The organism is Actinosynnema sp. NPDC002837 (assembly GCF_040295345.1).
Lineage (GTDB): Bacteria > Actinomycetota > Actinomycetes > Mycobacteriales > Pseudonocardiaceae > Actinosynnema.
In genome coordinates this window covers 1-54,921 of the sequence record NZ_JBEOVG010000030.1, presented here as the reverse complement: position 1 = coordinate 54,921, position 54,921 = coordinate 1, and the positions used below count along the sequence as shown (strand labels likewise).

60 protein-coding genes and 1 pseudogene (1 of these 61 only partly in view) are annotated in these 54,921 nt (G+C 72.2%); 32 read left to right on the top strand and 29 right to left on the bottom strand.

Annotation, left to right across the window (positions count from 1 at the left end):
• The 3 genes from ABTZ99_RS21455 to ABTZ99_RS21445 all read left to right on the top strand — a co-directional run.
• Positions 1 to 511 carry the 3' portion of a DUF5753 domain-containing protein gene (locus ABTZ99_RS21455; protein ID WP_499613275.1) on the top strand. The gene continues 341 nt to the left of window position 1, outside the view, so the window shows 511 of its 852 coding nt (coding positions 342–852); the start codon falls outside the window, past its left edge; it ends in the stop codon at positions 509 to 511.
• Positions 493 to 717, top strand: a complete 225-nt coding sequence (locus ABTZ99_RS21450; protein ID WP_499613273.1) for a DUF397 domain-containing protein — start codon at positions 493 to 495, stop codon at positions 715 to 717. The genes ABTZ99_RS21455 and ABTZ99_RS21450 overlap by 19 nt, the downstream gene beginning before the upstream one ends.
• Positions 718 to 954: 237 nt before the next feature.
• On the top strand, positions 955 to 1,395 hold the full coding sequence (locus ABTZ99_RS21445) for an Imm1 family immunity protein (RefSeq protein WP_498780425.1): 441 nt from the start codon (positions 955 to 957) through the stop codon (positions 1,393 to 1,395).
• On the opposite strand, the gene ABTZ99_RS21440 is transcribed toward ABTZ99_RS21445, so the two are convergent.
• The gene (locus tag ABTZ99_RS21440) at positions 1,392 to 2,258 is read right to left on the bottom strand and encodes a GNAT family N-acetyltransferase (RefSeq protein WP_499613270.1); all 867 of its coding nucleotides are present in this window, start codon (positions 2,256 to 2,258) and stop codon (positions 1,392 to 1,394) included. The genes ABTZ99_RS21445 and ABTZ99_RS21440 overlap by 4 nt on opposite strands.
• Positions 2,259 to 2,302: 44 nt before the next feature.
• A complete protein-coding gene (locus ABTZ99_RS21435) occupies positions 2,303 to 3,046 on the bottom strand; it encodes a hypothetical protein (protein WP_499613267.1) in 744 nt (247 codons plus the stop codon).
• Between the two features lie 36 nt (positions 3,047 to 3,082).
• Here ABTZ99_RS21435 and ABTZ99_RS21430 point away from each other — a divergent pair, with 36 nt between their 5' ends.
• Positions 3,083 to 3,565 (top strand): GNAT family N-acetyltransferase, encoded by a 483-nt coding sequence (locus tag ABTZ99_RS21430; RefSeq protein WP_499613264.1) that lies wholly within the window; start codon positions 3,083 to 3,085, stop codon positions 3,563 to 3,565.
• Between the two features lie 9 nt (positions 3,566 to 3,574).
• Here the strand turns inward: ABTZ99_RS21430 and rfbD are convergent, their stop codons facing one another.
• Together rfbD and rfbB are read right to left on the bottom strand one after the other, a co-directional pair.
• Positions 3,575 to 4,468, bottom strand: coding sequence for a dTDP-4-dehydrorhamnose reductase (gene rfbD / locus ABTZ99_RS21425; protein WP_499613261.1), 894 nt, complete (start codon positions 4,466 to 4,468; stop codon positions 3,575 to 3,577).
• Positions 4,468 to 5,460, bottom strand: a complete 993-nt coding sequence (rfbB, locus tag ABTZ99_RS21420; RefSeq protein ID WP_498780435.1) for a dTDP-glucose 4,6-dehydratase — start codon at positions 5,458 to 5,460, stop codon at positions 4,468 to 4,470. The genes rfbD and rfbB overlap by 1 nt, the downstream gene beginning before the upstream one ends.
• Before the next feature lie 170 nt (positions 5,461 to 5,630).
• On the opposite strand from rfbB, the gene ABTZ99_RS21415 reads away from it, so the two are divergent.
• The 4 genes from ABTZ99_RS21415 to ABTZ99_RS21400 all read left to right on the top strand — a co-directional run bounded on the left by ABTZ99_RS21415 (position 5,631) and on the right by ABTZ99_RS21400 (position 10,186).
• Positions 5,631 to 7,163 (top strand): LCP family protein, encoded by a 1,533-nt coding sequence (locus ABTZ99_RS21415; protein ID WP_498780437.1) that lies wholly within the window; start codon positions 5,631 to 5,633, stop codon positions 7,161 to 7,163.
• Between the two features lie 83 nt (positions 7,164 to 7,246).
• Positions 7,247 to 8,458, top strand: coding sequence for an LCP family protein (locus ABTZ99_RS21410; RefSeq protein WP_499613257.1), 1,212 nt, complete (start codon positions 7,247 to 7,249; stop codon positions 8,456 to 8,458).
• Between the two features lie 105 nt (positions 8,459 to 8,563).
• Positions 8,564 to 9,436: a hypothetical protein gene (locus tag ABTZ99_RS21405; protein WP_498780439.1), complete on the top strand. Its 873-nt coding sequence runs from the start codon at positions 8,564 to 8,566 to the stop codon at positions 9,434 to 9,436.
• Between the two features lie 54 nt (positions 9,437 to 9,490).
• On the top strand, positions 9,491 to 10,186 hold the full coding sequence (locus ABTZ99_RS21400; RefSeq protein ID WP_498780440.1) for a TIGR03089 family protein: 696 nt from the start codon (positions 9,491 to 9,493) through the stop codon (positions 10,184 to 10,186).
• Positions 10,187 to 10,189: 3 nt separating this feature from the next.
• Here the strand turns inward: ABTZ99_RS21400 and ABTZ99_RS21395 are convergent, their stop codons facing one another.
• Positions 10,190 to 10,597, bottom strand: coding sequence for a DoxX family protein (locus ABTZ99_RS21395; protein WP_498780442.1), 408 nt, complete (start codon positions 10,595 to 10,597; stop codon positions 10,190 to 10,192).
• A gap of 144 nt (positions 10,598 to 10,741) precedes the next feature.
• On the opposite strand from ABTZ99_RS21395, the gene ABTZ99_RS21390 reads away from it, so the two are divergent.
• The 4 genes from ABTZ99_RS21390 (at position 10,742) to ABTZ99_RS21375 (ending at position 12,930) form a co-directional block, all read left to right on the top strand.
• On the top strand, positions 10,742 to 11,080 hold the full coding sequence (locus ABTZ99_RS21390; protein WP_498780444.1) for an ArsR/SmtB family transcription factor: 339 nt from the start codon (positions 10,742 to 10,744) through the stop codon (positions 11,078 to 11,080).
• Positions 11,070 to 11,549 (top strand): SRPBCC family protein, encoded by a 480-nt coding sequence (locus ABTZ99_RS21385; protein WP_499613253.1) that lies wholly within the window; start codon positions 11,070 to 11,072, stop codon positions 11,547 to 11,549. The genes ABTZ99_RS21390 and ABTZ99_RS21385 overlap by 11 nt, the downstream gene beginning before the upstream one ends.
• A 112-nt stretch (positions 11,550 to 11,661) precedes the next feature.
• Positions 11,662 to 12,723 carry a VanZ family protein gene (locus ABTZ99_RS21380; RefSeq protein ID WP_499613311.1) on the top strand — a complete coding sequence of 354 codons (1,062 nt, stop codon included), beginning with the start codon at positions 11,662 to 11,664 and terminating at the stop codon, positions 12,721 to 12,723.
• Positions 12,724 to 12,732: 9 nt separating this feature from the next.
• Positions 12,733 to 12,930, top strand: a complete 198-nt coding sequence (locus ABTZ99_RS21375; RefSeq protein ID WP_499613250.1) for a hypothetical protein — start codon at positions 12,733 to 12,735, stop codon at positions 12,928 to 12,930.
• A 25-nt stretch (positions 12,931 to 12,955) separates the two neighbouring features.
• Here the strand turns inward: ABTZ99_RS21375 and ABTZ99_RS21370 are convergent, their stop codons facing one another.
• The 7 genes from ABTZ99_RS21370 to ABTZ99_RS21340 all read right to left on the bottom strand — a co-directional run bounded on the left by ABTZ99_RS21370 (position 12,956) and on the right by ABTZ99_RS21340 (position 18,810).
• A complete protein-coding gene (locus ABTZ99_RS21370) occupies positions 12,956 to 13,285 on the bottom strand; it encodes a hypothetical protein (protein WP_498780450.1) in 330 nt (109 codons plus the stop codon).
• A 216-nt stretch (positions 13,286 to 13,501) separates the two neighbouring features.
• Entirely contained in the window at positions 13,502 to 14,665 is a 1,164-nt protein-coding gene (locus ABTZ99_RS21365) for an acyl-CoA dehydrogenase (RefSeq protein WP_498780451.1), read from the bottom strand.
• A 52-nt stretch (positions 14,666 to 14,717) separates the two neighbouring features.
• Complete coding sequence (gene purE, locus ABTZ99_RS21360; protein ID WP_499613308.1) at positions 14,718 to 15,203, bottom strand: 5-(carboxyamino)imidazole ribonucleotide mutase; 486 nt, start codon at positions 15,201 to 15,203, stop codon at positions 14,718 to 14,720.
• A 17-nt stretch (positions 15,204 to 15,220) separates the two neighbouring features.
• Positions 15,221 to 16,417, bottom strand: coding sequence for a 5-(carboxyamino)imidazole ribonucleotide synthase (locus ABTZ99_RS21355; RefSeq protein ID WP_498780453.1), 1,197 nt, complete (start codon positions 16,415 to 16,417; stop codon positions 15,221 to 15,223).
• A gap of 130 nt (positions 16,418 to 16,547) precedes the next feature.
• Positions 16,548 to 17,528 (bottom strand): ABC-2 membrane transporter-related protein, encoded by a 981-nt coding sequence (locus ABTZ99_RS21350; protein ID WP_498780455.1) that lies wholly within the window; start codon positions 17,526 to 17,528, stop codon positions 16,548 to 16,550.
• Positions 17,525 to 18,397, bottom strand: coding sequence for an ATP-binding cassette domain-containing protein (locus tag ABTZ99_RS21345; protein ID WP_499613245.1), 873 nt, complete (start codon positions 18,395 to 18,397; stop codon positions 17,525 to 17,527). Before ABTZ99_RS21345 ends, ABTZ99_RS21350 begins: the two co-directional genes overlap by 4 nt.
• On the bottom strand, positions 18,394 to 18,810 hold the full coding sequence (locus ABTZ99_RS21340) for a GntR family transcriptional regulator (RefSeq protein WP_498780459.1): 417 nt from the start codon (positions 18,808 to 18,810) through the stop codon (positions 18,394 to 18,396). The genes ABTZ99_RS21345 and ABTZ99_RS21340 overlap by 4 nt, the downstream gene beginning before the upstream one ends.
• Before the next feature lie 260 nt (positions 18,811 to 19,070).
• On the opposite strand from ABTZ99_RS21340, the gene ABTZ99_RS21335 reads away from it, so the two are divergent.
• Entirely contained in the window at positions 19,071 to 19,553 is a 483-nt protein-coding gene (locus tag ABTZ99_RS21335; protein WP_498780461.1) for a ricin-type beta-trefoil lectin domain protein, read from the top strand.
• Positions 19,554 to 19,792: 239 nt separating this feature from the next.
• Here ABTZ99_RS21335 and ABTZ99_RS21330 read toward each other — a convergent pair whose 3' ends face one another.
• Positions 19,793 to 20,599 carry a GGDEF domain-containing protein gene (locus ABTZ99_RS21330; RefSeq protein WP_498780463.1) on the bottom strand — a complete coding sequence of 269 codons (807 nt, stop codon included), beginning with the start codon at positions 20,597 to 20,599 and terminating at the stop codon, positions 19,793 to 19,795.
• Positions 20,600 to 20,746: 147 nt separating this feature from the next.
• Here ABTZ99_RS21330 and ABTZ99_RS21325 point away from each other — a divergent pair, with 147 nt between their 5' ends.
• Genes ABTZ99_RS21325 through ABTZ99_RS21315 form a run of 3 tightly spaced genes read left to right on the top strand, consistent with a single transcriptional unit; the run spans position 20,747 to position 24,136 of the window.
• Positions 20,747 to 22,996, top strand: a complete 2,250-nt coding sequence (locus ABTZ99_RS21325) for a sigma-70 family RNA polymerase sigma factor (protein ID WP_499613241.1) — start codon at positions 20,747 to 20,749, stop codon at positions 22,994 to 22,996.
• Positions 22,997 to 23,032: 36 nt separating this feature from the next.
• On the top strand, positions 23,033 to 23,548 hold the full coding sequence (locus ABTZ99_RS21320; RefSeq protein ID WP_498780579.1) for a GtrA family protein: 516 nt from the start codon (positions 23,033 to 23,035) through the stop codon (positions 23,546 to 23,548).
• Between the two features lie 36 nt (positions 23,549 to 23,584).
• Entirely contained in the window at positions 23,585 to 24,136 is a 552-nt protein-coding gene (locus ABTZ99_RS21315; RefSeq protein WP_498780467.1) for a GtrA family protein, read from the top strand.
• Positions 24,137 to 24,143: 7 nt separating this feature from the next.
• Here ABTZ99_RS21315 and hisN read toward each other — a convergent pair whose 3' ends face one another.
• Positions 24,144 to 24,929 (bottom strand): histidinol-phosphatase, encoded by a 786-nt coding sequence (gene hisN, locus ABTZ99_RS21310; RefSeq protein ID WP_499613238.1) that lies wholly within the window; start codon positions 24,927 to 24,929, stop codon positions 24,144 to 24,146.
• Positions 24,930 to 24,968: 39 nt separating this feature from the next.
• On the opposite strand from hisN, the gene ABTZ99_RS21305 reads away from it, so the two are divergent.
• Together ABTZ99_RS21305 and ABTZ99_RS21300 are read left to right on the top strand one after the other, a co-directional pair.
• Positions 24,969 to 25,634, top strand: coding sequence for a response regulator transcription factor (locus ABTZ99_RS21305; RefSeq protein ID WP_053718971.1), 666 nt, complete (start codon positions 24,969 to 24,971; stop codon positions 25,632 to 25,634).
• A complete protein-coding gene (locus ABTZ99_RS21300) occupies positions 25,634 to 26,908 on the top strand; it encodes an ATP-binding protein (protein ID WP_498780470.1) in 1,275 nt (424 codons plus the stop codon). The genes ABTZ99_RS21305 and ABTZ99_RS21300 overlap by 1 nt, the downstream gene beginning before the upstream one ends.
• A 91-nt stretch (positions 26,909 to 26,999) precedes the next feature.
• On the opposite strand, the pseudogene ABTZ99_RS21295 reads toward ABTZ99_RS21300, so the two are convergent.
• The 9 genes and pseudogenes from ABTZ99_RS21295 to ABTZ99_RS21255 form a co-directional block, all read right to left on the bottom strand.
• Positions 27,000 to 27,248, bottom strand: a pseudogene (locus ABTZ99_RS21295) (hypothetical protein); the annotation flags it as partial.
• Complete coding sequence (locus ABTZ99_RS21290) at positions 27,245 to 29,992, bottom strand: TNT domain-containing protein (RefSeq protein ID WP_499613235.1); 2,748 nt, start codon at positions 29,990 to 29,992, stop codon at positions 27,245 to 27,247. The pseudogene ABTZ99_RS21295 and the gene ABTZ99_RS21290, both read right to left, overlap by 4 nt.
• A 14-nt stretch (positions 29,993 to 30,006) precedes the next feature.
• Positions 30,007 to 30,315 (bottom strand): WXG100 family type VII secretion target, encoded by a 309-nt coding sequence (locus ABTZ99_RS21285; RefSeq protein ID WP_498780472.1) that lies wholly within the window; start codon positions 30,313 to 30,315, stop codon positions 30,007 to 30,009.
• Entirely contained in the window at positions 30,312 to 30,794 is a 483-nt protein-coding gene (locus ABTZ99_RS21280; RefSeq protein ID WP_498780473.1) for a YbaB/EbfC family nucleoid-associated protein, read from the bottom strand. Before ABTZ99_RS21280 ends, ABTZ99_RS21285 begins: the two co-directional genes overlap by 4 nt.
• A gap of 15 nt (positions 30,795 to 30,809) precedes the next feature.
• Entirely contained in the window at positions 30,810 to 31,475 is a 666-nt protein-coding gene (locus tag ABTZ99_RS21275) for an adenosylcobinamide amidohydrolase (protein ID WP_498780475.1), read from the bottom strand.
• On the bottom strand, positions 31,472 to 32,029 hold the full coding sequence (locus ABTZ99_RS21270) for a GNAT family N-acetyltransferase (protein ID WP_498780477.1): 558 nt from the start codon (positions 32,027 to 32,029) through the stop codon (positions 31,472 to 31,474). The genes ABTZ99_RS21275 and ABTZ99_RS21270 overlap by 4 nt, the downstream gene beginning before the upstream one ends.
• A gap of 10 nt (positions 32,030 to 32,039) precedes the next feature.
• The gene (locus ABTZ99_RS21265; protein ID WP_498780479.1) at positions 32,040 to 32,969 is read right to left on the bottom strand and encodes a hydroxymethylglutaryl-CoA lyase; all 930 of its coding nucleotides are present in this window, start codon (positions 32,967 to 32,969) and stop codon (positions 32,040 to 32,042) included.
• Complete coding sequence (locus ABTZ99_RS21260; protein WP_498780481.1) at positions 32,956 to 33,486, bottom strand: PH domain-containing protein; 531 nt, start codon at positions 33,484 to 33,486, stop codon at positions 32,956 to 32,958. The genes ABTZ99_RS21265 and ABTZ99_RS21260 overlap by 14 nt, the downstream gene beginning before the upstream one ends.
• A 45-nt stretch (positions 33,487 to 33,531) precedes the next feature.
• Positions 33,532 to 34,320, bottom strand: coding sequence for a biotin--[acetyl-CoA-carboxylase] ligase (locus tag ABTZ99_RS21255; protein WP_498780482.1), 789 nt, complete (start codon positions 34,318 to 34,320; stop codon positions 33,532 to 33,534).
• 230 nt (positions 34,321 to 34,550) lie between these two features.
• On the opposite strand from ABTZ99_RS21255, the gene ABTZ99_RS21250 reads away from it, so the two are divergent.
• Both ABTZ99_RS21250 and ABTZ99_RS21245 read left to right on the top strand, forming a co-directional pair.
• Positions 34,551 to 36,182, top strand: a complete 1,632-nt coding sequence (locus ABTZ99_RS21250; protein WP_498780483.1) for an acyl-CoA carboxylase subunit beta — start codon at positions 34,551 to 34,553, stop codon at positions 36,180 to 36,182.
• Positions 36,179 to 36,394, top strand: a complete 216-nt coding sequence (locus tag ABTZ99_RS21245) for an acyl-CoA carboxylase subunit epsilon (RefSeq protein WP_498780485.1) — start codon at positions 36,179 to 36,181, stop codon at positions 36,392 to 36,394. Before ABTZ99_RS21250 ends, ABTZ99_RS21245 begins: the two co-directional genes overlap by 4 nt.
• 196 nt (positions 36,395 to 36,590) lie before the next feature.
• On the opposite strand, the gene ABTZ99_RS21240 is transcribed toward ABTZ99_RS21245, so the two are convergent.
• Positions 36,591 to 36,992 (bottom strand): hypothetical protein, encoded by a 402-nt coding sequence (locus ABTZ99_RS21240; RefSeq protein ID WP_498780487.1) that lies wholly within the window; start codon positions 36,990 to 36,992, stop codon positions 36,591 to 36,593.
• A 185-nt stretch (positions 36,993 to 37,177) separates the two neighbouring features.
• Here ABTZ99_RS21240 and ABTZ99_RS21235 point away from each other — a divergent pair, with 185 nt between their 5' ends.
• Positions 37,178 to 37,786, top strand: a complete 609-nt coding sequence (locus ABTZ99_RS21235) for a Maf family protein (RefSeq protein WP_499613227.1) — start codon at positions 37,178 to 37,180, stop codon at positions 37,784 to 37,786.
• A gap of 178 nt (positions 37,787 to 37,964) precedes the next feature.
• Entirely contained in the window at positions 37,965 to 39,290 is a 1,326-nt protein-coding gene (locus tag ABTZ99_RS21230; protein ID WP_499613224.1) for a dicarboxylate/amino acid:cation symporter, read from the top strand.
• Between the two features lie 86 nt (positions 39,291 to 39,376).
• Here the strand turns inward: ABTZ99_RS21230 and ABTZ99_RS21225 are convergent, their stop codons facing one another.
• Positions 39,377 to 40,003: a hypothetical protein gene (locus tag ABTZ99_RS21225; RefSeq protein WP_499613221.1), complete on the bottom strand. Its 627-nt coding sequence runs from the start codon at positions 40,001 to 40,003 to the stop codon at positions 39,377 to 39,379.
• Positions 40,004 to 40,166: 163 nt separating this feature from the next.
• On the opposite strand from ABTZ99_RS21225, the gene ABTZ99_RS21220 reads away from it, so the two are divergent.
• The 8 genes from ABTZ99_RS21220 to ABTZ99_RS21185 all read left to right on the top strand — a co-directional run bounded on the left by ABTZ99_RS21220 (position 40,167) and on the right by ABTZ99_RS21185 (position 47,003).
• Positions 40,167 to 41,945 (top strand): acetyl/propionyl/methylcrotonyl-CoA carboxylase subunit alpha, encoded by a 1,779-nt coding sequence (locus ABTZ99_RS21220; RefSeq protein WP_498780493.1) that lies wholly within the window; start codon positions 40,167 to 40,169, stop codon positions 41,943 to 41,945.
• 10 nt (positions 41,946 to 41,955) lie between these two features.
• Positions 41,956 to 42,345 (top strand): DUF1707 SHOCT-like domain-containing protein, encoded by a 390-nt coding sequence (locus tag ABTZ99_RS21215; RefSeq protein ID WP_498780495.1) that lies wholly within the window; start codon positions 41,956 to 41,958, stop codon positions 42,343 to 42,345.
• Positions 42,342 to 43,214: an HAD family hydrolase gene (locus ABTZ99_RS21210; RefSeq protein WP_499613217.1), complete on the top strand. Its 873-nt coding sequence runs from the start codon at positions 42,342 to 42,344 to the stop codon at positions 43,212 to 43,214. Before ABTZ99_RS21215 ends, ABTZ99_RS21210 begins: the two co-directional genes overlap by 4 nt.
• A gap of 135 nt (positions 43,215 to 43,349) precedes the next feature.
• A complete protein-coding gene (locus tag ABTZ99_RS21205; RefSeq protein WP_498780498.1) occupies positions 43,350 to 43,790 on the top strand; it encodes a GNAT family N-acetyltransferase in 441 nt (146 codons plus the stop codon).
• A 6-nt stretch (positions 43,791 to 43,796) separates the two neighbouring features.
• The gene (locus ABTZ99_RS21200; RefSeq protein ID WP_498780500.1) at positions 43,797 to 44,384 is read left to right on the top strand and encodes a DUF3558 domain-containing protein; all 588 of its coding nucleotides are present in this window, start codon (positions 43,797 to 43,799) and stop codon (positions 44,382 to 44,384) included.
• Between the two features lie 114 nt (positions 44,385 to 44,498).
• On the top strand, positions 44,499 to 44,876 hold the full coding sequence (locus tag ABTZ99_RS21195) for a transcriptional regulator (protein ID WP_230570428.1): 378 nt from the start codon (positions 44,499 to 44,501) through the stop codon (positions 44,874 to 44,876).
• A gap of 28 nt (positions 44,877 to 44,904) precedes the next feature.
• A complete protein-coding gene (locus tag ABTZ99_RS21190; RefSeq protein ID WP_499613213.1) occupies positions 44,905 to 46,209 on the top strand; it encodes a PPE domain-containing protein in 1,305 nt (434 codons plus the stop codon).
• A complete protein-coding gene (locus tag ABTZ99_RS21185; RefSeq protein WP_498780503.1) occupies positions 46,209 to 47,003 on the top strand; it encodes an ESX secretion-associated protein EspG in 795 nt (264 codons plus the stop codon). Before ABTZ99_RS21190 ends, ABTZ99_RS21185 begins: the two co-directional genes overlap by 1 nt.
• Before the next feature lie 197 nt (positions 47,004 to 47,200).
• On the opposite strand, the gene ABTZ99_RS21180 is transcribed toward ABTZ99_RS21185, so the two are convergent.
• A complete protein-coding gene (locus tag ABTZ99_RS21180) occupies positions 47,201 to 47,650 on the bottom strand; it encodes a gamma-glutamylcyclotransferase family protein (protein ID WP_123745455.1) in 450 nt (149 codons plus the stop codon).
• Positions 47,651 to 47,786: 136 nt separating this feature from the next.
• Between ABTZ99_RS21180 and ABTZ99_RS21175 the strand changes: the two genes are divergently transcribed.
• Positions 47,787 to 49,190, top strand: coding sequence for an NAD(P)H-quinone dehydrogenase (locus tag ABTZ99_RS21175; RefSeq protein ID WP_498780504.1), 1,404 nt, complete (start codon positions 47,787 to 47,789; stop codon positions 49,188 to 49,190).
• Positions 49,191 to 49,239: 49 nt separating this feature from the next.
• On the opposite strand, the gene glpK is transcribed toward ABTZ99_RS21175, so the two are convergent.
• Entirely contained in the window at positions 49,240 to 50,745 is a 1,506-nt protein-coding gene (gene glpK / locus ABTZ99_RS21170; RefSeq protein WP_498780505.1) for a glycerol kinase GlpK, read from the bottom strand.
• Positions 50,746 to 50,759: 14 nt separating this feature from the next.
• Positions 50,760 to 51,500, bottom strand: coding sequence for an MIP/aquaporin family protein (locus tag ABTZ99_RS21165; protein ID WP_498780506.1), 741 nt, complete (start codon positions 51,498 to 51,500; stop codon positions 50,760 to 50,762).
• Between the two features lie 182 nt (positions 51,501 to 51,682).
• On the opposite strand from ABTZ99_RS21165, the gene ABTZ99_RS21160 reads away from it, so the two are divergent.
• Positions 51,683 to 53,413, top strand: coding sequence for a glycerol-3-phosphate dehydrogenase/oxidase (locus ABTZ99_RS21160; protein ID WP_498780581.1), 1,731 nt, complete (start codon positions 51,683 to 51,685; stop codon positions 53,411 to 53,413).
• Between the two features lie 127 nt (positions 53,414 to 53,540).
• Here the strand turns inward: ABTZ99_RS21160 and ABTZ99_RS21155 are convergent, their stop codons facing one another.
• Positions 53,541 to 54,716 carry a hypothetical protein gene (locus tag ABTZ99_RS21155; protein ID WP_499613207.1) on the bottom strand — a complete coding sequence of 392 codons (1,176 nt, stop codon included), beginning with the start codon at positions 54,714 to 54,716 and terminating at the stop codon, positions 53,541 to 53,543.
• Between the last annotated feature and the right edge of the window lie 205 nt (positions 54,717 to 54,921).

Genomic DNA, 54,921 nt, shown 5'->3' with positions numbered 1-54,921 from the left:
CCCCGGCCTGCTCCAGACCGGGGACTACGCCCGCGCTGTCATCCGCGCCGCCAACCCCGGCATCGGCAGCGGGGTCCTCGACCAGCGCGTCGAACTGCGCACCAAACGCCAGGACCGCGTGCTGGTCGGCGACTTGGCGGTGTGGGCGGTCATCACCGAAGATGCCCTGCTCCGCGCGATCGGCGGCCGGGACGTGCACATCGCCCAACTCTCACACCTGCTGGAGGCCGCCTCCCTGCCCAATGTGCAGTTCCAGGTCATCCCGAACCGCGCGGGCGAATACATCGCCATGGGTGTGCCCTTCTCCTGCTTCCGCTTCGACGACGGCTATGGCACGGTCGCGATCGATCACCTCACCGGCACTCTCTTCTTGGAAGAAGAAGCCGAGGTGGAGCGGTATAGGCTGGCGTTCCAGCATTTGTGCGGCACTGCGCTCAGTAAGCCGGACTCGCTGGCCCTGCTGCGGAAGTACGTCAAGGAGGAGCACAGCGAATGGGAGCGTCGGAGCTGACCTTCGGGACGTGGCGCAAGGCGAGTTACAGCGGCGGCAACTCGAACTGCGTCGAGGTGGCGCACTCCCCGACCGTCGTCGGCATCAGGGACAGCAAGTCGCCGGGCACGGGCACCCTCACCGTCTCCCGGTCCGCCTGGTTGGCGTTCCTGTCCGATACCGCCGCTACGAGTGCCCGGGTTGCCGGTCGGCCTGGGCGGGCTTGAGGACGCTCCACGAGATCTGCCGTGACCCGGTCACGGCACAGACGCGACGCAAGAACCGCTGCCGCTCGCCGTCAGGACGAGGCGCGGTCGCTTCAGGGGATCGCCCGAGCGCGGACATGGCGGAAAGGTTCTCGCACCGGTTGAGCGCAAAACCAGTGCGATAAACCTACTCCACCCCAACGGCCCAACCGACCCCTCCGGTGGTCACTCAGCGCGTCCACTGCGATGATGCCGGCCATGAGCTTCACGGCTGTGTGGCCGATCATGAAAGAGCGCGACGCCGACGCCGCCGACGAGATGACCGTCGGCACGCCGGAGGACGTCGACACCCTCCTGACCCGCTTGGCGGAACCCGGCGCGGGACCGGCCGTGATCGAGCACCAGGACCGCGAGCTGATCACCGACACCGAGGGCCTGCTCGGCGCGCCCGGCAGCGCCAAGATCCCGGACCACGACATGGCCGCCGCCATCCACCAGGGCTACGGCTACCTCACCTACGCCGACCCCGAGCACGACTACTCGACCCTGGCCGGCGACCCGGCCTCCCCCGAGTACCGCTCCGAGTACGTCGACTACCCGGCCGGCGCGGGCGTCCCGGTGGACGTCCTGGCGACCGCGCTGAAGGAGTTCCTGGCCACCGCCAAGCGCCCCGAGGGCGTCACCTGGCAGGCCGCCTAAGCGTCCCGGCGGCGGTCGCGGACCTCGGGGAGCGCTTCGAGGCCGGCGGACTTGTAGGTGGCGACGGCGCCGACGTTGGAGCTCGGGGTGCAGACCAGGACGCTCGACGAGCCCAGCTCACGCAGCGCGGCCGCCGCCGCGACCGTGATCGCCTTGCCGTAGCCGTGGCCCCGGTGGTCCGAGTGCACGCCCATCGGCTCGATCAACCCGGGCCGGCCCGGACCCGCCGACCACACCGTCACGGCGGCCACGGCGTTGCCCTGCTCGTCGTGCGCGACCAGGCACCGGGCGTCGGTGTAAGGCACTCCGGCGGCCATCGCGTGCCAGCGCTCGTCGGTGAACGTGGAACTGCTGAACGACGCCCGCTGCACGGCGGCCCGCACGTGCGCGCGCTCCGGTCCGATCACCTCGACCCGCACGCCCGGGTCCTCCACCGGCTCCGCCAGGTCGCGCCGCAGCGGCGTCCACGGCTCGTCGGTGTCCCAGCCGGCCTCGGCCAGCAGGTCCTGGACCAGCGCGCTCCTCGGCGCCTCGACGTACACCTCGCCCGCGACCAGCACCCCGCGCTCGGGAGCGGTCACGTCCTCGACCACCCGCCGGGCCAGCTCCTCGTCCTGGTGGGCGTCCGGCGCGATGGTCATCCGCAGCAGGTCGGGCGAGTCCAGCAGCCCGACCGCGAGGATTCGTCCGCCCCGGCTCCAGGTCCGCACGGCCGCCGCCGTCGCCTCCGCGCCGTACCGCCAGAACCAGCCGATGTCGCCGGGGTGCAGCTGCATCGGCGCGCCATCGTGCTGCCACTCGCGCAGCGCGTCCACCGCACCGGCCAGCCCGTCGACGGACGGCGTGCCCAACTCGATCGCCATGCCCCGCATCACACACCACCGCACCGACCGGCCGCACCCCGGTTTCAGGTCCGGTGGGACACCCAGATGTTCGGCTCGACGTACACGGCCACGTTCTGCGACGTCGAGACGAGCACCGGGGCGAGCGCGCCGGGCACGAGCACCGGCCCGTCCCGGTCGAACGGCAGCCCGGTCCACTCCCGCCAGCGCGCCAACGTCGCCTGCACGGTCGACGAGCACCACGCGACGCCCTCGACCCGTCCCCCGGCCCGCACGTGGGTCCGCAGCCACCGGTCCTCGGGCAGCCCGTCGGCACGGGTCCGCGCGGCGTACTCGTCCATCGGCACCTCGGGCTCGGTCGCCTTGTCCGGTGGCCGGAGCGGCACCAGGAGTTCGGCGAGCCCCGCCGCCGCGACCGCCGAACGCATCGCCGCCACGACCGCGCCGGACAGCCCGCGTCCCAGGTGGGCGGGGTCCACGGCGATCTCCAGCGCGCACGCGGTGTCGGGCTCGACGCCGTCCATCAGGTCCTCGGCCGCCCACACGGCCACCTGGCCCCACCCGCCGTCGGGGAACCGCTCCCGGGAGTCCCGGTCGGCCAGGAAGGCGACCATGATCCCCCGTGCCACGGGCCTGTCGCCGTCCAGCAGCGCCACCACCAGGTGCGGCCACCGCGCGGCGACCCGCCGTCCCCGCACGAGCAGGGACGCCAGGTCGCCCTGCATGAACCGGGGCGAGTCGGGCGGGTAGGGGATCCCGTAGACGGCGTCGGCCAGGTCGGGCCGCGAAGCGAGGGTGATCACGCGCACCCCCGCATCCTCCCCCCGTCTGGGAAACTGCGGGCCGTGACGACCACGGTCAGGGCAGCCGCGCGGGAGGACGTGCCCGCGCTCGTCCGCCTCCGCCTCGCGAACGCCGAGCAGCACGTCCGGCTCGACCCGGCCGTCTACCGGCTGCCCGAGGCCGACGTCGTCCGGCAGCACTTCGAGGACGTGCTCTCCGGCGGGTCGGACGTCCTGGTCCTCGTCGCGGACGTCGACGGCGAGGTCGCGGGCATGGCGGAAGTGGTGCCCCTGCCGGACCCGCCCGCGCACCAGATCACGGTGCCGCGCCCGGCGGCCGACGTGCACACGGTCGTCCTGGACGCGCACCGCGGCCGGGGCGTCGGCAAGGCCCTGCTCGCCGGGGCGGAGCAAGCCGCCTCGGCACGCGGTGTGACCGTCCTCTACGCCGGCGTCCTGACGCTCAACGAGGACGCCGTCCGCTTCTACGCGTCGGCCGGGTACGGGCCTCGCGGCACGATGCTGCGCAAGGAACTGCCGGCCTGAACCGACGGCTCAGGGCACCGCGTTCGCCTTCACGGCCGCCGCCAACGCCTCCTGCCAGTGCCGCAGCGGGGTCAGGCCCGAGTCCTCCCAGGCCTTGTTGGACAGCACGGAGTACGCCGGGCGCGGGGCGGGGCGGGGGAAGTCGGCGGTCGTGCACGGGTGCACGCGGTTCGGGTCGAGGCCGAGTTCGGCGAAGATGGCGCGGGCGAAGCCGCACCACGTGGTCTCGCCGCCGCCGGTCGCGTGCAGCACCCGGGCGGGCGTGCCGCCCGACGTGACCGCGGCGGCCAGGTCCACCAGCCCGTGCGCCAGGTCGAGCGACCACGTCGGCGAGCCGATCTGGTCGTCCACAACGGACAGCGTGTCGTTCGTGGCGGCCAGTCGGGCCATGGTCTTCACGAAGTTGTTGCCGTGCTCGCCGTAGACCCAAGCGGTGCGGACGACCCACGAACGGTCCCATGTGGACAGCACGTTGCGCTCGCCGTCGAGCTTCGTGCGGCCGTAGACGGACTTCGGCCCGGTCTCGTCGGTCGGCTCGTACGGCCGCGTGCCGTCGCCGGGGAACACGTAGTCCGTGGAGACGTGCAGCAGCGGCACGTTGTGCTCGCGGCAGCTCGTGGCCAGGTTCGCGGGCCCGACCGCGTTGACCTCCGCGGCCCGGTCGACGTCGGTCTCCGCCGCGTCCACCGCCGTGTAGGCCGCAGCGTTCACGACCACCGGCCGGAACCCCGCGTCACGGGCGCTCGCGGCGAACACCGCCACCGCGTCCGCCACCGCCGAGGCGTCGGTCAGGTCGAGCTCGGCCGACGACGGCGCGTGCACGAGGCCGTCGCCGGGCGCCGCCGTCACCAGGTCCCGCCCGAGCTGGCCGCGGCCACCGGGCACGAGGAGTGCGAGCGCCATCAGCCGGCCAGCGCCGCGCGCTGCTTGAGCGGCTCCCACCACGACCGGTTGTCCCGGTACCACCGCACGGTCGAGGCCAGGCCCTCGGCGAAGTCGACCCGCGGCGCGTAGCCCAGCTCGGTGCTGATCTTGGTGATGTCCACCGAGTAGCGCCGGTCGTGGCCCTTGCGGTCGGTGACGGGCTCGACGAACGAGTCCCAGTCACGCCCCGTGGCCTCCAGCAGGCGCTCGGTCAGCTCCCGGTTGGTCAGCTCCGTGCCGCCGCCGATGTTGTAGATCTCACCGGCGCGCCCGCCCTCCAGCACGAGCTGGATGCCGTGGCAGTGGTCGTCCACGTGCAGCCAGTCGCGGACGTTGAGGCCGTCGCCGTACAGCGGCACCTTCCTGCCGTCGACCAGGTTGGTCACGAACAGCGGGATGACCTTCTCGGGGAACTGGTACGGACCGTAGTTGTTCGAGCACCGGGTGATGCTCACCGGCAGCCCGTGGGTGCGGAAGAACGACCGCGCCAGCAGGTCCGACGACGCCTTGGACGCCGAGTAGGGCGAGTTCGGCTCCAGGATGTGGTCCTCGGTCCAGGAACCCTCTTCGATCGTGCCGTAGACCTCGTCGGTCGAGACGTGCACGAACTTCTCCACACCGGCCTCCAGCGCGCCCTGCAGCAGCGTCTGGGTGCCGAGCACGTTGGTCAGCACGAAGTCGGCCGAGCCGGAGATCGAGCGGTCCACATGGGACTCGGCGGCGAAGTGCACCACCACGTCCGTCCGGCCCATCAGGTCGGCGACCAGCTCGCGGTCGCAGATGTCGCCCCGGACGAAGGTCAGCCTCGGGCTGTCCGCGACCGGCGCCAGGTTCGCCTCGTTGCCGGCGTAGGTGAGCTTGTCCAGCACCACCACCTCGGCATCGGCGTAGGCCGGGTACGCGCCGGCCACCATCTCCCGCACGTAGTGCGAACCGATGAACCCGGCCCCACCCGTTACCAGTACCCGCATGCTCAGTGTCCTCCTGAAGGCGGTTGCTCATCGCAGTCTGTCACGAGTGCCATTCGTGCAACCCACCTGGTTGTTACAGCGTCTCCCGTATAAGAGGAATGTCCGGCGCGGCCAACCTCCGCGCCAGTAATGTCGACCAGGCACGCCTGAGCGCACGGGGGAGGCAGGCAGTGGACTCCAGTCCGCCAGGAACAGCCGGTGGATCGGCTGCACTGCGTGCACTCGCGATCACCGCGCGTTCACTGCTGGCGCTGGTCTCGGCGGCTGTGCTCGTCGTCACGTGGTACGGCTGGTACTACCTCAGCGACATCGACGAGGACATCACGACGACCGACGTCATCGCGTCCTCGGTGACCGAGGACGCCGACGGCGTGCCCCGCAGGCCGCTCGACGGCGCGGTCGACATCCTGCTGGTCGGGGTCGACAGCCGCACCGACGCGCAGGGCAACCCGCTGTCGGACGAGGTGTTGGCGCTGCTCAACGGCGGTGTGGCGGACGGCACGCAGAACACCGACACGATGATCCTGGTGCACATCCCCCAGGACGGCACGCGTGCGGTGGCCATCTCGTTCCCGCGTGACGCGTACGTGGAGATCGCGGACGGGTTCGGCAAGCACAAGCTGAACTCCGCGCTGGCCAGGCAGAAGAACGACAAGGCGCAGGAGCTGCGCGACAAGGGCGTGACCGACGAGGCCCGCATCGAGCTGGAGTCGACGCTGGCCGGCCGCAAGACGCTGATCAAGACGATCGAGGGGCTGACCGGCGGCTCCGTCACCGTCGACCGGTATGCCGAAGTCAACCTGGCCAGCTTCTACGAGGTGACGAAGGCGCTCGGCGGCGTCGAGGTGTGCCTGAACGAGGCCACCAGCGACCGCGACTCGGGCGCGGACTTCCCGGCCGGGCGGCAGACCATCGAGGGCGCCAAGGCGCTGTCGTTCGTCCGCCAGCGCGGCGGGCTGCCCGGCGGCGACCTGGACCGGATCGTGCGGCAGCAGGTGTTCATCGGCGCGTTGGCCCGCAAGGTGCTCTCCACGGGCACGCTGACCGACTTCGACCAGCTCGACCGGCTCGTGACGGCGGTGAAGAAGTCCGTCGTGCTGAGCGAGGGGTGGAACATCACCGAGTTCGCCACCCAGATGCAGGGCCTCGTGGGCGGCAACATCCAGTTCCGCACGATCCCGGTGGGCGACCCGATGGACACGTGGAGCGACGGCAACGTGCTGCCGGTCGACCCCGCGCGGGTGCGCCAGTTCATCAAGGGCCTGGCGACCGACAACGACCCGTCGAAGGCGCCCGCCACGACCACGACGCCGTCCGGGCCGCCGCCCTCGGCGATCACCGTGCACGTCTACAACTCCGCCGGGGTGAACCGGCTCGCCGCGAGCGTGCTGGACATGTTGGTGGAGAAGGGTTTCAAGCGCGGTCGGGCGGACTCCGGGGCGTACGCGGAGACGACGTCCGTGCGGTACGCGCCGGGTGAGCGGGCGAGCGCCGACAAGGTGATCTCGGCCCTGACCGGTAACGCCGAGGCCATCGAGGACGACTCCGTGCCCAGGGGGCAGGTTCTCGTGTACGCCGGCGCCGACTACGCGCCGCCGGACCAGTCCGACCCGGCGTCGGTCGGCGTGCCGGGCACGGACAGCCCGCCCTCGACGAGCTCGACCCCGCCGATCACCGCCGACGGTGTGGTCTGCGTCAACTGAGCACCACCTCCCGGTGAATCCGGACGTCCGACCGGCCGAGGGTGGTTAGCCTGGTCGGACACCCATTCGTAGGAGGAGCGCCGGTGAGGGCTGCGGTGATCGCGGGACGCGTGCTCGTCGCGCTGCTGTCCGCGGCCGTGCTGGCGGCGTCCGGGTACGGCTGGTCGACGTTCCAGCGCGTGCAGGAGAGCGTGAACACGACCGACGTGCTGACCGCGCTGTCGGACGTGCCGAACGCGCCGCCCGCGGCCGACGGCGCGACCGACATCCTGCTGGTCGGCAGCGACAGCCGCACCGACGCCCAGGGCGTGCCGCTGCCGGAGCACGTGCTGCGGAAGCTGCGCACGGAGGCGACGGACACCCTCAACACGGACACGATCATCGTGATGCGCGTGCCGCACGACGGCAGCAAGGCGCACGCCGTGTCCATCCCCCGGGACACCTACGTGCCGATCCCGGAGGTCGGCGAGGAGAAGATCAACTCGGCGTACGGGCTGACCAAGTTCTTCACCATGGAGCGGCTGGCGGCGTCGGGCATGTCCGACCTGACCGAGCGCTCCAAGGCGGGCGACCAGGCCGGGCGGCGGGCGTTGGTGCAGGTGGTGCAGGAGCTGACCGGCGTGCGGGTCGACCACTACGCGGAGATCAACCTCTACGGGTTCTACCTGCTCACCGAGGTGATCGGCGGCGTGGAGGTGTGCCTGAAGCAGGGCACGTCGGACCCGGACTCGGGCGCGAACTTCCGCGCGGGCGTGCAGACGATCTCGGGCGGGGACGCGCTGGCGTTCGTGCGCCAGCGCAAGGGCATCCCGAACGGCGACCTGGGCCGGATCACCCGGCAGCAGGTGTTCATGTCGGCGGCGATGTCGAAGCTGCTGTCGGCGGGGACGCTGGCGGACCCGACGCGGCTGTCCGGGCTGCTGGACGCGGTGAACAAGTCGATCGTGGTGGACGAGGCCCTGGATTTGGCGAAGTTCGCCGGTCAGGCGCGCGGGCTGGCCGGCGGGAACGTCGAGTTCGCGACCATCCCGGTGACCGGCGTCGGCGCGCGCAACGACCGCGGCCAGAGCATCGTGACCGTGGACCCGGCGCAGGTGAAGGCGTTCGTGGCGGAGTTGTTGGGCGAGAAGACGCCCGCGCCGGCCCCGCCCCCGACCTCGGCTGCCCCTCCGGCCACCGGGACTTCGACCACGGCCGGCGCTTCGCCCACCCAGCGCCTCGCGGGCGACCGCCTGGTGAGCCTGGACGGCCCCCGCCACCGCGCCGTCCAGGCCGGCCCGGTCTGCGTCGACTGACCGGCCTGCGTCGACTGACCGGCCTGCGTCGACTGACCGGCCCGCGTCGGCTGACGGCCGATTCGTTCAAGACCCGCGGGCGGCGCAGGTGCCAGCATCGTCGGCATGGACCTCGCCCGCGCACACGCGTTCCTGGACACGCACGCCCGGCTGCTCGAACGACGGCTCGCCCTCCTGTGGTCCCGGCCCGACCCGGTCGCGGCGGTCGCGGTCGTGGACGCGCTGGCGGGCTACCGCAACGCAGACGGCGGGCTGGGCCACGCGCTGGAACCGGACGTCCGCGCGCCGCACAGCCAGCCGCTGGCCGTCGACTTCGCGCTCGGCGTGCTCGGGCAGGTGCTGGACTCGCCCGCCGCGGCCGACGCCGTGGTGCGGGAGAAGGTCGCCGGGTTCGCCGGGAGCCTGGTGCCGTACCTCGACTCGGTGACCTCCCCCGAGGGCGGGCTGCCGATCGTGCTGCCCGACATCGCCGACCACGCCCGCGCCGAGCACTGGGGCGACGGCCGGTTCCCGGTCGGCCTCAACCCGACGGCGGGCATCGTCGCGGGGCTGCGCAAGGCCGGCGTGTCCGCCGCGTGGGTCGACTCCGCCGACGAGTTCTGCCGCGTGCGGATCGAGGCGCTGTCCGGCGACGTCGACGCGCACACGGCGGTCAACGTGCTGCACTTCCTGGCGACCACCCCGGACCGGGAGTGGGCCGGTCGGCACGGGCTGTCGGTCGAGGATCTGAGCCTGTTCCACCTCTACCCCGGCGAGGGCTACGGCCTGACCCCGTTGGACTTCGCGCCGCTGCCGACCGACCCGCTGCGCGCCCTCTTCCCGGCCGACGCGATCACCGCCCACCTGACCGCGCTCGCCGCCGCCCAGTGCGAGGACGGCGGCTGGCCGGTGACCTGGCGGCCACCGGGCCCGGCCGCCGCGCTGGAGTGGCGCGGCATCGTCACCGCCAACGCCCTCCGCGTCCTGACCGCCGACTGACCCGGTGCTCGGGGCGATGGGCGCGGGGGTGGCGGGGCGTGGCAAGGTTGGCGCATGACCGTCACGGATGCCCTGTTCGCGCCCCTGTTCGCGGCGAATCCCGGCCGTCCCCTGATCACGCACTACGACGACGCGGCGGGCACGCGGGTGGAGCTGTCGCGCGCCACCATCCGGAACTGGGCGGCCAAGACGGCGAACTGGCTCCGTGACGAGCACGACGTCGAGCCCGGCGACCCGGTGGCCGTGCTGCTGCCCGCGCACTGGCAGACGGCCGGCGTGCTGCTGGGCGCGTGGTGGTGCGGCGCGGCGGTCACGGACGACCCGGCGGGCGCGAAGGTGGCCGTCGTGGCGCCCGGCGTCGAGGCGCCCGGAGCCGTGGTCACGGCCGTGGCGTCGTTGCACCCCATGGGGTTGGGCAGCGGCGCGCCCGTGGACTACAACGACGACGTGCGCGTGTTCGGCGACGACTTCGCACCCTGGGAGCCGATCCCCGGCACCACGCCCGCCCTGCTGAAGTCCACTGTGGACGAGGTGGTGGAGGAGGCGCACCAGCGGGCGGCGACGTTGGGCATCACCACGACGTCCCGCGTGCTGTCCACTGTGGAGTGGGGCCTGCCGGACGGCCTGCTGAACGGTTTCCTGGCCGTGCTGGCGGGCGGCGGTTCGCTGGTGCAGTGCAGCAACGCCGCACCGGACCTGCTGGCCGCACGCCGCGCCAGCGAGCAGACGACCCTGGACCTGGTCGGCTGAACGTCAGGCGGGTTGTTCGGCCTTGCGCCCCTTCGCCAACCGGGCGACGGACAGCGACCCGCCGTTGAACCCCACCGCGATCGCGGCCACGGCGAGCACGAGGACCAGCTCGTAGCCGCCCTGGCCGAGCAGCCCGTTCGGCAGGTGCACGAGGATCAGCGCGCCGAGCATGTTCAGCGCCAGCAGCACGCCGACCACAGGCATCGCCACGCCCAGGACCAGCAGCGCGCCGCCGACGAGTTCGACGATCGCGGCGAACCAGGCGGACAGCGTCGGCAGCGGCACGCCCATGCCCGCGAAGGCGGTGGCGGTGCCGTCGAGACCCCACTCGGTGACCTTCTGCCAGCCGTGGGCGATGAAGACCACTCCCACGCCGATGCGGCCGATGAGCGCTGCCACGTCCTTGAGCATTGCGTTTCCCCTTCACGTCGACTGTCGAACGCCCTCGAAGTTATATGAAGTTTCAACCACTTCCCGGCCCGCGGGCGAGGTTGACAGCGACTCGACAGGGGCGTAGAAAACCAGTCAGTTAGATAACCGAGTGGTTAGGTAGCCATGGCGGACGATCCCCTGAGCACCACCTTCGCGGCCCTGGCCGACCCGACGCGGCGGGCCATCCTGGCGCGGCTCGCGGACGGCGCGGCGACTGTGAAGGAGCTGTCCGAGCCGTTCGCGATGAGCGGGCCGGCGGTGTCCAAGCACCTGCGCGTGCTGGAACGGGCGGGGCTCATCACGCGGGGTCGTGATGCGCAGTGGCGGCCGTGCGCGCTCGACGCGACGCCGTTGCGCGAGGTCAGCGAGTGGGCCGACGGCTTCCGCCGGTTCTGGGACGACAGCTACCGCCGCCTGGACGGCTACCTCGAACGCATGAAGGAGCAGGACGATGACGACTGACACCACCGTTTCGTGGACCACGCCGTCCGCGGTGGAGGTGGCCATGACCAGGACGTTCGACGCGCCGCAGAAGCTGGTGTTCGAGGCGTTCACCAAGCCGGAGCACGTCGTGCACTGGATGCTCGGGCCCGAGGGCTGGACCATGCCCGTCTGCGAGATCGACCTGCGGCCGGGCGGGCGGTGGCACATGGTGTGGCAGCGGGCTGACGGCAGCGAGATGGCGATGACCGGCGAGTACCGGGAGGTCACGCCCTGGTCGAAGACGGTGCAGACCGAGTCGTGGGGTCCGGAGTGGCCCTCGACGGTGAACACCACCCGGTTCATCGCGGACGGTGACCGCACGACGGTCGTGCAGACGATGGAGTTCCCGTCGCGGGCCGACCGGGACCGGGCCCTGGAGACCGGGATGAAGGACGGCGCCGAGACCAGCTACGAGCGGCTGGCGGCCTACCTGACGTCGACGGGCTGACCCGGCACGTCCGTTCGGCGGCAACGTGAGCCGATCGGGTTTGGGGTTCACGCGATCGGGGTTACAGAGCGGTTGACCTACGTCGCGGGATCGGTGGACCGGATCGGTGGAGATGCTGAGTTCGTACCTGGAGTCGGTTCGGACGGGGTTCGCGGCGTTCGTCGGCGTCGGCGTGCTCGTCCTGCTGCCGTTGATCGCGTTGCACTACTACCGGTTCGGGCGGGTGGAGCCGCGGCGGGCGGTGGTCCTGTACGGGCTGCTGGCCTACGGGCTGGTGGCGTTGGCGCTGATCTTCCTGCCGTTCCCGTCGGCGCTGGTGTGCGACGGCGAGGCGATGCTGTCCACCACGCCGTTCCAGTGGGTGACGGACATGCGCCACAACCTGGCGGCGAACGGGCGTTCCGGGGTGGGCGCCGTGGTCACGTCGAGCGCGTTCGTCCAGCAGGCGTTCAACGTCGCGCTGTTCGTGCCGCTGGGCGTGGTGCTGCGGAAGTCCTACGGCCGGGGCGCGGTCACCGTGGTCGTGATCGGGCTGGGGATCTCGCTGGCCGTCGAGGTCGTGCAGTACACGGGGAACCTGGGCGCGTACCCGTGCCCGTACCGCGTGGCGGACGTCGACGACCTGATCTCGAACACCACCGGTGCGCTGCTCGGCTGGATGCTCGCCCCGGTCGCGCTGGTCGTCCCCGCCGTGCCGCACCCGGACGCGTCGACGGCCCCACCTCGCACGGTGACCGTGCCGCGTCGCTTGATGGCGCTGGCGGTGGACGTGACCATCCTGATCGTCGTCACCCACCTGCTCTTCGACGACAACCGCTGGTGGCTCCTGGCCCTGACCGTCGCGATCCGCGTCGTCCTGCCGTCGGTCACCGGCCGGACGCCGGGCGGCTGGCTGCTGCGCCACCGACTCCGCCGTGCCGACGGCGACCGCGCGAACCCGTTCCGGATCGCCCTGCGGGAGCTCCTGGGCGTCACGGGCCTGATCACCTACACCACCCTGGCCCCGACCCCGTGGCCGTTCGCCGTGGACCTGACCGTCCTGGCGTTCTTCGTCCTGGGCACGTTCGTCATCCCGGTCCTGCGCCGGGACCAGCGGAGCCTGCCGGACCTGGCCGCCGGAACCCGTGCCGTTCCGACGGACCCAACCCCCGCAACCGCCCTGACCAGCCCTTAGCCTCACCCCATGGGACCGCTGTCGGACGACGAGTACCGAACCTTCTTCACCCTCCTCCACCGCTACTGCGAGGAGGAGCTGGACCAGACGGAGCAGTTCTCGGTGCCGACCGGGTACGGCGACGTGTACGTGTCCTTCGGCCGCCACCCGCAGGGCCCGGAGGACGCGTACACGCCGTTGGGGGACACGAAGTTCTGGAACCCGTGAGAGGGAACCCGTATCAATTCACCGATCAGAAGCAGATACCGGTGTAGGCGAGCGCCGAAGCGAGGATGTAACCATCACCGAAGTGGGTGTTGTACTGGTCGTAGAGGTTGCCGTAGTACCAATTGCCCGACGGGTTGGGCACGTTGAACTTGTCCCCGACGAACGCGTACGCCTTGACGGATCCCCCGGGCGAGTGACGGAGCGTCGCATTGCTGGTCAGCACGTACTGCCGGGTGCACTGGACACCGACGTCACCGCCCGTGGCCTCGACCGGAGCGGCCGTCGCGACACCGCCGGACACGGTGAGACCGGCGCCCAGCGCGAGTGCGGCGACCGCGGTCTTGATGCTCTTCATGAGGCCTGCTCCCCTTTTTCCATTACCTGCGGCTCGATTCGTCGAACCGGGACGCAACGCTAAGGGCAGGCCACACCGAACACACTCGACCATCAGAGTAATGCGACGCTACCAACGGTGATAATCCACCGAGGAGCGTGCGGATGTCCGTAGACAAGACAAAGGCGGCCTGATCGACGAAGATCAGGCCGCCGTCGGGCCGGCGTGCCGGGCGGACTAGCCGTTGAGCAGCGAGCGCGACATCACGACCCGCTGGATCTGGTTCGTGCCCTCGTAGATCTGGGTGATCTTCGCGTCACGCATCATGCGCTCCACCGGGAAGTCGCGCGTGTAGCCCGCGCCCCCGAACAGCTGCACGGCGTCCGTCGTGACCTCCATCGCCACGTCCGACGCGAAGCACTTGGCCGCCGCCGTGATGAAGCCGATGTTCGGCTCACCCCGCTCGGCCTTCGCCGCGGCCACGTAGACCATGTGCCGGGCGGCCTCGATCTTCATCGCCATGTCGGCCAGCATGAACTGCACGCCCTGGAACTCGGAGATCGACTTGCCGAACTGCTTGCGGTCCTTCACGTAGGCCACGGCGGCTTCCAGGGCGCCCTGCGCGATGCCCACCGCCTGCGCACCGATGGTCGGACGCGTGTGGTCCAGCGTCCGCAGCGCGGTCTTCAGGCCGGTGCCCGGTTCGCCGATGACGCGGTCCGCCGGGATCGTGCAGTTCTCGAAGTGGATCTCACGGGTCGGCGAGCCCTTGATGCCGAGCTTGCGCTCCTTCGAACCCACGACGAAACCCGGGTCGTCCTTGTGCACGACGAACGCCGAGATGCCCTGCGACTTCTTCGGCGCGTTCGGGTCCGTCACGGCCATGACCGTGTACCACGTCGACTCACCGGCGTTCGTGATCCAGCACTTCGTGCCGTTCAACACCCAGTGGTCGCCGTCCAGCCTGGCCCGCGTGCGCATCGACGCCGTGTCGGAGCCCGCCTCCCGCTCGGACAGCGCGTACGACGCCATCGCCTCGCCCGACGCGATGGACGGCAGCACCTGCCGCTTCAACTCCTCCGACGCCGACAGCAGGATCGGCATCGTGCCCAGCTTGTTCACCGCCGGGATCAGGGACGACGACGCGCACACGCGCGCCACCTCCTCGATCACGATGCACGTCGCCACCGAGTCGGCGCCTTGGCCGTCGTACTCCTCGGGCACGTGCACGGCCGCGAAACCGGACTTGACCAGCGCGTTCAACGCCTCGACCGGGAAGCGCTCCTGCTCGTCCACGTCCGCCGCGTGCGGCGCGATCTCCTTGTCGGCCAGCGACCGGACCGCCTCGCGCAGCGCCTCGTGCTCTTCGGCGAGCTGATAGGTACCGAAGCTCGGGTCCACGTTAAGTTACCTCCCGGTAGGGCGTCCTACCGGGATGTTAGCGCGCGTTCACTCAATTCGCCGCTGTGCCGTCCGCAACAGCCCGCAGCGCGGCGTCCTTCGCCAGCACCAACTCCGACAGCGACGCCTGGAACGCCTCCATCCGCTTCCGCAGCTCCTCGTCCGCCGCCGCCAGGATCCGCACGGCCAGCAGCCCCGCGTTGCGGGCGCCGCCCACGGACACCGTGGCCACCGGCACGCCCGCCGGCATCTGGACGATCGACAGCAGCGAGTCCATCCCGTCCAGGTACTTCAACGGCACCGGCACGCCGATCACCGGCAGCGCGGTCGCCGAGGCCACCATCCCCGGCAGGTGCGCGGCCCCGCCGGCGCCCGCGATGATCACCCGCAACCCCCGGGACGCGGCCGTGGTGGCGTAGTCCAGCATCCGCTGCGGCGTGCGGTGCGCCGAGTACACGCCCACCTCGTAGGCGACGTCGAACTCCGCCAGCGCCTCGGCCGCGCCCTTCATCACCGGCCAGTCCGAGTCGCTGCCCATGATCACGCCGACGTGCGTCACTGCTGTCCTCCGTGGATGTCGTACCCGTCCAGCCACGCACCGTCGGACAGCCAGTGCGCCGCGAGCCTCGCCCGCTGCCGCACCTCGTCCATCCGCTCGCCGAGCAGCGTCACGTGACCGATCTTGCGCCCCGGCCGCTCCGCCTTGCCGTACAGGTGCACGTGCGCGTCGGGGAACCGGGCGAACAGGTGGTGCAGCCGCTCGTCGGGCCCCATCTCGGGCGAGTCCGCCGCGCCGAGGACGTTCGCCATCACGACGGCGGGCGCGGCGAGGTCCGTCGCGCCGAGCGGGTAGTCCAGCACGGCGCGCAGGTGCTGCTCGAACTGCGAGGTCCGGGCGCCCTCGATGGTCCAGTGGCCGGAGTTGTGCGGGCGCATCGCGAGCTCGTTGACGACCAGCCCGTCGGCGGTCTCGAACAGCTCCACGGCCAGCAGCCCGACCACGCCCAGCTCGGCGGCGATCCGCAGCGCCAGCTCCTGCGACTGCTCGGCGAGCGCGGGGTCCACCTCGGGCGCGGGCGCCAGCACCTCGACGCAGATGCCCTCCTGCTGCACGGTCTGCACCAGCGGCCACACCGCGCCCTGGCCGAACGGCGAGCGCGCGACCAGCGCGGCCAGCTCCCGGTGCATGGGCACGCACTGCTCGACCATCAACGGCGTGCCGGCGGCCAACAGCTCGGGCACGACCCGCTGCGCGCTCTGCGGCGTGTTGAGCATCCACACCCCGCGGCCGTCGTAGCCGCCGCGCACGGCCTTCAGCACGCACGGCCAGCCGTGCCGAGCGCCGAACTTGAGCACGTCGGACGCGTCCAGCACCGCGGCGAACGGCGGCACGGGCGCGCCCATCGCCGACAGCCGCTCCCGCATGACCAGCTTGTCCTGCGCGTGCACCAGGGCGTCGGGCCCGGGGAACACCTTCACGCCGTCGGCGACCAGCGCGTGCAGGTGCTCCTGCGGCACGTGCTCGTGGTCGAACGTGACGACGTCGCACGACTTGGCGAACGCGCGCAACGCGTCCAGGTCGGTGTGCTTGCCCAGCTCCACGTCGCGCGCGACGAGCGCGGCGGGGTCGGAGTCCGACTCGGCGAGCACCCGCAGCGACTGGCCGAGCGGGATGGCGGCCTGGTGCGTCATGCGGGCGAGCTGGCCGCCGCCGATCATGCCGACGACGGGGAGGCGGGTTCGGGAGTCCACGGTTTCGTGATTCTACGTGCACAAACAGGGTGCTCCGGACCGGGTGCGGAAGCCCCGCGCGGTCGGTGACGCGCGCGGGACCCCCACGGCAGGGCCGCCGCGGTGTGAAGGCGGCGAACCCGGTCCCCGGTCAGACCCGACTGGCGCGGCGCACCCGCACGAAGGCCAGCGCGAGCAGGCCCGCGGCGAGCACGAGGAAGATCGCGGACTCGAACAGCTGGAACGGCACGAGCCGCTCCGCCGGGTGGTACTCGGTGAAGAACAGCACGTTGTTGTCGTTCATGCACTTCGTGTAGGCGTCGCTGTCGTGGACGTTCGAGCACGCCGATGGGTACGCGACCTCGTTGCCCGCCGCGTCCGAGAACCCGCTCGCCACCGTCCACGAACCGTCGCCCGGCCCGTCCCACGACCGCTCGTAGGCGTCGTACCGCTCCACCTTGAGCAACGGCTCCTGGAAGTTCGGCCGCCACAGGCCCGCCACGACGCCGCGCACCGCGACGAACACGCCGAGGGCGAGGCCCATCGACATCACCGTGCGCCGGGTGACCGCGCCGAGCGCCAGCCCGAGCGCGAAGCCGAACGCCGCGAACCCGGCCTGGACCAGCGGCGCCGCCTCGAACGCCGGCATCGTGAACGGCGGGAAGATCGGCCGGTCGGTCGTGGCGTTGATGCTGTCGATCAGCGTCCTCGACGCCAGGCCGACGACGACGGCGAGGGCCACCGCGGGCACGCCGAGCAGCACCGCCTTGCCCGCCAGCCAGCGGGTCGGGGTGATGTCCTGGCTCCACACGACGAGGTGCGTGCGCTGCTCGTACTCGCGCGCCAGCACCGGCGCCGCCCAGAACACCGCGACGGCCAGGCCGGTCACCATCGGCGCCAGCATCACCACGCTGCCCACGCTGATGAAGCGCCAGCGGCCGAACAGCCCCCGTGCGTCGCCGGTGGCCTCGACCCGCCACGCGAGGAGGAGCGCCAGCGCGATGGCCGCGCCGGCGACGACGACCACGCCGGCGATCGCCCACCGGTGCTGCCGCCACGTCAGCCACGCCAGGTCCGCCCACCCGACGCCGGCACGCTTGGTCACCGACGTGGTGTCCGTCGTGGTGGTCATGCGCGGGCCCCCTTCCGAGTGGCTTCGAGCTGCGCGAGCACGTAGTCCTCCAACGTCGGCGCGCGCTCGACCCACGGGCCCGCCACCACCGGCCGCGGCTGCCCCTCCGGCAGCTCGACCAGGAACGTCGACTGGCGGGCGGTGTGCCGCGCCTCCACGATCCCGCCCAACGCGGGCGGCACGTCCGAGCGCGGCCCGGTGTAGCTGACGTGCCTGCCGAGCAGCTCGTCCAGGTCACCCCCCGCCAGCAGCCGGCCGTGCGCGAGCAGCAGCAGGTAGTCGGCGACGCCGGACAGCTCGGCCACGACGTGCGTGGACAGCAGCACGGTCATGCCGGTCTGCTCGACCTCGCCCAGCAGCTCGGCGGTCACCTCGCGGCGGGCCAGCGGGTCGAGGTTGGCCAGCGGCTCGTCCAGCATGAGCACGTCCGGCCGCGAGCCGATGGCCAGCGCGAACGCCACCTGGGCCTGCTGGCCGCCGGACAGCTTGCCGCACGCCCGGTCCAACGGGATCTCGAAGCGCTCCAGCCAGCGACGGGCGCGCGCCTCGTCCCAGACGACGTTGAGCCGCGCGCCGAGGCGCAGCACGTCGGCCGCCGAGAAGTTCCGGTAGACCGGCTTCTCCTGCGACACGAACGCCACCCGGCCCACCGCGCCCGCCGACCCCTCGTCGGCGTCGAGGAGTCCGGCCAGGACGGTCATCAACGTCGTCTTGCCGGCGCCGTTCGCGCCGACCAGCGCCGCCACGCGACCCGCGGGCAGCTCGAACGTGCACTCTCGCAACGCCCACTTCGCACGGTAGCGCTTGCCCAGCGACCGCGTCCGGACCGCGACCGCGGCCGCGTCGGCGGTCTCCACCCCGGTGCTCACGGGACCGCCACCCCCTCCCCTGCCGTTTGCTGCTCGCCGCCCTCGTCGGCGGCGAGGACCGAGCGCACCAGCGCGTCGATGTCCTCCGCGTCCAACCCCGCCTCGCGCGCCTCGCGGACCCACACGGCGAGCCGCGCTCTCAGCGCGTCCATCACCCGCGGGTCGGTCGAGCCGAGCCCGGCTTTGACGAACGTGCCCGAGCCCTGGCGTGCCTCGACCAGGCCGGACAGTTCCAGTTCGCGATAGGCCTTGAGCACCGTGTTCGCGTTCACACCACTCCTCGCGACGACGTCGCGGACGGTCGGCAGCCGGTCTCCCGGCCCTAGCCAGCCCAGGCGCAGCGCCTCCCGGACCTGGCGCACGAGCTGGAGGTACGCGGGGAGGCCGCTGGACCGGTCGATGCGGAACTCCACCCGGCGCCTCCAAATTGTGTCACTCGACTAAGACACTGACACACGGTTGCGGAACGCCCCGAGGTTGTCAAGCGGGTCACCCGTGGACCCACCCCGCCGCGCACGGTGGGGTGTCGACCCGTCCCGCGTCCGTGACCGCGCGACGCCCGCCCCGACCGGCCGGGTCGTTTATCGCCACGATGGTTGTTCCCGCCGCTCGGGAATCCGGTCCGGCCCTTTTACTGGAGCGTGCACGAAACCCGGTACCGAAAGGAAAGCGAATGAAATTCGCACGACTCCTCGTCACCTTTGTCGCGACCGTCTCGGCGTTGCTCGTCGCGCCGCTCGCCAACGCGGCCCAGCCCGACACGCAGCAGACGTTCTACGAGATCCAGAGCGATACCGTGACCGACGACGTATGGGACCAGACCAACTGGGCCTGGAACCCCGACTACCCGGTCATCGCCCACCCGCGCCACGGCGGGGACAACCAGCAATGGTATTGGCCCGGTGACGGCACCATCAGGAACAAGCAGTACGGATGGTGCGTGACCTCAATCGAGGGTACGTTGGCGGGCCGGGACTGCGGCGCCTACCCGAATCAGGAGTGGGACCTCTCTCCCCGTGACAATTGGCGCGTCTGGAAGGTCGAACTGAGGGGCACCAATCTCTGCGTCACCCACAACGGCACCTACAACGCGCTGATCCTCACGAGGTGCGAGGAGGACCGGGTCGACCAGTTGTGGCACCTCATCGAGCGATAGCCGAAGGCACTCGGCTCACCCCACCGGTCCATTGGTGACAGGTGTCCCCGATTCGCCGACCTCGACACCGGGAGACCACCACCCGCCGCGGGTTCCGCACCGGAATCGGCCTGGCGCGTCCCCCCGAAGGGGCCTGAGAGCGAGGAGCCCGGCGCGCTGGGAAACCAGGCGCCGGGCTCCTTCGGGGGAGGGGGGTCTTCAGTTGTCGGACGCCGGACAGGGGTTCGGCGCCCGGGCTCTCAGCGGCCGAGACCGGCGATCAACGCCACCGCGTCCTCGCAGGTCGGGGGCAACTCCTCCACCCAGACCTCGACCGGGCCGGTCGGCGCGACGTGGGGGTCGACGGCCAGCCGGTCCGCGGCGAGCACCCGCAGGTTGAGCACGGCCCGCGGCAGGTGCCGGTCCCGGCGCAGCAGCACGCACGCCACCGACGACCCGATCGAGGCCACCGTCTCGCCACCGTCGAACACCTCCTTCAGCGCGTCGGCCAGCAGGGTCATCGCGACCACGCGCGACCACCCGGACGTGCGGGTCAGGTCGAGCGCCACGAACACCAGCACGTGGTCCTGGCGGCCGACGGCCCGCGCCTCCGCGTACACCTCGCGCAGCCTCGTGCGCAGGTAGGCGGGCGTGGCCAGGCCGGTCAGCGGGTTGTCCGCGGCGCAGGCCGCCGCACGCCTGCTCATCACGTCGCCCCAGCCCAGCGCGGTGGACCGCAGCATCGGCGACGGGATCGCGTCCACCCCCGGCGACACGATGCCCGTCGACCCCGGCGGCTCCGCCAGCACCGCGTGCAGCGCCGCCAGGTCGAGCAGCGTCTCCGCCAGCCCGGCGCCCGCCTCGGCGCGCGCGGCACCCAGCCGGTACAGCGCCGTGCTCACGTCCTCCTGGTCCAGCACCGCCCGGCACACCCCGTCCACCTCGGCCAACGGCCAGTCCGCCGGGAACGCCCAGCCGGCGGCCATCGTGGCCGTGCGCCACCTCGACCGCAGTGCCCGCGTCCCCTCGGCGCCGCCACGCCGTGCGACCGCTTCCCGAACATCCACCCGGATGCCTCCTCGACGTCGGTTTCGCCTACGAGACGTCGCCGCCACTCAGCCATGACGGCATTAAGTCCACCCAGTCGGGGGGTTCTGGGTGACGGTGTGCGACTCCGTAGGTCACACTGACGCCGCGCGAGGAGGGAAGAACACGTGGCGACCGTTCCTGCCGAAGTCCAGGGACCTAGCGATGCGGAGCTGATCGACTCCGTGCGCGCCGGGGACATCGAGGCCTACGGGCAGCTCTACGAACGCCACGTGTCCGCCGCGTACAACCTCGCCCGCCAGCTCTCCAGGTCCTCCGCCGAGGCCGACGACCTGGTCTCCGACGCCTTCGCGAAGGTCCTCGACACGCTGCGGGCGGGCCGCGGGCCCGACTCGGCGTTCCGCGCCTACCTGCTCACCGCGCTGCGCCACACCGCCTACGACAAGACGCGCCGCGACCGCAAGCTCGAGCTGGCCGACGACGTGGCCGAGGTCGCGCCCGAGGCGACCAGCGTGCCGTTCAAGGACACCGCGGTGGCCGGGCTGGAGCGGTCGATGGCGGCCAAGGCGTTCGCCCGGCTGCCCGAGCGCTGGCAGACCGTGCTGTGGCACACCGAGATCGAGGGCCAGTCGCCCGCCGAGATCGCGCCGCTGCTCGGTCTGACCGCCAACGGCGTCTCCGCGCTGGCCTACCGGGCCCGCGAGGGCCTCAAGCAGGCCTATTTGCAGGTGCACCTGGCCGAGACGCAGACCGAGCGCTGCCGTGCCACTGTGGAGCGGCTCGGCGCGTGGACGCGCGGCGGCCTGTCCAAGCGGGAGACCACGCAGGTCGAGGCTCACCTGGACGAGTGCACGGGCTCCTGCCGGGCGCTGGCCGCCGAGCTGGCCGACGTCAACGGCGCGCTGCGCGGCATCATCGCGCCGCTGGTGCTCGGCCTCGGCGCGTCCGGCTACCTCGCCGCGGCCGGCGCGGGCACCGCCAAGGCCGTCACGGTCGCCGCCGCGGGCACGGGTGGCGCGGCCGGCGCCGTCGCGTCCGCGCCGCGCCAGTTCCTCGTCGCCGGAGTCTCGGCCGCCGCCCTGGTGGTCGCGGTGGCGATCGGCCTGGCCTCCGGCGGCGAGCAGGAGGTGCCCGCGGCGCAGGCCGCCCCGGTGGTCACCACGCAACCGGCCCAACCGACCCAGCCGCCGCCACCCGTGCCGCCGCCTGCCGTCGTGCCGTCGCCGGAGCCCTCGCCCACGACCGAACCCGCGCCGACGACCGAACCGGCGCCCGCCCCGACCCCGCCGCCCACGACGACACCGCCCGCCGAACCCCAGCCCGAGCCGGCACCCGAGCCCACGCCGCCGAACCTGGTGCCGGTGGTGCCGAGCGGGTTCGTGCTGACGCCCGGCGAGGACCCGGTCGACGTGCCGATCACCGTGCGCAACGCCGGTGAGACGGCCTCGGAGCCGGCGAGCGCCGCCCTCGACCTGCCGCCGGGCATCCGGTCCGTCGGCCCCTCCGACTCGTTCGCGGGCGGGCGGCTCGTCCGGCTCGACGGCGCGGTCGACCAGACCGTGGCCTGCCCGGCCGGCACCGGCACGGTGACGTGCGCCACCGCGCAGGGCATCGCGCCCGGCGGCTCGGCGACGTTCGTGGTCCGGGTGCAGGCCGACCCGGACGCGACGACCGGCCGGATCACCGGCACGGTCACCGCGGGCGGCTCGCTGAGCGTGGCGATCGCGGTCGACGTCGAGGTGCGCCCGGTGCACGACGACCTGGAACTGCTGGTCCACCGGTGGCAGCACGGGTTCTGGGACCCGCGGCTGGACGTCAAGGCCACCAACACCGGCGGGCGGGCGGGCGACCTGCGCCTGGTCGTGGAGTCCGACCGGCACATCACGCTGGTCGCGCTGTGGCCCGGCTGCGACAGGTCCCGCCAGCGGGTGGTGTGCGAGGTGCCGCTGGCGCGCGGCGAGTCGTTCCGGCTGGCCGTCTGGGCGATCGGGTCGCCGCACCGCGAGGGTGTGGTGCGGGTCTCGGCGACCCTCGGCACGGCGGCCGAGCAGGTCGAGGTGCCGATCTCGCTGCGCCCGGGCCAACCGCACGAGCCCGAGCCGCCGGCCGGCACGCCGACGCGGACCACCGCACCTACCACCACCAAGTCGACGCCGCCCACGACGACGACCACCACCACCAGGTCGACCACACCGACGACCACCGAACCGCCGGTGACGACGACGACCGTCCCGTCGGCACCGACCACGGAACCGCCCGCGTCGACCACGACCACGACGGAGCCGACGACCGCCCCGACGACCACGACCCCGACCACGCCGCCGCCCACGCGCGGCGAACCGTGCCGACCGAGGCCGCCGTGGTTGCCGCCGAGCTGGGACGACCCGTTCCCCGGCCACTGCCGTACCCCTTCGTGATCGTTCGATCACGCGGGTCGGTAGCCTGCCCCGGTGCTGCCACTAGTGCGCAGGGTGTTGGGTCTCCTGCCGGAACCGGTCCGCTTCCTGATCAACAAGCACCGCGAGCTGATCCGGTTCGCCGTCGTCGGCGGCACGACCTTCGTGATCGACAACGGCGTCTGGTACGCGTTGAAGCTGACCGTCCTGGAGGACAAGGTCGTCACCGCGAAGGCCATCGCGGTGCTGGTGGCGGTCATCTCCTCCTACGTGCTGAGCCGCGAGTGGTCGTTCCACACCCGCGGCGGACGTGAGCGACACCACGAGGCCGCGCTCTTCTTCCTGGTCAGCGGCGTCGGCATCGGCGTCAACCTGCTGCCGCTGTACGTCTCGCGGCACGTGTTCGACCTGCACTCGGAGGTCGCCGACTTCGCCGCCGGCTCGGTGATCGGCATGCTCCTGGCCACGGGTTTCAAGTTCTGGGCGATGCGGAAGTTCGTGTTCCCCCAGGCCGACGCGCGGCCGTCGGTCCAGCCGCTGCACGTCGTGGCGGAATCCCGCGAAGTCGCCTGAACAGGCCTTTCACCCCGCTTTCCGTAGACTGCCGGGGTGTCCGTAGTCGAGAACGTCGTCCTCCGCCTGCCCGAACCGCTGCGCTCCCTGGCCCTCAAGCACCGGGAACTGCTGAAGTTCGCCGTGGTCGGCGGCACCTGCTTCGTGATCGACACGGTCATCTTCTTCGGCCTCAAGACGATCGTGCTGAGCGAGAACCCGGTCACCGCGAAGATCGTGGCGACGCTGGTGGCGACCATCGTGTCGTACGTGCTCAACCGCGAGTGGTCGTTCAAGACCAGGGGCGGACGTGAGCGAAGCCACGAGGCGGCGCTGTTCTTCCTCGTCAACGGCATCGGCATCGCGCTCAACTCGCTGCCGCTGTGGGTGTCGCGGTACCTGCTGCACCTGCAGGAGCCGCACGTGAGCAGGCTCGGCGAGGAGGTCGCCGACTTCCTCAGCGCGCAGGTCATCGGCACCCTGATCGCCATGGTGTTCCGCTGGTGGGGCTACAAGAAGTGGGTCTTCCCCGAGGCGGACTTCCGGCCGCGCCGCGTGACGCGGGCCTACGACCGCCCGGACGACGAGCAGGCGCCCGGGCACTCCTGACCGGCGGTCAGCGGCCTTCGGCCAGCACTCCCAGCGCGGCGTCGTGCAGGTGCCCGTTGCTGGTCAGCACGTTGCCCCCGTCGAACCGCGCCACGCCGCCGAGGTCGGTGAACCGGCCGCCTGCCTCCGTGACCAGCACCTGGAACGGCGCCACGTCCCACGCGTTCACGATCGGCTCCGCGGCCAGGTCGATCGCGCCCTCCGCGACCAGGCAGTGCTGCCAGAAGTCGCCGAACGCCCGGTTCTCCCAGCACGCGTCGACCAGCGCCAGGTACGCCTCGCGCGAGTGGTGCTCGACCCACGTGCCCAGGTGCGTGGTGGACAGGTAGGCGTCGGACAGCTCGCGCACCGCCGACACGGAGATCTCGCGCACGCCCGAAGCGTCCGACGTGTGCGCGCCGCCGCCCGCCGCGGCCCACCACCGACGGCCCAGCGCGGGCGCGCTCACCACGCCGACCACCGGCGCGCCGTCCACGACCAGCGCGATCAGCGTCGCCCACACGGGCACGCCGCGCAGGAAGTTCTTGGTGCCGTCGATCGGGTCGACCACCCACGCCCGGCCGTCGCCCGCCGTGCCGCCGCGTTCCTCGCCCGCGACCTGGTCGTCCGGCGCCTCCAGCGCGAGCACCGCGCGGATCGCGTCCTCGACCGCCACGTCGGCGTCCGTCACCGGCGTGCGGTCGGGTTTGCTCCCCACCACGAGGTCGCGGGAGCGGAACCGGGCGGTGGTGATCTTGTCGGCCTCGTCCGCGAGGCGGAGGGCCAGGGACAGATCTGCGCGGTGGTCGGGCACGCACGGGATCGTGCCACGCCTACGCTGGGAGTCGTGAGCGTGGTCTTGTTGGCCGAGGACGACCCGGCGATCGCCGAACCGCTGTCCCGCGCGTTACAGCGGGAGGGCTACCAGGTGCAGGTGGTCACCGACGGCCCCGGCGCGTTGGACGCCGCCACGCACAGCGGCATCGACCTGCTGGTGCTCGACCTCGGCCTGCCCGGGATGGACGGGCTGGAGGTGTGCCGCCGGCTGCGCGCGGGCGGTCGCGGCCTGCCCGTGCTGATGCTCACCGCGCGGTCCGACGAGGTCGACTTCGTCGTCGGCCTGGACGCGGGCGCGGACGACTACGTGGCCAAGCCGTTCCGGCTGGCCGAGCTGATGGCCCGCATCCGCGCGCTGCTGCGCCGGCGCGCGCCGGGCACGTTGGAGGTCAACGGCGTGCGCATGGACCTCGCCGCCCGGCGCGTCACCGTGGACGGGCTGGAGGTGCAGCTGGCGAACAAGGAGTTCGAGCTCCTGCGCGTGCTGATCCAGCGCGCGGGCCAGGTGGTGCACCGCGACGAGATCCTGTCCGAGGTCTGGAACGACCCGGAGCTCAAGAGCAGCAAGACCCTCGACATGCACATGTCGTGGCTGCGCCGCAAGCTCGGCGACGTGCGCTCGGTGGAGCGCCGCATCGCCACCGTGCGCGGCGTGGGTTTCCGCTTCAACACCGCCGACTGATGCGCAGCCGGATCCTGCGGGCCATCCTGCTCGCCGTCGCGGTCACCGGGTTCGCCCTCGGCCTGCCCCTCGGCTACACGGCGCTGCGGCTGGTGGAGGACGGCGCCCGCACCGACCTGACCGCGCGGGCGCAGCGGATCGCGGCGTCCATCGACGACCAGCTCGCGAGCGGCCGGCAGATCGACCTCGGACCGGTGGAGGTCGGCGTGCCGGAGGGCGGCCACCTCGTGGTGACGTCGGCCTCCGGGGTGCTCGAGTTCGGCCGCCGCCCCGGACCGGACCCGTTGTCGGTGGAGGTGCCGATCGCGCAGCAGGGCACGGTGCGGCTGGAGGTGTCGTCCGCGCCGATGCACACCGCGCAGTACCAGGTGGCGGCGCTGGTGGTGCTGCTGGTCGTGCTGTCGGTGAGCACCGGCACGGTGGTGGCCACGGTGACCGCCCGCAAGCTCGCCATGCCGTTGCGGCACGTGGCGGCGCGCGCGGCCCGGTTGGGCGCGGGTGACTTCCGGCGCGACGACCGGCGCCACGGCGTGCCGGAGCTGGACCTGGTGGCCGAGGCGCTCGACCGCTCGGCGGGCGCGCTGGCGCAGCTCGTGCAGCGGGAGCGGGAGCTGGTCGGCGACGTCTCGCACCAGCTGCGCAGCAGGCTGACCGCGTTGCAGCTCCGGCTGGAGGCGTTGGCGCTGCACCCGGAGCCGGACATGGCGGCCGAGGCGCGGGCGGCGTTGGAGCAGGCCGAACGGCTGGCCGAGGTGCTCAACGAGATGCTGGCCGCGGCCCGGGCCGCCCGCGCGGTGGGCGCGGAACCGCTCGACCTCGGCGCGGAGCTGACCGCCATCGCCGAGGAGTGGCGCGAGCCGCTGCGGCGGGCCGGGCGCGCGCTGCGGGTGAGGGTGCCGGACGGTCTGCTGGCACGCGCCACGCCCGCGCGGCTCCGGGAGGCGATCGGCGTACTGCTGGACAACGCGCTGCGGCACGGCGAGGGCCAGGTCGTCGTCTCCGCGCGCCGTGACGACGGGACGGTGGTCGTGGAGGTCGCCGACGGCGGCGCGGGCGTGCCGGACGAGTTGGCGCACCACATCTTCGAGCGCGGGGTGTCCGGCGGCGGGTCCACCGGCGTGGGGTTGGCGTTGGCGCGCGCCCTGGTGGACGCCGACGGCGGGCGGCTGGAGCTGTCGACCGCCCGGCCGGCGACGTTCGCGCTGTTCCTGCCCGTGCCGAAGGCCGAGGACGTGGTCGGCGTGAGCTGGCGGACCGACCTCACGCCCCGCTAGGCGCGGCCTCCGGCTGGGCTCCTCCGGCCTTGGCGTCCTCAGAGGGCTTGGCTTCCTCAGAGGGCTTGACGTCCTCGGGCTTGGCCTCCTGGGGCAGCACGCCGACCGCGCCGCGCACGACCTGAGCCCACACCAGGCGGCCGAACAGGTAGTGGCAGGCGACGTCCTCGCTGGTGAACGCGGCCCAGTCGTACCGGTTGCCCTGCTCGCGCCAGAAGACCTCGACGCCCTCCTCGGTCGGCAGCAGGCACCACGTGTTGTCGGCTTCCGCGCCGATCGACACGACCTCGGCGGGCACGCCGACCGCCAGCAGCCAGCCCTGGATCGACTCCGCGTTCATGCCATCTCCTCCAGGTAGCCCAGCGCGACCAGGTCGGCGACCGGGTAGGTGGCGCGGAAGCGGGCGCCGCCGCCGGGCTGGCCGAACCACTCGGCGGACAGGGTGAACCACACCGGCAGCACCTTGGCCACCCGGTAGCGGTGGTAGCCCGCGTCCACCAGCGCGGGCGGCAGCGAGCGCTCGGCGTAGGCCGTGCCGAGCTGGGACAGCACCCGGCCCTCCGGCCCGCCGAACCGGTCGAGCTCGACGCCGACCGCGAGCACGCCGGGCTGGCCCGCCTCGTAGCCGCCCTCGGGGAACAGCTCGCCGGGCGGCCAGGCGTACTCGGGCGGGTCGGCGCGGACCAGGAACCGGCGCTCCCAGTCGCGTTCGTGCATGCCCGCCAACGGGTCGTAGCCCGCCAGCAGCACGGGATCGGGCGCGACGCCGGGCGTGAGGGCCAGGCGCGGCCGGTTGACCGCGGGCACCGGGTCCGTCGACACCGGACCGGTCGGCTCCACGCCGGAGAGCCGTGACCGCAGCGCGTCCTGGCTCACCGCGCGCAGGTCGAGGCCGAACTGGGCGGAGGCGTCGACCAGGTGGCCGTCGGGGTGGCCCTGCGGCTCGAAGCGCAGGCCCGCCGCGAACGTCTCGTCCTCCGACGGCGGCGGCAGCTGGCGCGCGGGCTTCGCGCTGGGCGGCGGGAGCGTGCCGCCGGGGAACATGTGCAGCAGGAACAACGCCGCCGCTTCGGTGGTCGGCTGCGCGGTCGCCGCGGCCTTGACCGGTGGCGCGGGCGGGGTGTCGTCGGGTTCGGTCGGCAGGATCGCGGACGTGGCCCCGGCCGGCAGCGGCGGCGCGGTGGTGTCGCGACCGCCGAGCGGGACGGGGACGATCGCGAACGCGAGATCGCCGTCCTTCACCTGCTGGCCGACGGCGGCCAGAGCGTCCTTGAGGCCCTGCTGGACGTCCTTGAGCTCGGTCTTGGCCGCGCTGTCGCCCTTGGCCTGGCCCTCGCCCTTCGGCTGGACCTCCGCCTTGGCCTGGCCCTCGGCCTTCGCGGCGGCTTCGCCCTTGGCCTGAGCGCCCTGGTTCTGGTTCTGGCCTGCCTGACCCTGACCGGAGCCGGACTGGCTCTGGCCCGAACCCTGGCCCTGGCCCTGGCCCTGGCCCGCGGGAGTCTGGCCCGCCGGTGACTGACCGGGCTGGGGTTGGGCGGTTTGGGTGGCTTGGGCAGCGCGCGCTTCGGCCTTCGCCGCCGCCTGCTGACCCGCCTGCTGGCCGGGCGCCTGGGTGTTCGCGGCGGCGTTCGCGGCCGGGTTCTGCGCGACGGCCGCCGCCGCGGCCGCTGCCGCCGCCGGAGCCGCCGCGGGCCCGCCGCCGACGGACGGTCCGCTGAACGACGGTCCCTGCGGCCCGGCCTGGTTCGCGGCCGGAGCCGCCGGCTGAGCCGTCGCGTGCGGCGCTTCGGCGTGCGGGAGCAGCGGACGGTCCAGGACCGCCGCCGACGACTGGTTGACCGTGCCCTCCGGGCGCGTCACGGCGTCCACGACCGGTCCGGCGGCGCCGAGGACGGGGTTCACCACGTTGCCGAGCAGGTTGCCGACCGCGTTGCCCTGACCGGCCCCGTTGCCGGGTCCGCTGCCGGGTCCGTTTCCGGGTCCGTTTCCGGGCCCGTTGCCCTGGCCGGGCGCGTTGTCGGATCGGCCGGGCCCGTTGTCGTGGCCGGGGACCACGGTCTCGGCCACGCTCTGGACCGTCTCCGCCGCGCCCTGGACGGTGCGGCCGACCGTGTCGTCCACCGCGCCGCCGACGTCCTGGACGACCTCGCCCGCCGTGTCCAGCACCGGTTCCACCACGGCGGCCAGCGGCGGCGCGACGGTTTCCACCACGTCGACCACCGGCTCGGTCACCGCGTTCACCGTGTCGGTCACCGCGCCGACCAGGCCGCCGACCAGACCGGGCGCCTGGCCGTTGCCCGGGGCCGCGCCGGAGCCCGTGGGCAGCAGGGTTTCCACCAAGCCGGGCGGTTGGGCGCCCGGAGCGGCGGCGCCACCGCCGGCCGGGGCCTCGGACCCGCCGGGCAGCAACCCGTCGAGCAGACCACCGCCCTGACCCCCGCCCAGCAGACCACCACCCAGCAGACCGCCGCCGCCGGGCGAACCGCCTTGGGGCTGACCGGAACCCGGGCCCTGACCGGGGCCCGCGTCGGGCGCGTGCACGCCGGGGTTGGCGGCGACCGGTGGCTGGTGGCCGCCGATCTGCACGCCGCTGTCCAACCGCACCGCGCTGGTCAACGTGTCGGTCAGGTGGGCGACGTTCGCCGCCGCGCCGCGCAACGCCGTGTCCAGGCCCAGCAACGCCGTCGGGTGCCCGGCGTTCGCGGCCTGCTGCGCGGCGTCGCTGTTCTTCGCCAGGTTCACCAGCTCGCGCACCAGCTCGACCTTGGCCGCGCCGACCTGCTCGGCCGCGTGGTCCAACCGGTCGGCCGCCGCGTGGCAGCCGCGCAGCACGGCGTTCAGCGTGCCGTCCGGCGCGGTGAACTTGTTCCAGTGGCCGCGCGCCGCGTCACCGGTCGACCCGGTCATCGCGGTCAGCGCCTTGCCCGCGGCACCGTCGGACTCGCCCGCCAACGTGGACAGCTTCGCGCCCGCCTCGCGCCACGCGGTGGCGGACGCGCGCAGCTTGTCCTCGTCGGCCTGGGGCCACGACACCCCGGCTTTGGCGGCGACCTCGGCCAACTCGGCCGGCAGCTCGATCCCCATCACGGCCCCCTGAGTCAGATCGCGCCGAGCGCGTTGCGGTTGCCCTCTTCGACTTCGCGGTACGTGCGGGCCGTCTCGGCGAAGCGCTCCCCGACACCGCCGAACCCGGCGCTCAACCCGTTCAGCCCGCCCAGCACCTCGCCGGAGGGCTGGACGTGGCTCGCCGCGAAGCTCTGCCCGATCGCGTCACCGCCCCAGCACTCGCCGATCGAGCCGAGCACGCCGCCCAGCTCGCCCGCGATCTTCCCGGCGCGCTCGGCGAACGCGGCGAAGTCGTCGGCCCCCTCGGCGAGGCGGGCGAGGTCGGTCCGGAAGCCGGTCATCTCGTTCTCCTCGAAGCCTTGGCGTCGACGTCGGTCATCCACTCGCGCTGCTCGAAGTCCTCGTCGTCCTCGGCGGCGGGACGCCTCCGGGTCGGCTGCGGCGGCTGGACCTCCTCGGCACCGATCTCCCCCGGCCGCAGGTCGGCCGTGCCGCGCAACAACGCCTCGGGATCCGTGCCGGCGGGCAGCACCGGGGTCAACGTCCGGTAGGCGTCCTCGGTGGCCCTGGCCACCGCCTCCCGGGTGGTGCCCACGATCAGCTGGGCGAGCTGCGCCGGCCGCAGCCGGTACGCGTCGTCGCGCAGCTCCAGGTCGGTGAGCGTGCCCTTGGCGTCGACCACGACGGTCACCGAGCCGTCGGGACTGGTGGCCGACCCGGAGATCCGGGCCAGGTCGCGCTGCACGGACGCCAGCTGGTCGCGGCTGCGCCGGTAGTCGGCCAGCAACTCGTCCACCTGGGCGCGGTGATCGGTCGTCACGGCCACCTCCGGTCTTCAGCCGTCGCCGGGCATGGTCGTCGGTCGCGCGTTGGACGTTACGACCCCTACCCCGGTTCCCGCCCGTTCCGACGAAATCCCGGTGTGCACGGCGCGGTGCACCGTTCGGGCCAACGCCGAGCCGATCACCGACCGCGGCCCGCCGTACGGCTCGACCGGGCCGTCCAGCGGGCACAGCAGCACGACCGCGTCGGTGACCGTCCCGGTGCCCGGCACGCCCGCCTCGCCCAACGCCTGCGCCTTGGCCTCGGCGACCGTGGCGACCGCGTTGACCAGGGCCGCGTCCGCCAGTCGCACGGGCAGCACGCACACCGCGTTGATCGTGCCGACGTCGGGCAGCCCGTCGGCGGGCGGTCCGGCGGCCCACGTGGGGTGCGCGCCGATCCCGGTCGTCACCCACGACCGCACCCCGCCGTCGGCCTCCAGCACCGCGTCCCGCACGTCGACGGCGGTGAGCAGCCCGGTGCCGGGGCCGCGCAACCCGAGGTCGGCCGCGATCTCGGCGACGTGCGCGTCCGGGTCGAGGCGGGCGTAGTCCTTGGGCACGGTCGCGTTCAGCGCCCAGTGCCGCACGCCGAGCCCGCCGCCGTGCGGGCCGGACGAGATCGCCAGCACCGGCTTCGACAGCCGCCAGAGGAGGACGCCGGGGTGCCGTTCGATCACGTCGCGAGCCGCACGAGCGCCCGGTTCGCGCCGCGGCGCTCCACCAGCTCGAACCCCGCGTCGGTGAACATGCCGAGCGTGCCGTGGTACAGGTCGCCGGAGCCCTTCTTCGCACCGGCGGTGTCCACGGGGTAGCCCTCGACGGACCGCGCGCCGCCGTTGCGCGCGTACCCGACGGCGTGCTCCAGCAACACCGCGCCCAAGCCGCGTCGGCGGGCCGTGCGGTGGATGAAGAAGCACGTCACCGACCACACGTCGGTCAGGTCGTCGTCCACCGGCGCCGCCACCTTGGTGCGCGCCAACCGGGCGTAGCCGAGCCGGGGCGCGACCGCGACCCACCCGACCGGCCGGTCGTCGTCGTCGATCGCCAGCAACCCGACCGGCACACCGGACCCGACGCGGGAGCGCAGCAGCTCCTTGTTGCCCGCCGAACCGTTGGCCCGCATGTCGGCGTTGGTCTGGAGGAACCACGTGCACCAGCACCCGGACTGCGCGCCGTTGGGCCCGAACAGCTCCTCCAGCGACGGCCAGGTCTGCGGTGTCAGCTCGACCACCCGCACCGCGCTACCCCCGCAGCGCCCGGACCACCCGCGACGGGCTCGGCCGGCCCAGCCGTTCGGCCATCCACGCGCTGGTGTCGGCGAGCTTGTCCAGGTCGACGCCGTGCGCCACGCCGAGCCCGTCCAGCATCCACACCAGGTCCTCGGTGGCGAGGTTGCCGGTCGCGGACTCGGCGTAGGGGCAGCCGCCCAGCCCGCCCGCGGACGAGTCGATCGTGCGCACGCCCGCCTGCATCGCGGCCAGCGTGTTCGCCAACGCCTGCCCGTAGGTGTCGTGGAAGTGCACCGCGAGCCGGTCGACGTCGTCGAATCCGGCCAGCAGCGCGGTCACCTGGCCCGGCGTGGCCACGCCGATCGTGTCGCCCAGCGAGAGCTGGTCGCAGCCCAGGTCCAGCAGCCGCTTGCCGACGCCGACGACCTGCTCGCGCGGCACGGCGCCCTCCCACGGGTCGCCGAAGCACATCGACACGTACCCGCGCACCGCCAGGCCTTCGGCCTTGGCCCGGGACACGACCGGGTCGAACATGGCGAACTGCTCGTCCAGCGACCGGTTCAGGTTGCGCCGCGCGAAGGTCTCGGTGGCGCTGGCGAAGATCGCGACGTGGTCCACGCCCGCCCGCAGCGCCCGCTCCAGCCCGCGTTCGTTGGGCACCAGCACCGGGTAGCTCACGCCGGGCCGCTTGACCAGGCCGGCCAGCAGCTCCTCGGCGTCGGCCAGCTGCGGCACCCACTTGGGGTGCACGAAGCTCGTGGCCTCCAGCACCGTGCCGCCCGCGTCGGCCAGCCGGTCGAGGAACTCCAGCTTGACGTCGACCGGCACGACCTCGGACTCGTTCTGCAGCCCGTCGCGCGGTCCCACCTCCCAGATCGTCACGCGGTCGGGCAGACCGCCCGCGCCGACCGTGTCCGGCAGACCGACTTCACGCGCGCCCATCTGTGACCCTGTCCTCCGTCCGGTGGTCGTCGGCCGGGTTGTCGTTGATCTCCCGGTACAGCAGCGAGTGCACCTTCTCCACCCGCGGGATGTCGTCGAACTCCAACGGCTCGTCCGAGGCCGACTCGATGATCAGCGTGCCGCAGCCGAGCAGCCGGTCCACCAGGGTGTGCTCGAAGCGGACGCTGTTGACGCGGCCGAGCGGGATGTCCAGGCCGGTGCGCTTGAACACGCCGATCCGGTACATCACGCGCTCGCTGGTGATGATGAAGTGCGTGGTGCGCCAGCGGACGACCGGCGCCAGGGTCAGCCAGGCGACCAGCACCGCGACGATCACCGCGAGCGCGATCCAGGCGATCGACGCCCAGGCGAAGTCGGCCACCTGCACCGCGAGGTAGGCGCCGACACCGACCGCGACGAGCAGCACGAGCACCGGGACGACCAGCGTCTTCCAGTGCGGGTGCCGGTGGATCACGACGTGCTCGCCGGTGCTGAGCAGGTCGTCCGGGTAGGCCACGACGGTCCCTTTCGGTGGCTCGGCTCGCCTCGGGTGCGGCTCGCCTCACCGTACCCGGAGGTGCACCACGTCCCCGGCGGAAACGGAGTGGTCGGCGCCCGCGTGGTCGCGCACCACCAGCGTGCCGTCGGTCTCCAGGTACCGGGCGGTGCCCAGCAGCGACTCGCCCCTGGCCAGCTCCACCCGCACCTGGCTGCCGAGCGTGGTGCAGTGCCGCCGGTACTCCTCGCGCAACGACGGCTCGTCGCCGTCCGCCCGCCGCCACTGCTCCTCCAGCGCGGCCAGCTCGCGCAGCAGCGTGATCGCCACCTCGGTGCGGTCCAGCGGTCCGGCGTGGTCCTCGAGGCTGGTCGGCAGCAGGCCGCCCGCGCCGGGCTCGACGTCCTCGGGCAGCTTCGCCACGTTGAGCCCGATGCCGACGACCACCGCCTGCGCCACGCCCGCGCTGGTCTCGGCCAGCACGCCCGCCGCCTTGGCGTCACCGACGAGCAGGTCGTTCGGCCACTTCAGGGACGCCTCGACGCCGACGCTCCGGGCCGTGCGGACCAACGCCACGCCCGCGAGCAGCGTCACCCACGGCAACCGGGCCGGTGAGACGTTGGTCGGGCGGAACAGCACGCTCAGGTACAGGCCGCCGGCGGGCGACGTCCAGCCGCGGCCCCGGCGACCCTGCCCCGCGGTCTGCCGTTCGGCGATCAGGACGGTGCGGTCGTGCGCGCCCCGGCTCGCCGCGTCACGCAGGTCGTTGTTCGTGGAACCGGTCTCGGCGACGACGTCGACCGTCGCGTAGGGGCCGATGAGGGCGGAGCGGAGGGCGGTGGCATCCAAGGTCACGGCACGCACCTTAGGAGCGACGACGCCGGCCCGCAGGGTCCGCGGGCGACCGCGGGTCCGCGCCGGAGGTCGCGACCCGCCCCACGCGCTTGTCGGAGCGGTGTGGATCGTGGGGCGGGTCGCGTGGACAAGCCTGCAACCTCCACCGCGCTGGAGGTCAACTCCGGCGTCCAGTGACCTGGGCTACTACGCCACGCGCGGACGTTACCGGCTGGTTAAGCTGCGGCGCTATGAGCAGTGCGACCGCCCCCGACGGCGAGGAGCCGGACGTCCACACCACGGCCGGGAAGCTCGCGGACCTCTACCGGCGCAACGAGGAGGCCGTGCACGCCGGTTCGGCGCGCATGGTCGAGAAGCAGCACGCCAAGGGCAAGAAGACGGCCCGCGAGCGCATCGGGCTGCTGCTGGACCCCGGCTCGTTCGTCGAGCTGGACGAGCTGGCGCGCCACCGCTCGACCAACTTCGGGCAGGAGCGCAACCGGCCCTACGGCGACGGCGTGGTGACCGGCTACGGCACCGTCGACGGCCGCCCGGTGTGCGTGTTCAGCCAGGACGTCACGATCTTCGGCGGCTCGCTCGGCGAGGTGTACGGCGAGAAGATCGTCAAGGTCATGGACCTGGCGATCAAGACCGGCCGGCCGATCATCGGCATCAACGAGGGCGGCGGCGCGCGCATCCAGGAGGGTGTCGTCTCGCTCGGCCTCTACGGCGAGATCTTCCGCCGCAACGTGGCCGCGTCCGGGGTCGTGCCGCAGATCTCGCTGATCATGGGCGCGAACGCGGGCGGGCACGTCTACTCGCCCGCGCTGACCGACTTCGTGGTCATGGTCGACCAGACCTCGCACATGTTCATCACCGGCCCGGACGTGATCAAGACCGTCACCGGCGAGGACGTCGGCTTCGAGGAGCTCGGCGGCGGGCGCACGCACAACACCAAGTCCGGCAACGCGCACTACCTCGGCGACAACGAAGAGGACGCCATCTCCTACGTCAAGGAGCTGCTCTCCTACCTGCCCGCCAACAACATGTCCGAGCCGCCCGTCTTCGACGCCCCGGACGACGTGGTGCACGGCTCGGTCGAGGACTCGATCACCGACGCCGACCGGGAGCTCGACACGCTCATCCCGGACTCCGCCAACCAGCCGTACGACATGCACGAGGTCGTCACCCGGGTGCTGGACGAGGGCGAGTTCCTGGAGGTCCAGCCGCTGTTCGCGCCGAACATCCTGGTCGGCTTCGGCCGGGTGGACGGCCACTCGGTCGGCATCGTGGCCAACCAGCCGACCCAGTTCGCGGGCTGCCTGGACATCGACGCCTCGGAGAAGGCGGCGCGGTTCGTGCGGACCTGCGACGCCTTCAACATCCCGGTGCTGACGTTCGTGGACGTGCCCGGCTTCCTGCCCGGCACCGACCAGGAGTGGAACGGCATCATCCGGCGCGGCGCGAAGCTGATCTACGCCTACGCCGAGGCGACCGTGCCGCTGGTCACCGTGATCACCCGGAAGGCCTACGGCGGCGCGTACGACGTGATGGGTTCCAAGCACCTGGGCGCGGACATCAACCTGGCGTGGCCGACGGCGCAGATCGCGGTCATGGGCGCGCAGGGCGCGGCGAACATCGTGCACCGCAAGGCGCTGGCGAGCGCGGCGGCCGAAGGCGAGGACGTGGACGCGCTTCGGGCCCGTTTGCAGCAAGAATACGAAGATGCCCTCTGCAACCCTTACGTGGCGGCCGAACGCGGCTATGTTGACAGTGTGATCCCTCCCTCTTTCACGCGTTCGTACGTCGCCAGGGCGCTGGCGGTGCTGCGCGACAAGCGCGAGGTGCTGCCGCCCAAGAAGCACGGGAACATCCCGCTGTGAGCGCCGCGCCGCACCTCCGGGTGGTGCGAGGCAACCCGGACGACGTCGAGTTGGCCGCCGTGACGGCGGTCGTGGTGGGCCTGGCAACGGCCGGCGGTCCCACCGAGGACGACGCACCGCGCCGGTCGGCGTGGTCGGACAAGTCCAGGCAGGTGCGACGACCTCTGCCGCACGGCCCCGGCGCGTGGCGGGCCTCGACCCTGCCGGGCTGATGTGCTGTGTTGGATAGCCGCTGCTCCGCAGACGGCGGCTCGGACGCCCGGAAGTCGGTCGTTCGCGCCCTCATTACCCGACGATCGAAGAGCGTGATCGCCGGGTAATGAGGACTCGAACGACCGACGCGTCCTCGCGTGGTGGTCAACCGTGCCCGCGACGCCGGCGAACGCCGCCGGTGGTTCCCGGCTCGGGCTAGCACTCCACGCGGCGGGAGTTGACCTGGGCGCCGTCGCCGAGCACCGAGACCTCGCGGCAGCGGGTGCCGTCCGGCACGTGCAGGCGCACCCGCATCCACATGGTGCCGACGCCGACCCGCGCCTCCAGCACCTCGACGCCCTTCGCGGCCACCGCCGAGGGCACCTCGTCGAGCCGCCGCAACGCCCGCGCGATGGACGTCACCTGGTCCATCACCTCGGACTCGACGCGGTCGCTGCCGTTCGCGAACGGCCAGAACGGCACGCCGTACCCGACCGGGTCCGTCGACACGACCCGGCCGGTCAGGACGAGGACCAGGACGGCCGGCGCCGCCCAGAGCCACCGGTACCGGCCTCGACCCCGGTCGTTCCGGCGGACCACCAGAGCCAAGCGCTGCACAACCCCGAGGCTGCCGAACCCCGTGACGGCGCGCATCGGTAGTTCTACGCACCGCGTGCGCCACGGCCTCCCGAAGTCACCTGATCAGGGGTTTCCGGTTCGGGATCGCGCACGAGTCCCGCGGCGCCCACCACCCGGCCGCCTTCCGTTCGGGCGTCCGCGGGCCGCGCCCTAGGCTGGACGTCGTGCGCTTCGTCCTCGCCTCCCAGTCCCCCGCCCGCCTGGCCGTGCTGCGTGCCGCCGGCGTCGAGCCGGTCGTCCGCGTGTCCGGCGTCGACGAGGACGCGCTGGCCGCCTCCCTCGCCGACCCGACCCCGGAAGAGCTGGTCACGGCCCTGGCGACGGCGAAGGCCGAGGCGATCGCCCGGGACGAGGACGACGACGCGGTGATCGTCGGCTGCGACTCGATGCTGCGCACCGCCGACGGCGAGGTGAACGGCAAGCCCGGCACGGTCGAGGTCGCGCGCGAGCGGTGGAAGAAGATGGCCGGCACCACCGGCGCCCTGCTGACCGGGCACGCCGTGCTGCGGATGAGCGGCGGGCGGGTCGTGGCCCGCGCGGTCGGGCACGAGACGACGCTGGTCCGGTTCGGCCGCCCCACCGACGACGAGCTCGAGGCGTACCTCGCGACCGGGGAGCCGCTGGGGGTCGCGGGCGCGTTCACGCTCGACGGCCTGGGCGGCTGGTTCGTGGACGCCATCGACGGCGACCCGTCCAGCGTCATCGGCATCAGCCTGCCGCTCACACGCGGGCTGCTGCGTCAAGTGGACGTCGCGGTGTCCGACATCTGGTAGCCGTTGTCACATTTTCCCTGATCCGGGAAGCTCGACGAAGGGCTTTCGCGTTGGGGGAGCTGTGGGTGAACTGCTGACGCGCCGCCGTCACATCGACTTCGGGCGCAGGACGAACACGGGTTGTCGCGGCTGACGCCGCCCCCGTCGTCCACCCCTGCGCAGCCAACCCGGAGCAGTCGTGTCGTTCGTCCGCAGTTACAAGAAGCCGAAGGTGTTCGGCTTCACCGTCCTCGCCGCGCTCGTCCTCGGCGCCCTGGCGGGGTACGTCGCCAAGAGCACCGGCCAGGAGTGGCTCACCACCACCCTCGGTTCGATCGGCGACGTCTTCACCAGCCTCCTGCAGTTCACCGTCATCCCCCTGGTGTTCACCGCGATCGTGGTGGGCATCACGAGCCTGCGCAGGCTCGGCAGCTCGCGCGCCGCGCGGCTGGGCGGGAAGACGCTGCTGTGGTTCGCCATCACCTCCCTCATCTCCGTGCTCATCGGCCTGGCCATCGCGTTGATCTTCAAGCCGGGCGCGGGCGTGCAGGTCGAGCCGTCCGCGGCGGCGGTGGAGAAGCTCGCCGCCCGTGACCCGGGCTCGTGGGGCACGCTGCTGGAGACCTTGATCCCGTCCAACCTGTTCAGCGCCTTCACCGAGGGCGAGGTGCTCCAGGTCGTGTTCGTCTCGGTGCTGGTCGGCTTCGCCGCGTACGCGCTGGGCGAGAGGGCCACGCCGTTCGTCGCGCTGACCCGCTCGGCGTTCGACCTGATCCAGAAGATCGTCGGCTGGATCGTGCTGCTCGCGCCGATCGGCGTGTTCGGCCTGATCGGCACGGCCTTCGCGACGTACGGCAACTCGTTCGTCCAGCCGCTGTTCTCGCTGATCGCGTCGGTGTACGGCGGGGCGCTGCTGGTGCTGTTCGTGGTGTACCCGCTGCTGCTGCGGTTCGTCGGCCGGGTGTCGCCGGTGACGTTCTTCGCCAAGGCGTGGACCGCGATCCAGTTCGCGTTCGTGTCCCGCTCGTCGGGCGCGACGCTGCCGTTGAGCAGGCAGACCGCCGCCAACCTCGGCGTGGACGACGACTACGCGTCGTTCGCCGTGCCGCTGGGCACGACCACGAAGATGGACGGTTGCGCCGCCGTGTACCCGGCCGTCGCCACGGTGTTCATCGCGAACCTGTTCGGCGTGCAGCTGGGCGTGTGGCAGTACGTGGCGATCGTCGCGGTCGCCGTGTTCGGCGCGCTGGCCACGGCGGGCACCACCGGCTGGTTCACCATGCTGACGCTGACCCTGGGCGCGGTGAACATGCCGCCGGAGGTCATCGCCACCGGTGTCGCGGTCGTCTACGCGATCGACCCGATCCTGGACATGGTCCGCACGGCCACCAACGTGACCGGCCAGATCACCGTCCCGGTCCTGGTCGCCCGCTCCGAGGGCCTGCTGGACGACGAGGTCCTCAACACCCCGAGCGACCCGCCCCTGCTGACCACCACCCCCACCCGCGAGCCCGTCCCCGCCTGACCGCTCGACCCACCCGACCTGGACGTAGGACACGCTCGTTCGCGAGTCCTACGTCCAGGTCGCGCGCGTCCTGCGTCCGGGACCCCTCACGCGCCGCAGTGGCGCAGGTCGGACGGGTCCGGCGTGACGGTCGGCCAGCCCGGCAACGACTCCGCCTCGCGCACGACCGGCGTGCACCCCAGCTCGCCGCCGTTGCCGGCGATCGAGAACACCTGCGCGAACCACCGCGAGCAGTCCACGCCCGCCTGGCACGCCCGCTGCACGGCCACCACGTCCGCGACCGCGTCGTGGTCCACGTCGTGCAGCGCCAAGTACGCCCCGCTGGCCACGTACGGCACCTGCGCCCGCGACCACGCGCCCGACCTGCGCACCAGCACCTCCCCGAGCACCTCGCCGCCGACCTCGCCCCGCACCAGGCACACCGCGACCTCGGCGTCGACGCACTGCAACGACGATTCGTCGATCCGGGCGCCCGAAGTGGCGATGGTCAACTCGAAGATGTTCGGCCCGGACGCCCCGCTGGTCCTGATCCGGCCCACGCCCTCGCCGACGACCAATTCCACTGAATCGACACCGACCTCCTGTTTCACCACCGAACGGCACGCCGTCGCGCCGCACCGCAATTCGTCCTGCGGCGTCACGGCGTCGGGGTCGGTGGCCGCGGTCGGGCGCAGTGACCAGGCCATGACCAGTCCCGCGACGGTGATGAGCACAGCTGCGCAAGCTGTCAGAAGCGCGGCGGCGGGCGGGCGTGTCACGATTTCCGATTGTTCCACCCAAGCGTGAGCTGTCTCTCGGTCTCCGGGTACTGACGGGTCACTAAACTCCGAACCCATTGCCGCTCAAAGTCCCAGCGTTGCCAGGAGGTAGGACGTCGTGTCGCTGCGCAAGGTCCTCGTCGCCAACCGCGGTGAGATCGCCGTCCGGGTCATCCGTGCCTGCCGGGACGCCGGCCTGACCAGCGTCGCCGTGTACGCCGACCCGGACCGGGACGCCCCGTTCGTCCGGCTGGCGGACGAGGCGTTCGCCCTGGGCGGCAGCACGCCCGGGGACAGCTACCTGTCCATCGACAAGCTCCTCGACGTGGCCAAGCGCGCGGGCGCGGACTCGGTGCACCCCGGCTACGGCTTCCTGTCCGAGAACGCGGACTTCGCGCAGGCGGTGCTGGACGCGGACCTGATCTGGATCGGGCCGACCCCGCAGGCCATCCGCGACCTCGGCGACAAGGTCACCGCGCGGCACATCGCGATGCGCGCGGGCGCGCCGCTGGTCCCCGGCACCAAGGACCCGGTCTCCGGCCCGGACGAGATCATCGCGTTCGCGCGGGAGCACGGTCTGCCGGTCGCGATCAAGGCGGCGTTCGGCGGCGGCGGTCGCGGCCTCAAGGTAGCGCGCACGCTGGAGGAGATCCCCGAGCTGTTCGACAGCGCGGTGCGCGAGGCCGTCACGGCGTTCGGCCGCGGCGAGTGCTTCGTCGAGCGGTACCTGGACAAGCCGCGGCACGTCGAGGCGCAGGTCCTGGCCGACCAGCACGGCAACGTCGTCGTCGTCGGCACGCGCGACTGCTCGTTGCAGCGCCGCCACCAGAAGCTGGTCGAGGAGGCGCCCGCGCCGTTCCTGACCGACGAGCAGCGGGCCGAGATCCACCGGTCGGCGCGCGCGATCTGCAAGGAGGCCGGCTACCACGGCGCCGGCACGGTCGAGTACCTGGTCGCGGTGGACGGCACGATCTCGTTCCTCGAGGTCAACACCCGCCTCCAGGTCGAGCACCCGGTCAGCGAGGAGACCGCGGGCGTCGACCTGGTGCGCGAGCAGTTCCGCATCGCCGCCGGCGAGGTGCTGCGGTTCACCGAGGACCCCACCCCGCGCGGCCACTCGATCGAGTTCCGCATCAACGGCGAGGACGCGGGCCGCAACTTCCTGCCCGCGCCCGGCACCGTCACCACGTTCACCTCGCCGTCCGGTCCCGGTGTCCGGGTGGACGCGGGCGTGGAGAGCGGCACGGTCATCGGCGGCCAGTTCGACTCCCTGCTCGCCAAGCTGATCGTCACCGGCGAGGACCGGACGCAGGCCTTGGAGCGGGCACGGCGCGCGCTGGACGAGATGGTGGTCGAGGGCATGGCGACCGTGCTGCCGTTCCACCGCGCGATCGTGCGCGACCCGGCGTTCGTCGGCTCCGAGGACGGCTTCACCGTGCACACGCGGTGGATCGAGACCGAGTTCGACAACACCATCGCGCCGTTCGCCGACGGCGCGGAGGCCGAGGAGGACGAGCCGCGGCAGACCCTGGTGGTCGAGGTCGGCGGACGTCGGCTGGAGGTCTCGCTGCCCGGTGACCTGGCGTTCGCCGGCGGTGGTGGCGCCGGTGGCGCGGCCAGGGCGGGTGTGAAGGCCAAGCCGCGCAAGCGGGGCGGCGGCAAGGGCGGCGCGGCGGTCTCCGGCGACGCGGTGGCCGCGCCCATGCAGGGCACGATCGTCAAGGTCGCGGTCGAGGACGGCCAGCAGGTCGAGGCGGGCGAGCTGATCGTCGTGCTGGAGGCCATGAAGATGGAGAACCCGGTCACCGCGCACAAGTCCGGCGTGGTCACGGGGCTGTCCGCCGAGCCGGGCGCGGCGGTCACCCAGGGCACGGTCCTCTGCGAGATCAAGGAATAGGCTCACCTGTGTGAGCGAGCGGGACATCCGGATCGGCGACGCGGAGCGTGAGCACGCGCTCGAACTGCTCGGCACGCACCTCGGCGAGGGGCGGCTGAGCGTGGACGAGTACGGCGACCGCTCCGCCCGCGTCGCCACCGCGAAGACCCGGGGCGACCTGTACGCGTTGTTCGGCGACCTGCCCGCGCCACGGCCGCGGTTCCCGCAGGTCGAGCCGCCGGAGACCCGGTCGCCGGTGTCCGCCCGGCGCACCGCCCCGCTCGAGTTCCGGGTCGGCAGCGCGGCGGTCACGGCGGTCGCGATCGTCAGCGTGGCGTTGTTCTTCCTGGCCAAGACACCGCTGGTGTTCCTGCTGATCCCCGCGGCGATGCTGCTGATCGGCCGGATGGGCAGGCGGTGAGCGCGCCGTCGCTGCTGCTGCTCGACCTGGACGGCGTGCTGCGGCGGTTCCCGCCGGACGGACCGGTCGAGGACGGTTTCGGCCTGCCGCGCGGCACGTTGGCGCGGGTGTCGTTCGCCCTGGCCGGTCCCGCGACCGCCGGCCGTGCCACGGACGAGGAGTGGCGCGCGGCCGTGCGGGAGCAGCTGGTCGTCGAAGGGCTCTCACCGGCGCGCGCGGCGGGCGCGGTGGCGGCGTGGACCCGGACCGGCGAGGTGATCGGCGAGGCGCTGGACCTGGTGCGGCGGGTCCGCAAGCGGTGCCGGGTGGCGTTGCTTTCCAACGCGACCGACCGGCTGCCGCGCGACCTGGCGGAGCTGGGGCTGGACCGCGAGGTCGACGCGGTCGTGTCGTCCGCGCGGCTGGGGGTGGCCAAGCCCGCGCCCGAGGCGTTCCGGCGCGCGTTGCGGGTGCTGCAGCACTCGCCGTCGGGGACGTTGTTCTGCGATGACAACGCGGTGAACGCGGAGGCGGCGCGGACGATCGGCATCGACGCCGTGCACACGCCGGACTTCCCCGCGTTGCACGAGGCGCTGTCGTCGCGCGGCTTGTTGGACGACGGCGTCGGCACGGGTCCGCCCGGGACCGCGGGTCCGTTGTTGCTGGTCCTGCACGACCGCGACGACGCGGAGGAAGCCGCGCGGGAGCTGGCGGCGGCCGGGTGGTCGCCGTGCGCGGTGCACAAGGACGTGCTGGCCGGAGAGGACGACCTGGAAGACGCCGACTGGGTCGTGGAGTTGACCACCGGTCCCGACGACCGGCTCGCGTCCGCCCACCGCGGCCTGCTCGACGAGCTGGCCGGGCGGTACGACGGGTTCGTCACGGACTGATCCCCCGGCGCTCGCGAGGTCGCGTCGGCAGGTCGAGCCTGATTTCGCGGCGATCACGCTTTACTATCGTCGCGAAACCAGCCTGCCGACTTCCGGGCGACCTCGCCCGTCCGAGCGGAGCGAGGACGATTCGGCATGGAGGCCGTCGAGATCAACGCGGGGGAGTTCTACCTGCGCCGACTCCGCGTGGACGACCGCATCGACGACCGGCCGGCGTTGGTGGGCGGTGGCCTCTGCCCCGACCTCGACGCGGCCGGCGCGCACATCGCCGAACGCGCGGACCAGTGGCACACCGACGAGTCCTGCTCCTGGGCCGTGTGCGACCAGCTCACCGGCACGGCCGTCGGCGAGATCTCCCTGTCCAGCACCGGTGAGCTGCACTGCTGGATCACGCCCGACCTGCGCGGCAAGGGCATCGCGACGCACGCGACCGGCGCCGTGCTGCGGTTCGGCTTCGGGTTCCTCGACCTACCGCTGATCACCGCCAGACCCCCGGACGACGCGGCCCGTCGCGTGGCCGAGAAGTGCGGCTTCACAGCCGAGGGTCCACTTGGCGTGTGGACCCGGCTACGGTAGGTGTCCATGAGGGCTGCTCGGGTGCTCACCGCCACGCTCTGCGCGTTGGCGATGGCCTCCTGCACGCCCGTTCCGGACAAGAAGGCCGACGGCCGGGTCGACGAACCGCTGCCCGTCGCGACGACCACCGTGCCGTCGTTGCCACCGCGACCGCGGGAGGTGCGGTTGGACGACGTCGACCCGTGCGCCGTGCTCTCACCCGAACAGCGCATCGCGCTGAGCCTGGACAACCCGCCGAGCGCATATGTGGAAGCGAGCTTCGGCAACGCGAAGGCGTGCACCATGCGCAGCAACATCAGCGGGAACGTCGTCCGGCTGGCGCTCGTCACAGTCGAGGGCGTCGGCGTGTGGCTCAGCGAGAACGCGCAGGTGCACGCCGAGCAGACCACGGTGGCCGGTTTCCCCGGCCTGACCGTGCGGACGCCCGGCATGGACAACGTGTGCAACGTCGAGGTGGACGTCGCGGAGGGGCAGTTCCTCGACGTGATGTTCCGCGACGGCGGTAACGAAACGGCGGCCAAGCAGGACACTCTGTGCCAAGGGGCGCAACGGGCGGCAGAAGCGGCGGTAGCCGGTTTGCTGCAACGGCGCTGATCCACGCGGGGGATGTGCGCTCCACCCACTCCCCGCTGTCGGACCGGGTGGCTAGAGTGACCTTGCGCGAGAACGGAATGGCGCGACGGGAACGAGGAAGGCGGGAGGTTGTCCATGCCGTCGGAAGACCACGGCCACGGCGCTGACACGGGCTCACCACCGCCCCTGTCGCACACCTTGAACGTCGAGCCCAGCGCGATCCCGAGCCTGCGCAACGCGTTCGCGGGCGCGTTGTCGAAGCTGGACGAGCAGATCGAGCAGGCGATCACCGAGGTCAGGGTCCGCCCGTGGGCGGGCGACCCGGTGAGCCAGGACGCCGCGGAGCGGTTCAACGAGCGGTCGCTCGAATCGGGCGACTCGGCGCTGATCGCGTTGGAGAACTACCAGCGGCAGCTCAAGTCGGCCATGGACGCGCTCACCCTGGTCGAGCAGCAGTACCAGTCCATCGAAGAAGACAACACCGGGTTGATGGGACAGCAGGGCAGCCGCTGAGCGCCCGGCGCAGGCAAGGGGAGCGTTCATGCCCGATGGACACCGCTGGAGCGGGTACAGCCACGAAGAGCTGTACGAGCAGATCAACTCGGGGCCGGGGCCCAAGGCCTCGCACGCCTCGATGGAGCGGTGGCAGGGCGTCTCCGCCGCGTTGACCGAGATCAACGCCGAGCTGCACAGCGGCGTGCTGAAGTCCGGCGCGTCCTGGGAGGGTTCGGCCGCGGACAAGGCGCGGATGGGCATCAACCCGCTGGCCGCGTGGGCGGACGACGCCCGTGCCGGCGCGGAGGTCATGCGCATCTCGGCCGAGCTGCAGGCGGACTACATCGCCAAGGCGCGCGCCGACATGCCGCCGCCGGTGAAGGTGACCGCGGAGGAGCCGAACCTGCTCGTCAGCGCGTTGACCAACCTGGTCGGCGGGCAGACGGACTTCGAGCAGCAGGAGAAGGCGCGCAACGCCGCCGAGCAGCGGGCGCGCGAGGTGATGACGACCTACGCCTCCAGCACCGTGTCGAACACCAGCACGTTGGGGCAGTTCCACCAGCCGCCGCAGTTGGTGATCAACGCGCCCGAGGTGGTGCGCAACGACTCGGCGGGCGTGTCCGGTCCCGGTTGGGGTTACGGCGGTCCGCGCGGTGGGCGTGGCGGCGGTCGGGGCGGGGGGCGCGGCGGTCGCGGCGGGTGGCGCGGCGGCTACTCGCCTCAGCGTCCGGCGCCGCAGCCCTCGTTCGGCGGTTCGACGGGCACGGCGTCCGTCGGGACGTCCGGTTCCACCAGGACTTCGTCGGCGGCGTTACCGGCGTCCGGGTCGGGTTCGGGGGTGTTCGGGCCCGGTGGTGTGGTCGGCGGTGGCGGTGCGGGTGGTCAGCAGGACAAGGACCGGCGCAAGGCCTCGTCGTCTTCGTCTTCTTCGTCGTCGTCCTCCGACACGACGAACGGTCAGCACGCCGCCGGCGCCAACCAGCAGTTGCTCCCGGGTGCGCCCGGTGGGCCGTTGCTGCCCAGCGGCACGACGTCGGTGAGCTCGGTGGAGATCGGGGCGTTCGCGGCGAGCACGCAGCACGCGGCGACGGCGGGGCCGGGCGGGTCGACGGGCTCGATGCTCGGCGCCGGCGGCCAGGTCGGCGGCCAGGACACCGTGCACAAGCGCAGCGTCCCGGCGCCGGCGCAGCCCGCGTTCGACCCGTTCGGCGGCCTGGGTGCGGCTCGTGGCGCGGAAGAGGAAGAAGATGCCACGCACGACGCAGCCGACTACCTTCGGCAGACGGACGACATCTACGGCATTGGCGGGATCATCTCGCCTCCGGTGATCGGGGAGAGCACCACCCACTGATGACGACGTTCGGCTTGGACTTGGGCAGCAACGACCTGCGCGAACCGGTGACGATCTCGGCGCTGGAGTTCGACGTGCTCTGGGAGCACCTGCGGCTGGAGACCATGCCGCTGGTGCTCAAGGTGCCGTCACCGGGCAAGACGCACGCGGAGCGGGCCGAGCTGGAGCGGCAGGCGTGGGGCGGGCTCGACCGTCGCGGGTTGGGCCGGCCGGTGTCGCTGGACCCGATGCTGGAGGACCTGCTGCACCTGCTGAACCGGCCGCAGCAGGAGGTGGACGGGCGGTTGTGGCTCGGCCACAGCGTCCGCGTGCTGGCGGCGGCCAAGGGCCAGTCCGGCGTGCTGGCGGTCCTGTCCCACGACCAGCTGACCCTGCGCCCGGCGTCCGCCGAGGGCCTCCCGCGCGAGGCCCTGTCCGTGCTCCCGCCGCTGGCCGCGGGCCCGGGCCACTCCGTCACCCTGCCGAGCGCGGACCTGGACGCCGCCGCGGCCCAGGCCAACACCGCGGACGACCTTCAGCAGGCCCTCTTGGCGCGCGGCATCCGGCAGGAGGACGCCCGCACCCTCGCCGACATGTTCCGCGACGCGGGCAACCGCGGCCAGTTCGGCGCCGCGAGCCGTGACAAGTGGGGCAAGCGCGTCCGCCAGGAGCACGTCGTGTCGTTCTTCGACAACCCCCACGGCCGCTACATCCAACTCCGCCGGGCGACCCCGGGCCAACAACCGTGGAGCACCGTCTCCCCCGTCGACGCCCGCCGCCTGATCCAACACCTGGAATCCCTGACCAGCGCCTGAGCGGCGGGTCGAACCCCAGGACGGGCGAGTTCAACGCTCCCGGACCGCCACGGGGCACACCCGCGCGCCCGCCTGAGCTCGGCGGTCCCGGACGTCGGGCTCGCGCGTTCGAACGTGGCACGCCCGGGGCCCGCGCGCTCGACGCTCGGGCCCCGGGCGTTCGACACGCCGGGCCCAGGTGTTCGACGCGCGTGGGGTCAGGGGCCGATGCCTTGGCAGGGGCGCGTGCGGAGGTCGGAGACGTAGTCGTCCGGGGCGCCCGCGGCTTCGGCGGCGTCGGCGACGACGCCGATGTAGCGGGCCGAGGGCAGACCGCCCTCGTAGGCGTCCAGGACGTAGAGCCAGGCGGTCACCGAACCTTCCAGGGTCTGGACGCGCAGGCGGATCTTCTTGTAGAGCCCGAGGGCGCCTTCCCAGCGGTCGAGGCGGGACTCGTCACGCGGGCTCACGTCGTAGAGCACGCAGAACACCTGGGAGTCGGGGTCCTCGACGATGGTGGCGAGCGCGCCCTCCCAGCCCAGGTCCTCGCCACCGAACGTCAGACGCCATCCGGCGAGCCACCCGGTCCCCGCCATCGGGGAGTAGGGGGCTCGCTCCATCATCTGGTTCGGGTCCATGTTGGACCCGTACGCGGCATAGAGCGGCACGACGACAGCCTAGCGACCTCGCGATCACCGCGAGGTACCAGAAGACCGGACGACACACCCCGACACCCGACCGCGTACGGTTACCAGCGGCTGCAACCGGCGCAAACAGCGCCGAAGACCACGAGGAGGACGTGTCGTGACCCGCATCGTCATCATGGGCGGTGGCCCCGCAGGTTACGAGGCGGCACTGGTCGCGGCCCAGCACGGGGCCGACGTGACCATCGTGGAACGCGAGGGCCTCGGTGGCGCCTGCGTGCTCTACGACTGCGTGCCGTCGAAGACGTTCATCGCCTCCGCGGGCGGCCGCAGCGCCTTCCGCAACGCCGGTGAGCTGGGCATTCGCACCAACAACGCGGAAGCGGCGGTCGAACTGCCGGTCGTGCACGGACGGGTGAAGGGCCTGGCGCTCGCCCAGTCCGCCGACGTCCGGGCCCGCCTCCAGCGCGAGGGCGTGCGGATCGTCAACGGCATCGGCAAGTTCTGCGACAACGCCCGCGGGCTCGCCCAGCACGAGGTCGTGACCATCGCCGAGGACGGCACGAAGGAAGTCCTCCCGGCCGACGTGGTGCTCATCGCGACGGGTGCGACCCCGCGCGTGTTGCCCGGCGCCGAGCCCGACGGCAAGCGGATCCTGACCTGGCGGCAGATCTACGACCTCCCCGAGTTGCCGGAGCACCTGGCCGTCATCGGGTCGGGTGTCACCGGTGTGGAGTTCGCCTCCGCGTACACGGAACTCGGCGTGAAGGTGACCATGGTCTCCAGCCGCGATCGGGTGCTCCCCCACGAGGACGCCGACGCGGCCGTGGTGCTGGAGGACGTGTTCGCCGAACGCGGCACGGCGGTGGTCAAGCACGCCCGCGCGGACCGGGTCGAGAACGTCGGCGACGGCGTCCTGATTCACCTGGAAGACGGTCGCACGATCGAGGCGAGCCACGCCCTGATGACGGTCGGCTCCGTCCCCAACACCGCCGACCTCGGCCTGGACAAGATCGGCATCGAGCTCGGCCGCGGCGGGTACATCCCGGTCGACCGGGTGTCGCGGACGAACATCGCCGGCGTCTACGCGGCGGGCGACTGCACGGGCCTGCTGCTGCTCGCGTCCGTCGCCGCCATGCAGGGCCGCATCGCCATGTGGCACGCGCTGGGCCAGGGCGTGAGCCCGATCAGGCTCAAGACGGTCGCGGCGAACGTGTTCACCAACCCCGAGATCGCCTCCGTCGGCATCAGCCAGCAGGCGATCGACTCCGGCGAGGTGCCCGCCCGCACGATCATGCTGCCGCTGGCCACCAACCCGCGGGCCAAGATGGAAGGCCTGCGGCGCGGTTTCGTGAAGCTGTTCTGCCGCCCGGCGACGGGTGTGGTCATCGGCGGCGTCGTGGTCGCGCCGAACGCCAGCGAGCTGATCCTGCCGATCACGCTCGCCGTGCAGAACCAGCTCACGGTGGACGACCTGGCGACCACGTTCTCGGTCTACCCGTCGCTGACCGGCTCGATCACCGAGGCCGGCCGCCAGCTCATGCGCCACGACGACCTCGACTGACACGCACCGGGAGAACGGGGCGCCGCCCGGTGGCGACGCCCCGTCGGGGTCACTCCACCCAGTCGAAGGTCCTGGTCACGGCCTTCTTCCACTGCGCGTAGGTCTTGGCCCGGGTGTCGTCGTCCATCGCCGGGTCCCACTGCTTGTCCTGCGCCCAGTTCTGCCGGATGTCGTCCTCGGACTCCCAGAACCCGACCGCCAGGCCCGCCGCGTAGGCGGCGCCGAGCGCGGTCGTCTCGTTGACCACCGGCCTGATCACCGGCACGCCCAGGATGTCCGCCTGGAACTGCATCAGCAGCTCGTTCACGACCATGCCGCCGTCGACCTTCAACGACTTCAGCGGCACGCCCGAGTCGGCGTTCATCGCGTCGATCACCTCACGGGTCTGGAACGCCGTCGCCTCCAGCACCGCGCGGGCCAGGTGGCCCTTGTTCACGAACCGGGTCAGGCCGACGATCGCGCCGCGCGCGTCCGAGCGCCAGTACGGCGCGAACAGGCCGGAGAACGCGGGCACGAAGTACGCGCCGCCGTTGTCCTCCACCGTCCGGGCGTGCTCCTCGATCTCGGCGGCCGTCGTGATCATCCCGAGGTTGTCGCGCAGCCACTGCACCAACGAGCCCGTCACCGCGATCGAACCCTCCAGCGCGTACACCGGCGCCTGGGAACCGATCTTGTAGCAGACCGTGGTGAGCAGGCCGTTCTCGCTCATCACCTTGTCCGTGCCGGTGTTGAGCAGCACGAAGTTGCCGGTGCCGTAGGTGTTCTTGGCCTCGCCGGGCGACAGGCACGCCTGCCCGAACGTGGCCGCCTGCTGGTCGCCGAGGATGCCCGCGATCGGCACGCCGGCCAGCGCGCCGCGTTCCCGGACCTTGCCGTACTCCTCGGACGAGGACCGGATCTCCGGCAGCATCGACAGCGGCACGCCCATGTCGGCCGCGATGCCCTCGTCCCAGCTCAGCGTGTCGAGGTCCATCAGCAGCGTGCGGGAGGCGTTGGTGGGGTCGGTGACGTGCACGCCGCCGTCCACACCGCCGGTCATGTTCCACAGCACCCAGGTGTCCATGTTGCCGAACAGCAGGTCACCGGCCTCGGCGCGCTCCCGGGCGCCCTCCACGTTGTCCAGGATCCAGCGGATCTTGGGACCGGAGAAGTACGTCGCCAGCGGCAGGCCGGTCTTGTCCCGGTACCGCTCCTGCCCGCCGCCCAGAGCCGCCAGGTCCTGGCAGATCTTGTCGGTCCGGGTGTCCTGCCAGACGATCGCGTTGTACACCGGCTGCCCGGTGGTCCTGTCCCAGACGAGCGCGGTCTCGCGCTGGTTGGTGATGCCGACGGCGGCGATGTCGGCGGTGGTCAGGTCGGCCTTGGCCAACGCGCCCGCGGCCACCTGCCTGGTGTTGGTCCAGATCTCGTTCGCGTCGTGCTCGACCCACCCGGCCCGGGGGAAGATCTGCTCGTGCTCCTTCTGGTCGACGGAGACCACGCGACCCGAGTGGTCGAAGATCATGCACCGGGTGGACGTCGTGCCCTGGTCGATCGCGGCCACGTGCTTCGTCATGCGCTGGAGTCCTTTCAGACCGGGAGAACCAGGTACAGGAGACCGGCGAGCAGGCCGCCGAGCAGCGGACCGACCACCGGCACCCAGGCGTAGCCCCACTCGGCGCTGCCCTTGTCGCGGATGGGCAGGACCGCGTAGGCGATGCGCGGGCCGAGGTCGCGCGCCGGGTTGATGGCGTAGCCGGTCGGCCCACCGAGCGAGGCGCCGATGCCGATGACGACGAACGCGACGCCGGCGTAGCCGAGGGCGGCGTTGCCCAGCTGCGGCACGCCGTCCGCCGCACCCTTCGCGGCCGGGCTCAGCAGGACCCACGCGACCAGCACGAACGTGCCGATCACCTCGGTCACGACGTTCCAGCCGGCCTTGGGGATGGTCGGGCCGGTGCAGAAGATGCCACGGGTGCCCGCCGGGTCGTCGTGCGCGTCGAACTGCGCCTTGTAGGCCAGCCACGCGAGCACGGCGCCGATGAACGCGCCGACCAGCTGACCGGCGAAGTAGATGGGCACGTCGTCCCACGGTGTCTTGTCCGCGACGGCCAGGCCGAGGGTCACCGCGGGGTTGAGGTGCGCGCCGCTCGGCGCGGCGATGCTGGCGCCCGCGAAGACCGCGAAACCCCAGCCGATGTTGATCAGGAGCCATCCGCCGGTGTTGCCCAGCGTGTCCTTCAGGACCACGTTGGCGACGACACCCGCACCCAACAGGATCAGGATCGCGGTGCCCAGCATCTCCCACACGAAGATCGAGCCACTGCTCACTCGCCGACCTCCTCGCCTTGACAGGAGGCAGCACGGTCCGGGTCCGGCGGCGCTGCCCACCCCACAATGGGGCATGACGCTAGTTCCGACCTGATCAGTTGTCCACGGGTGGCGTACCGACGGGTAACGTGGTCGAGTCAGTCCTGGTCCGCCCGGTCGGTTCGAGCATCAGGGAGGCGTCAGTGGTCACGCGCGAGCAGTACCCCGCCACCGCGGGCCGGCTGGGGCCGCTCGAACGCTCCCAGTCCTGGGACCGGCTCGGCGCGGAGACGTTCGACCTGGTGATCATCGGTGGCGGCGTGGTCGGCGTCGGCTCCGCGCTGGACGCCGCGACGCGCGGCCTGCGGGTGGCGCTGGTCGAGGCGCGCGACCTGGCCTCGGGCACGTCGAGCCGGTCGTCGAAGCTGTTCCACGGCGGGCTGCGGTACCTGGAGCAGCTGGAGTTCGGGCTGGTGCGCGAGGCGCTGCGGGAACGCGAACTCATGCTGACCCGCCTGGCACCGCACCTGGTCAAGCCGGTGCCGTTCCTGTACCCGCTGACGCACCGCGGGTGGGAGCGGCCGTACACCGCGGCCGGGCTGCTCATGTACGACACGATGGGCGGCGCGCGGTCCGTGCCCGGGCAGAAGCACCTGACCAGGGCCGGTGCGCTGCGGCTCGTGCCCGCGTTGCGGCCCTCCGCGCTGATCGGCGGGATCCGGTACTACGACGCGCAGGCGGACGACGCGCGGCACACCATGATGGTCGGCCGCACGGCGGCGCACTACGGGGCGGTCGTGCGGACGTCCACGCAGGTCGTGGGCTTCCTGCGGGAGGCGGACCGGGTGTCCGGCGTGCGGGTGCGCGACGTGGAGGACGGGCGGGAGACGTCCGTGCGGGCGCACGCGGTGATCAACGCGACCGGGGTGTGGACCGACGAGCTGCAGCGGCTGTCCGGCAGTCGCGGCCGGTTCCGGGTGCGCGCGTCGAAGGGCGTGCACATCGTCGTGCCGCGGGACCGGATCGTGTCCGAGTCGGGGTTGATCCTGCGCACGGAGAAGTCGGTGCTGTTCGTGATCCCGTGGCGGAATCACTGGATCGTGGGAACGACCGACACCGATTGGAACCTGGACCTGGCGCACCCGGCGGCGACCCGGTCGGACATCGACTACATCCTGGAGCACGTCAACTCGGTGCTGGCGACGCCGTTGACGCACGACGACATCGAGGGCGTGTACGCCGGGCTGCGGCCGTTGCTGGCGGGTGAGAGCGAGTCGACGTCGAAGCTGTCGCGCGAGCACGCGGTGGCCCGGGTGGCGCCCGGGTTGGTCGCGATCGCCGGCGGGAAGTACACGACGTACCGGGTGATGGGCGCCGACGCGGTGGACGCGGCCTCGGTCGACCTGCCGGGGCGGATCCAGCCGTCGATCACGGACAAGGTGCCGCTGATCGGGGCGGACGGTTACCACGCGCTGGTGAACCAGGCGGACCAGTTGGCGACCCGGTACGGCCTGCACCCGTACCGGGTGAGGCACCTGCTGGACCGCTACGGGTCGTTGGTGCACGAGGTGCTGGGGTCGGCGGACGCGGAGCTGCTCAAGCCCGTGCCCGGCGCGCCGGACTACCTCCAGGTGGAGGTGGTCTACGCCGCGTCGCACGAGGGTGCGCTGCACCTGGAGGACGTGCTGACCCGGCGGACCAGGATCTCGATCGAGTACCCGCACCGGGGCGTGGAGTGCGCGTTGCCGGTGGCGCGCCTGATGGCCGGCGTGCACGGCTGGGACGACGCCATGGTGGCGCACGAGGTGTCGGTCTACACGGCCCGCGTCGACGCCGAGCGCGCGTCGCAGGCGGAACCCGACGACCAGGCCGCCGACGCCGTCCGCTCGGCCGCCCCCGAGGCCCGGCCGGAGATCGTGGAACCGGTGAGCTGACGGTGGTCGGGGTCCCGGTCGGGCGCGGAGCAGCCGCCCGCGCCGGGACCCCGCCACCGGCGAGGACCCCCGCAGAACGCGCAGGGGTCCGGCGCCACCGGCGACCGCCTCCCTCGGTGCCGGGCGATTATCCGTAGTAGTCCGCCTCGACGGCCGCGATCACGCGCTTGTCCTTGTACTCGGTGACGTTCAGCAGCACGCCGGTGCCGTTGCCGCGGTTCCAGTACGAGATGCTCTCCGCACCGGTGGTCCACGGCTTCGACGTGACCGCGTTGGGCCTCTTGTCCTTGACGTTCCAGGTGCGGAGCTGCCCCGGGTCCTTCTTCCCGGCACTGCTGGAGAACCACACCGTGTCGCCGCGACTCACCGCCCCCTGCATGGAGAAGAAGTGGGTCCGGTACGCGTCGTGGGTGCGCAACCCCGTTCCGGACAGCTGACCAGAGGCCGGGAACTCGAACCGGAACAAGCGGCACTCGTCCGGCGGGCACGCGCCGGGCGAATTCGGCTTCGACCACTGGGACACCACCAGCAGGTTCGGCTGAACGGAGCGGTCGAGGCCCAGCGAGGAGAACTGGCCAACCGCCTTGCCGGTGATCCGACCCGTCTGGATCATCACCAAGGACGCCGTGGCGAGCGGGTCCTTCTTGTCGGTCTTGTAGACCTTCTCCCAGTCGAACACCCGGATCTCCCTGGTGCACGCCACCAGCAGGTACCGTCCGTACCACACGGAGCCGCCCGCGTGGCAGGTCACGCGCGCCCAGTCGGAGCCCTTCGGCTCCACCAGTGAGATGTGCTTGTACCCCTCGTTCGCGAAGTTGGGCAGGAACGTCACCCGGGCGTGGTCGGTCCCTTTCCGATAAGAGGTCACGGCGAGGGCCTGGCGACCGTCGTAGTGGTTCGTCGGGTCGGCGTCCGAGGTGCTGGTGACGCCCTGGGGCATCCACGCGTTGTTGGAGTCGGACGACTTCTGCCCCTTGTCGGGGTGGTCCCAACACCGCAATGTCACGACCGATCGGAGTTTCTCGGCCGCCTTCTTCTCGCTGTCGTCGCAAGGCTCGGTGGCGCGCCCGCGGCCCGCGACCAGGTCCTTCACCGGGACCCGTCCGCCGGCGAGCCGCTTCTCCACCTTGGCGACCCGCCCGCTCATGCTCGTCAGGTCCACCTTGAGGTCGAACTGCGCGGTGCCGAGAATCGGCGTCGGCGTCGGCGATGCCGCCTGGGCCGCGGCCACACCCGGCGTCAATCCCGGGCCGAGCGCCCCGACCAGCCCGAAGATGAGCGTGAGCGTCACTGCTCTTCGCATGTGATCCCCCTGGATCGTCGCACGGGTCCGGCGGTGGTCGAGCACCGCGGGACCTCATCGTGGTCGGACGACCTGGGGAGAATCTGGGGCGGAAGTGCGGCCCTCACGCGCTCGCCGACCACGCGACTTCGACCGCCGCGTGGTCGGCGAGCGCCGGGACCGGGTCAGGCCAGGGCGGCCAGGGCCGCGTGCACCATCACGCGCA

What these genes read in the sequence shown, in the direction of transcription:
- glpK (WP_498780505.1), bottom strand. Translation starts at nt 50,745, where the DNA reads ATGACGAAGCACGTGGCCGCGATCGACCAGGGCACGACGTCCACCCGG.
- ABTZ99_RS21200 (WP_498780500.1), top strand. Translation starts at nt 43,797, where the DNA reads ATGAGGGCTGCTCGGGTGCTCACCGCCACGCTCTGCGCGTTGGCGATG.
- ABTZ99_RS21395 (WP_498780442.1), bottom strand. Translation starts at nt 10,597, where the DNA reads ATGCTCAAGGACGTGGCAGCGCTCATCGGCCGCATCGGCGTGGGAGTG.
- ABTZ99_RS21185 (WP_498780503.1), top strand. Translation starts at nt 46,209, where the DNA reads ATGACGACGTTCGGCTTGGACTTGGGCAGCAACGACCTGCGCGAACCG.
- ABTZ99_RS21440 (WP_499613270.1), bottom strand. Translation starts at nt 2,258, where the DNA reads ATGGCGATCGAGTTGGGCACGCCGTCCGTCGACGGGCTGGCCGGTGCG.
- ABTZ99_RS21390 (WP_498780444.1), top strand. Translation starts at nt 10,742, where the DNA reads ATGGCGGACGATCCCCTGAGCACCACCTTCGCGGCCCTGGCCGACCCG.
- ABTZ99_RS21445 (WP_498780425.1), top strand. Translation starts at nt 955, where the DNA reads ATGAGCTTCACGGCTGTGTGGCCGATCATGAAAGAGCGCGACGCCGAC.
- ABTZ99_RS21205 (WP_498780498.1), top strand. Translation starts at nt 43,350, where the DNA reads ATGGAGGCCGTCGAGATCAACGCGGGGGAGTTCTACCTGCGCCGACTC.
- ABTZ99_RS21335 (WP_498780461.1), top strand. Translation starts at nt 19,071, where the DNA reads ATGAAATTCGCACGACTCCTCGTCACCTTTGTCGCGACCGTCTCGGCG.
- ABTZ99_RS21450 (WP_499613273.1), top strand. Translation starts at nt 493, where the DNA reads ATGGGAGCGTCGGAGCTGACCTTCGGGACGTGGCGCAAGGCGAGTTAC.
- rfbB (WP_498780435.1), bottom strand. Translation starts at nt 5,460, where the DNA reads ATGCGGGTACTGGTAACGGGTGGGGCCGGGTTCATCGGTTCGCACTAC.
- purE (WP_499613308.1), bottom strand. Translation starts at nt 15,203, where the DNA reads ATGGGCAGCGACTCGGACTGGCCGGTGATGAAGGGCGCGGCCGAGGCG.
- rfbD (WP_499613261.1), bottom strand. Translation starts at nt 4,468, where the DNA reads ATGGCGCTCGCACTCCTCGTGCCCGGTGGCCGCGGCCAGCTCGGGCGG.
- ABTZ99_RS21300 (WP_498780470.1), top strand. Translation starts at nt 25,634, where the DNA reads ATGCGCAGCCGGATCCTGCGGGCCATCCTGCTCGCCGTCGCGGTCACC.
- ABTZ99_RS21190 (WP_499613213.1), top strand. Translation starts at nt 44,905, where the DNA reads ATGCCCGATGGACACCGCTGGAGCGGGTACAGCCACGAAGAGCTGTAC.
- ABTZ99_RS21195 (WP_230570428.1), top strand. Translation starts at nt 44,499, where the DNA reads ATGCCGTCGGAAGACCACGGCCACGGCGCTGACACGGGCTCACCACCG.
- ABTZ99_RS21265 (WP_498780479.1), bottom strand. Translation starts at nt 32,969, where the DNA reads ATGGGCGCGCGTGAAGTCGGTCTGCCGGACACGGTCGGCGCGGGCGGT.
- ABTZ99_RS21405 (WP_498780439.1), top strand. Translation starts at nt 8,564, where the DNA reads ATGGACCTCGCCCGCGCACACGCGTTCCTGGACACGCACGCCCGGCTG.
- ABTZ99_RS21155 (WP_499613207.1), bottom strand. Translation starts at nt 54,716, where the DNA reads ATGCGAAGAGCAGTGACGCTCACGCTCATCTTCGGGCTGGTCGGGGCG.
- ABTZ99_RS21385 (WP_499613253.1), top strand. Translation starts at nt 11,070, where the DNA reads ATGACGACTGACACCACCGTTTCGTGGACCACGCCGTCCGCGGTGGAG.
- ABTZ99_RS21375 (WP_499613250.1), top strand. Translation starts at nt 12,733, where the DNA reads ATGGGACCGCTGTCGGACGACGAGTACCGAACCTTCTTCACCCTCCTC.
- ABTZ99_RS21250 (WP_498780483.1), top strand. Translation starts at nt 34,551, where the DNA reads ATGAGCAGTGCGACCGCCCCCGACGGCGAGGAGCCGGACGTCCACACC.
- ABTZ99_RS21290 (WP_499613235.1), bottom strand. Translation starts at nt 29,992, where the DNA reads ATGGGGATCGAGCTGCCGGCCGAGTTGGCCGAGGTCGCCGCCAAAGCC.
- ABTZ99_RS21285 (WP_498780472.1), bottom strand. Translation starts at nt 30,315, where the DNA reads ATGACCGGCTTCCGGACCGACCTCGCCCGCCTCGCCGAGGGGGCCGAC.
- ABTZ99_RS21350 (WP_498780455.1), bottom strand. Translation starts at nt 17,528, where the DNA reads ATGACCACCACGACGGACACCACGTCGGTGACCAAGCGTGCCGGCGTC.
- ABTZ99_RS21400 (WP_498780440.1), top strand. Translation starts at nt 9,491, where the DNA reads ATGACCGTCACGGATGCCCTGTTCGCGCCCCTGTTCGCGGCGAATCCC.
- ABTZ99_RS21370 (WP_498780450.1), bottom strand. Translation starts at nt 13,285, where the DNA reads ATGAAGAGCATCAAGACCGCGGTCGCCGCACTCGCGCTGGGCGCCGGT.
- ABTZ99_RS21380 (WP_499613311.1), top strand. Translation starts at nt 11,662, where the DNA reads ATGCTGAGTTCGTACCTGGAGTCGGTTCGGACGGGGTTCGCGGCGTTC.